60 protein-coding genes and 1 tRNA gene (2 of these 61 cut by a window edge) are annotated in these 57,671 nt (G+C 32.8%); 53 read left to right on the top strand and 8 right to left on the bottom strand.

Translation table 11 applies throughout. From position 1 onward, the window contains the following. The 19 genes from flhA to nrdG form a co-directional block, all read left to right on the top strand. A protein-coding gene (gene flhA, locus BBG48_RS03825) for a flagellar biosynthesis protein FlhA (protein ID WP_068911397.1) crosses the window boundary here: on the top strand, nt 1-633 show its 3' portion. It extends 1,398 nt beyond the left edge of the window; only the last 633 of its 2,031 coding nucleotides appear in the window; the start codon falls outside the window, past its left edge; the stop codon is at nt 631-633. Then, entirely contained in the window at nt 633-1,877 is a 1,245-nt protein-coding gene (flhF, locus tag BBG48_RS03820) for a flagellar biosynthesis protein FlhF (protein ID WP_068911395.1), read from the top strand. Before flhA ends, flhF begins: the two co-directional genes overlap by 1 nt. After that, nucleotides 1,874-2,758, top strand: coding sequence for a MinD/ParA family protein (locus tag BBG48_RS03815; protein WP_068911394.1), 885 nt, complete (start codon nt 1,874-1,876; stop codon nt 2,756-2,758). The genes flhF and BBG48_RS03815 overlap by 4 nt, the downstream gene beginning before the upstream one ends. Before the next feature lie 3 nt (nt 2,759-2,761). Beyond that, nucleotides 2,762-3,403 (top strand): flagellar brake protein, encoded by a 642-nt coding sequence (locus tag BBG48_RS03810; protein ID WP_068911392.1) that lies wholly within the window; start codon nt 2,762-2,764, stop codon nt 3,401-3,403. Then, nucleotides 3,400-4,491: a protein-glutamate methylesterase/protein-glutamine glutaminase gene (locus BBG48_RS03805; protein ID WP_068911391.1), complete on the top strand. Its 1,092-nt coding sequence runs from the start codon at nt 3,400-3,402 to the stop codon at nt 4,489-4,491. Before BBG48_RS03810 ends, BBG48_RS03805 begins: the two co-directional genes overlap by 4 nt. Before the next feature lie 2 nt (nt 4,492-4,493). Then, nucleotides 4,494-6,611, top strand: a complete 2,118-nt coding sequence (locus tag BBG48_RS03800) for a chemotaxis protein CheA (RefSeq protein WP_068911389.1) — start codon at nt 4,494-4,496, stop codon at nt 6,609-6,611. A gap of 11 nt (nt 6,612-6,622) precedes the next feature. Next, nucleotides 6,623-7,042: a chemotaxis protein CheW gene (locus BBG48_RS03795; protein WP_068911388.1), complete on the top strand. Its 420-nt coding sequence runs from the start codon at nt 6,623-6,625 to the stop codon at nt 7,040-7,042. Between the two features lie 21 nt (nt 7,043-7,063). Further along, nucleotides 7,064-7,687: a chemotaxis protein CheC gene (locus BBG48_RS03790; RefSeq protein WP_068911386.1), complete on the top strand. Its 624-nt coding sequence runs from the start codon at nt 7,064-7,066 to the stop codon at nt 7,685-7,687. Then, nucleotides 7,680-8,165 carry a chemotaxis protein CheD gene (locus tag BBG48_RS03785; protein WP_068911384.1) on the top strand — a complete coding sequence of 162 codons (486 nt, stop codon included), beginning with the start codon at nt 7,680-7,682 and terminating at the stop codon, nt 8,163-8,165. The genes BBG48_RS03790 and BBG48_RS03785 overlap by 8 nt, the downstream gene beginning before the upstream one ends. Nucleotides 8,166-8,180: 15 nt before the next feature. Continuing rightward, on the top strand, nt 8,181-8,528 hold the full coding sequence (locus tag BBG48_RS03780) for a hypothetical protein (RefSeq protein WP_068911382.1): 348 nt from the start codon (nt 8,181-8,183) through the stop codon (nt 8,526-8,528). Between the two features lie 125 nt (nt 8,529-8,653). After that, complete coding sequence (locus tag BBG48_RS03775) at nt 8,654-9,397, top strand: sigma-70 family RNA polymerase sigma factor (RefSeq protein ID WP_068911380.1); 744 nt, start codon at nt 8,654-8,656, stop codon at nt 9,395-9,397. A gap of 12 nt (nt 9,398-9,409) precedes the next feature. Then, on the top strand, nt 9,410-10,846 hold the full coding sequence (locus tag BBG48_RS03770; RefSeq protein WP_068911379.1) for a DUF342 domain-containing protein: 1,437 nt from the start codon (nt 9,410-9,412) through the stop codon (nt 10,844-10,846). A gap of 4 nt (nt 10,847-10,850) precedes the next feature. After that, entirely contained in the window at nt 10,851-11,198 is a 348-nt protein-coding gene (locus BBG48_RS03765) for a hypothetical protein (RefSeq protein WP_068911376.1), read from the top strand. Between the two features lie 3 nt (nt 11,199-11,201). Continuing rightward, nucleotides 11,202-11,819, top strand: coding sequence for a hypothetical protein (locus BBG48_RS03760; protein ID WP_068911375.1), 618 nt, complete (start codon nt 11,202-11,204; stop codon nt 11,817-11,819). A gap of 27 nt (nt 11,820-11,846) precedes the next feature. After that, a complete protein-coding gene (locus BBG48_RS03755; RefSeq protein ID WP_068911373.1) occupies nt 11,847-13,106 on the top strand; it encodes an EAL and HDOD domain-containing protein in 1,260 nt (419 codons plus the stop codon). A gap of 60 nt (nt 13,107-13,166) precedes the next feature. After that, nucleotides 13,167-13,934, top strand: coding sequence for a DUF4261 domain-containing protein (locus BBG48_RS03750; RefSeq protein WP_068911371.1), 768 nt, complete (start codon nt 13,167-13,169; stop codon nt 13,932-13,934). A gap of 457 nt (nt 13,935-14,391) precedes the next feature. Further along, a complete protein-coding gene (locus tag BBG48_RS03745) occupies nt 14,392-15,306 on the top strand; it encodes a sensor domain-containing diguanylate cyclase (protein ID WP_199560377.1) in 915 nt (304 codons plus the stop codon). Nucleotides 15,307-15,654: 348 nt separating this feature from the next. Then, the gene (nrdD, locus tag BBG48_RS03740; RefSeq protein ID WP_068911366.1) at nt 15,655-17,781 is read left to right on the top strand and encodes an anaerobic ribonucleoside-triphosphate reductase; all 2,127 of its coding nucleotides are present in this window, start codon (nt 15,655-15,657) and stop codon (nt 17,779-17,781) included. Between the two features lie 17 nt (nt 17,782-17,798). Further along, complete coding sequence (nrdG, locus tag BBG48_RS03735; protein WP_068911364.1) at nt 17,799-18,302, top strand: anaerobic ribonucleoside-triphosphate reductase activating protein; 504 nt, start codon at nt 17,799-17,801, stop codon at nt 18,300-18,302. A gap of 83 nt (nt 18,303-18,385) precedes the next feature. Here the strand turns inward: nrdG and BBG48_RS10885 are convergent, their stop codons facing one another. After that, nucleotides 18,386-18,568 (bottom strand): hypothetical protein, encoded by a 183-nt coding sequence (locus tag BBG48_RS10885; protein ID WP_147292825.1) that lies wholly within the window; start codon nt 18,566-18,568, stop codon nt 18,386-18,388. A gap of 575 nt (nt 18,569-19,143) precedes the next feature. On the opposite strand from BBG48_RS10885, the gene BBG48_RS03725 reads away from it, so the two are divergent. The 12 genes from BBG48_RS03725 (at nt 19,144) to BBG48_RS03670 (ending at nt 28,301) form a co-directional block, all read left to right on the top strand. Beyond that, entirely contained in the window at nt 19,144-19,707 is a 564-nt protein-coding gene (locus BBG48_RS03725; RefSeq protein WP_068911360.1) for a manganese efflux pump MntP, read from the top strand. Between the two features lie 127 nt (nt 19,708-19,834). After that, a complete protein-coding gene (locus BBG48_RS03720; RefSeq protein WP_068911358.1) occupies nt 19,835-21,097 on the top strand; it encodes a SpoIIE family protein phosphatase in 1,263 nt (420 codons plus the stop codon). 29 nt (nt 21,098-21,126) lie between these two features. Continuing rightward, nucleotides 21,127-21,780 carry a (d)CMP kinase gene (gene cmk / locus BBG48_RS03715; protein ID WP_068911357.1) on the top strand — a complete coding sequence of 218 codons (654 nt, stop codon included), beginning with the start codon at nt 21,127-21,129 and terminating at the stop codon, nt 21,778-21,780. Then, complete coding sequence (locus tag BBG48_RS03710) at nt 21,770-22,366, top strand: lysophospholipid acyltransferase family protein (protein ID WP_068911355.1); 597 nt, start codon at nt 21,770-21,772, stop codon at nt 22,364-22,366. The genes cmk and BBG48_RS03710 overlap by 11 nt, the downstream gene beginning before the upstream one ends. 14 nt (nt 22,367-22,380) lie before the next feature. Beyond that, nucleotides 22,381-23,223, top strand: a complete 843-nt coding sequence (locus tag BBG48_RS03705; protein WP_068911353.1) for a 4-hydroxy-3-methylbut-2-enyl diphosphate reductase — start codon at nt 22,381-22,383, stop codon at nt 23,221-23,223. 42 nt (nt 23,224-23,265) lie between these two features. Beyond that, entirely contained in the window at nt 23,266-24,696 is a 1,431-nt protein-coding gene (miaB, locus tag BBG48_RS03700) for a tRNA (N6-isopentenyl adenosine(37)-C2)-methylthiotransferase MiaB (protein ID WP_068911351.1), read from the top strand. Further along, the gene (locus BBG48_RS03695; protein WP_068911349.1) at nt 24,696-25,169 is read left to right on the top strand and encodes a 4'-phosphopantetheinyl transferase family protein; all 474 of its coding nucleotides are present in this window, start codon (nt 24,696-24,698) and stop codon (nt 25,167-25,169) included. Before miaB ends, BBG48_RS03695 begins: the two co-directional genes overlap by 1 nt. A gap of 41 nt (nt 25,170-25,210) precedes the next feature. Continuing rightward, entirely contained in the window at nt 25,211-25,438 is a 228-nt protein-coding gene (locus tag BBG48_RS03690) for a YdbC family protein (protein WP_068911348.1), read from the top strand. Between the two features lie 79 nt (nt 25,439-25,517). Then, nucleotides 25,518-27,092: a hypothetical protein gene (locus BBG48_RS03685; protein WP_068911345.1), complete on the top strand. Its 1,575-nt coding sequence runs from the start codon at nt 25,518-25,520 to the stop codon at nt 27,090-27,092. Nucleotides 27,093-27,102: 10 nt separating this feature from the next. Then, on the top strand, nt 27,103-27,372 hold the full coding sequence (locus BBG48_RS03680; protein ID WP_068911343.1) for an EscU/YscU/HrcU family type III secretion system export apparatus switch protein: 270 nt from the start codon (nt 27,103-27,105) through the stop codon (nt 27,370-27,372). After that, entirely contained in the window at nt 27,369-27,719 is a 351-nt protein-coding gene (locus tag BBG48_RS03675; protein WP_068911341.1) for a YraN family protein, read from the top strand. The genes BBG48_RS03680 and BBG48_RS03675 overlap by 4 nt, the downstream gene beginning before the upstream one ends. Nucleotides 27,720-27,836: 117 nt before the next feature. Continuing rightward, nucleotides 27,837-28,301 carry a Fur family transcriptional regulator gene (locus BBG48_RS03670; RefSeq protein ID WP_068911339.1) on the top strand — a complete coding sequence of 155 codons (465 nt, stop codon included), beginning with the start codon at nt 27,837-27,839 and terminating at the stop codon, nt 28,299-28,301. Nucleotides 28,302-28,393: 92 nt separating this feature from the next. On the opposite strand, the gene aroB is transcribed toward BBG48_RS03670, so the two are convergent. The 4 genes from aroB to BBG48_RS03650 form a co-directional block, all read right to left on the bottom strand. Beyond that, a complete protein-coding gene (aroB, locus tag BBG48_RS03665) occupies nt 28,394-29,416 on the bottom strand; it encodes a 3-dehydroquinate synthase (RefSeq protein WP_068911337.1) in 1,023 nt (340 codons plus the stop codon). A 37-nt stretch (nt 29,417-29,453) separates the two neighbouring features. Then, nucleotides 29,454-30,488, bottom strand: a complete 1,035-nt coding sequence (locus BBG48_RS03660) for a 3-deoxy-7-phosphoheptulonate synthase (protein WP_068911335.1) — start codon at nt 30,486-30,488, stop codon at nt 29,454-29,456. Between the two features lie 158 nt (nt 30,489-30,646). Continuing rightward, complete coding sequence (locus BBG48_RS03655; protein ID WP_116170937.1) at nt 30,647-30,796, bottom strand: HAD hydrolase-like protein; 150 nt, start codon at nt 30,794-30,796, stop codon at nt 30,647-30,649. A 161-nt stretch (nt 30,797-30,957) separates the two neighbouring features. Beyond that, on the bottom strand, nt 30,958-31,710 hold the full coding sequence (locus BBG48_RS03650) for a metal-dependent hydrolase (protein WP_068911333.1): 753 nt from the start codon (nt 31,708-31,710) through the stop codon (nt 30,958-30,960). 183 nt (nt 31,711-31,893) lie between these two features. Between BBG48_RS03650 and BBG48_RS03645 the strand changes: the two genes are divergently transcribed. The 7 genes from BBG48_RS03645 to BBG48_RS03615 all read left to right on the top strand — a co-directional run bounded on the left by BBG48_RS03645 (nt 31,894) and on the right by BBG48_RS03615 (nt 38,044). Then, entirely contained in the window at nt 31,894-33,555 is a 1,662-nt protein-coding gene (locus BBG48_RS03645; protein ID WP_068911331.1) for a ribonuclease J, read from the top strand. An 11-nt stretch (nt 33,556-33,566) separates the two neighbouring features. Continuing rightward, nucleotides 33,567-34,247 (top strand): segregation and condensation protein A, encoded by a 681-nt coding sequence (locus BBG48_RS03640; RefSeq protein ID WP_068911329.1) that lies wholly within the window; start codon nt 33,567-33,569, stop codon nt 34,245-34,247. 4 nt (nt 34,248-34,251) lie between these two features. Then, nucleotides 34,252-34,839: an SMC-Scp complex subunit ScpB gene (scpB, locus tag BBG48_RS03635; protein WP_068911327.1), complete on the top strand. Its 588-nt coding sequence runs from the start codon at nt 34,252-34,254 to the stop codon at nt 34,837-34,839. A gap of 27 nt (nt 34,840-34,866) precedes the next feature. After that, the gene (locus tag BBG48_RS03630) at nt 34,867-36,183 is read left to right on the top strand and encodes a D-alanyl-D-alanine carboxypeptidase family protein (RefSeq protein WP_068911325.1); all 1,317 of its coding nucleotides are present in this window, start codon (nt 34,867-34,869) and stop codon (nt 36,181-36,183) included. 99 nt (nt 36,184-36,282) lie between these two features. Further along, a complete protein-coding gene (locus BBG48_RS03625; RefSeq protein ID WP_068911323.1) occupies nt 36,283-36,708 on the top strand; it encodes a hypothetical protein in 426 nt (141 codons plus the stop codon). A 110-nt stretch (nt 36,709-36,818) separates the two neighbouring features. After that, nucleotides 36,819-37,772 carry a DNA-binding protein WhiA gene (gene whiA, locus BBG48_RS03620; RefSeq protein WP_068911322.1) on the top strand — a complete coding sequence of 318 codons (954 nt, stop codon included), beginning with the start codon at nt 36,819-36,821 and terminating at the stop codon, nt 37,770-37,772. A gap of 2 nt (nt 37,773-37,774) precedes the next feature. Then, nucleotides 37,775-38,044 carry an HPr family phosphocarrier protein gene (locus tag BBG48_RS03615; protein ID WP_068911320.1) on the top strand — a complete coding sequence of 90 codons (270 nt, stop codon included), beginning with the start codon at nt 37,775-37,777 and terminating at the stop codon, nt 38,042-38,044. Nucleotides 38,045-38,247: 203 nt separating this feature from the next. Here the strand turns inward: BBG48_RS03615 and BBG48_RS03610 are convergent. After that, a tRNA-Leu gene (locus BBG48_RS03610) sits at nt 38,248-38,334 on the bottom strand. A 124-nt stretch (nt 38,335-38,458) separates the two neighbouring features. Between BBG48_RS03610 and BBG48_RS03605 the strand changes: the two genes are divergently transcribed. Continuing rightward, complete coding sequence (locus tag BBG48_RS03605; protein ID WP_068911318.1) at nt 38,459-39,793, top strand: butyryl-CoA:acetate CoA-transferase; 1,335 nt, start codon at nt 38,459-38,461, stop codon at nt 39,791-39,793. Nucleotides 39,794-39,890: 97 nt separating this feature from the next. Here BBG48_RS03605 and BBG48_RS03600 read toward each other — a convergent pair whose 3' ends face one another. Beyond that, nucleotides 39,891-40,577: a hypothetical protein gene (locus BBG48_RS03600; RefSeq protein WP_068911316.1), complete on the bottom strand. Its 687-nt coding sequence runs from the start codon at nt 40,575-40,577 to the stop codon at nt 39,891-39,893. A gap of 272 nt (nt 40,578-40,849) precedes the next feature. Here BBG48_RS03600 and cbiD point away from each other — a divergent pair, with 272 nt between their 5' ends. Then, nucleotides 40,850-41,482, top strand: a complete 633-nt coding sequence (gene cbiD / locus BBG48_RS03595; RefSeq protein WP_068911314.1) for a cobalt-precorrin-5B (C(1))-methyltransferase CbiD — start codon at nt 40,850-40,852, stop codon at nt 41,480-41,482. Between the two features lie 65 nt (nt 41,483-41,547). Here cbiD and ileS read toward each other — a convergent pair whose 3' ends face one another. Continuing rightward, nucleotides 41,548-44,667, bottom strand: a complete 3,120-nt coding sequence (ileS, locus tag BBG48_RS03590) for an isoleucine--tRNA ligase (protein ID WP_116170936.1) — start codon at nt 44,665-44,667, stop codon at nt 41,548-41,550. A gap of 466 nt (nt 44,668-45,133) precedes the next feature. Here ileS and BBG48_RS03585 point away from each other — a divergent pair, with 466 nt between their 5' ends. From BBG48_RS03585 to BBG48_RS03525, 13 genes are all read left to right on the top strand, one after another. After that, the gene (locus tag BBG48_RS03585; RefSeq protein ID WP_068912006.1) at nt 45,134-45,610 is read left to right on the top strand and encodes a pyridoxamine 5'-phosphate oxidase family protein; all 477 of its coding nucleotides are present in this window, start codon (nt 45,134-45,136) and stop codon (nt 45,608-45,610) included. 267 nt (nt 45,611-45,877) lie between these two features. Then, complete coding sequence (locus BBG48_RS03580; protein ID WP_068912004.1) at nt 45,878-47,236, top strand: ABC transporter substrate-binding protein; 1,359 nt, start codon at nt 45,878-45,880, stop codon at nt 47,234-47,236. A 181-nt stretch (nt 47,237-47,417) separates the two neighbouring features. Beyond that, nucleotides 47,418-48,263 (top strand): carbohydrate ABC transporter permease, encoded by an 846-nt coding sequence (locus BBG48_RS03575; RefSeq protein ID WP_068912002.1) that lies wholly within the window; start codon nt 47,418-47,420, stop codon nt 48,261-48,263. Then, nucleotides 48,263-49,099 (top strand): carbohydrate ABC transporter permease, encoded by an 837-nt coding sequence (locus BBG48_RS03570; RefSeq protein ID WP_068912000.1) that lies wholly within the window; start codon nt 48,263-48,265, stop codon nt 49,097-49,099. The genes BBG48_RS03575 and BBG48_RS03570 overlap by 1 nt, the downstream gene beginning before the upstream one ends. A gap of 3 nt (nt 49,100-49,102) precedes the next feature. Further along, nucleotides 49,103-50,134, top strand: a complete 1,032-nt coding sequence (locus BBG48_RS03565) for a LacI family DNA-binding transcriptional regulator (RefSeq protein ID WP_068911999.1) — start codon at nt 49,103-49,105, stop codon at nt 50,132-50,134. Next, the gene (gene malQ / locus BBG48_RS03560) at nt 50,101-51,636 is read left to right on the top strand and encodes a 4-alpha-glucanotransferase (protein WP_094754356.1); all 1,536 of its coding nucleotides are present in this window, start codon (nt 50,101-50,103) and stop codon (nt 51,634-51,636) included. Before BBG48_RS03565 ends, malQ begins: the two co-directional genes overlap by 34 nt. A gap of 441 nt (nt 51,637-52,077) precedes the next feature. After that, nucleotides 52,078-52,449, top strand: a complete 372-nt coding sequence (gene crcB, locus BBG48_RS03555; protein WP_094754355.1) for a fluoride efflux transporter CrcB — start codon at nt 52,078-52,080, stop codon at nt 52,447-52,449. Nucleotides 52,450-52,662: 213 nt separating this feature from the next. Continuing rightward, nucleotides 52,663-52,995: a hypothetical protein gene (locus BBG48_RS03550; protein WP_068911995.1), complete on the top strand. Its 333-nt coding sequence runs from the start codon at nt 52,663-52,665 to the stop codon at nt 52,993-52,995. Nucleotides 52,996-53,043: 48 nt separating this feature from the next. Next, nucleotides 53,044-53,634, top strand: a complete 591-nt coding sequence (locus BBG48_RS03545) for a hydrolase (protein ID WP_068911993.1) — start codon at nt 53,044-53,046, stop codon at nt 53,632-53,634. Nucleotides 53,635-53,724: 90 nt separating this feature from the next. Then, a complete protein-coding gene (locus tag BBG48_RS03540) occupies nt 53,725-54,159 on the top strand; it encodes a 23S rRNA (pseudouridine(1915)-N(3))-methyltransferase RlmH (protein ID WP_068911992.1) in 435 nt (144 codons plus the stop codon). Between the two features lie 28 nt (nt 54,160-54,187). Continuing rightward, nucleotides 54,188-56,212 (top strand): NAD-dependent DNA ligase LigA, encoded by a 2,025-nt coding sequence (ligA, locus tag BBG48_RS03535; RefSeq protein WP_068911990.1) that lies wholly within the window; start codon nt 54,188-54,190, stop codon nt 56,210-56,212. Nucleotides 56,213-56,224: 12 nt separating this feature from the next. Continuing rightward, nucleotides 56,225-57,181 (top strand): AIR synthase family protein, encoded by a 957-nt coding sequence (locus BBG48_RS03530; RefSeq protein WP_068911988.1) that lies wholly within the window; start codon nt 56,225-56,227, stop codon nt 57,179-57,181. A 146-nt stretch (nt 57,182-57,327) separates the two neighbouring features. Beyond that, nucleotides 57,328-57,671 carry the 5' portion of an ACT domain-containing protein gene (locus tag BBG48_RS03525; RefSeq protein ID WP_068911986.1) on the top strand. The gene runs 91 nt beyond the window's last position, so 344 of the gene's 435 nt are visible here — the first part of the coding sequence; it begins with the start codon at nt 57,328-57,330; its stop codon lies beyond the right edge, outside the window.

Here is a 57,671-nt window from a genome sequence, read left to right as displayed (position 1 = left end):
TCAATTATATCTACACATTTGACGGAAATTATAAAACGTCATGCTCATGAATTGCTTGGAAGACAAGATGTAAAAATGCTTGTAGAAAATTTAAAGCAAACACAACCTGCTCTAGTAGACGAGGTGACACCTGCACTCCTATCTTTAGGAGAAATTCAAAAAGTATTGTCAGATTTATTAAGAGAATATGTATCTATAAGAAATCTTACAACAATAATGGAAGCTCTTGCAGATTATGCCTTGGTAACTAAAGATACAGATATGCTTACAGAATATGTAAGACAATCAATGTTTAGAAGTATAACAAACCAGTTCATACCAAATGGTACAGCAAAAGTTGTCACTGTTGACCCAGCATTAGAAAAGGTTATTATGGACAGTTTGCAAACTACAGAAACAGGAACATATATGGCACTTGACCCATCTTCATCCAAGAAATTAGCGAACAAAATCACTTCTGAAATAGAAAAATTAGTATCTACAGGTGAATCTCCAATAATAATTACTGCTCCTGTTGTGAGATTTTATCTCAAAAGATTTGTTGAACAAATTAATAATGAAATAGTTGTTCTGTCTTACAATGAAATAGATCCGACAGCTAAAATTCAGTCTATAGGGATGGTGAGTCTATAATGCAGGTAAAAAAATTTATCGGGGAATCAATACCTCAGGTAATGGCACAAATAAGAAAAGAATTTGGTAATGATGCAATTATATTGCAGACTAATAAAGTTAAAAAAGGTGGATTTTTTGGATTTTTTTCTAAGGAACAAGTAGAAATTTTAGCTGCATCTGATGCAGCAAACAGGACGACAAAAAAGACAGAAAAAGTATCTACTAGCCAAAATATTGCATCTAATGATTTTAAAGCTCATCTTGACAAGCTTAATGAAGTATCAAGAATTCAAAAAAAACAGCCAATTACTGATGAAGTAAATTTGGAAAACAAATATAAAAAAACACCTACCCAAAGTATAGAAAAACAAAATACAGAAAACATTCATAATCAGGCTAAAGTAGTCCAAGAGTTGGACGAAATGAAACACACATTAAATAAGTTAAGTAGCAAAATAAACGAAGCATTTAAGACTGAAGAAGAAGAAAAAACAGAAATAGAATTAAAGGAAAATATCAAAAAGCTAGTAGACTTAGGAGTGTCTGAAGTATTTTCAGCAAAAATTATAAATAGTATTACACAAAAAAACCAAAAGGTTAATTTTGAAACAGTAAAAAACGAAATTAAGTCACAGTTTTCTGCAATTGACTTCGATGAGCATACTGACTATTCTAAAAATGTAATCTTTGTAGGCTCTACAGGTGTTGGAAAGACTACTACATTGGCTAAGATTGCATCAAAAAATATGATTGAGAATAAAAATAAAATAGGTTTTTTGACCCTTGATACATACAGGATTTCTGCTGTAGAGCAATTAAAAACCTATGCAGATATACTTTCATCACCAATAGAAGTAGCCTATGAAATAAATGATATATCTACTGCAATGGACAGACTTTCAAACAGAGATAGAATATATATAGACACAGCAGGCAGGTCTCATCACAATAAAAAACAAATGGCTGAATTAAAGGAAATAATAGATATTATAGAGGATAAGACTGTTTACCTAGTCATTTCAGCAAACATAAACTTAAATGATATAATAGATATAATAAAAATGTATGAATTTTTAGAAGAATATGGTATAATAGTTACCAAACTGGATGAGACATTAAGTAGTGGTTCAGTGCTTGACATAATTAATCTTACACAAAAAAACATCTCCTACATTACATTTGGGCAAAACGTCCCGGATGATATGGAAAAATTTGATATTGATATGTATTTGACAGAGTTGCTAAAGGAGACGTTTAGATGATGCAAGACCAAGCTCAAAACCTGAGAGAAGTATTATCAGAGTCAAGTAAGGTTGCGGTAGCTGGGCATCAAAGGACAGCAAATTTTATTTGTATCTCAAGTGGTAAAGGTGGAGTTGGAAAGTCTAACTTCACTGCAAATCTTGCTAAAGAGCTATCAAACAGAGGTAAAAAAGTAGTAATAATAGATGCAGACTTAGGACTGGCGAACATAGAGATATTATTTGGAGTTGTAGTAAAGAACAACTTTTTTGATGTGATTAAGGGAGATTTAGGCATAAAAGACATTATGACAGTTGTAGCTCCAAATCTATCAATAATTTCAGGAGGCTCTGGCATACTTGAAATGGCAGATGTTGATGAGATTAAATTAAAAAAAGTTGTCACGTCATTATCATACCTAAATAATGTTTCGGATTATGTTCTGATTGATACAGGAGCAGGAATATCAAATGTGGTAACATCTTTTGCCCAAATAGCGTCTGAACTGATAGTTATAACTACAACTGAGCCAACATCTATAGCAGACTCTTACGCACTTATCAAAGTTGTATCAAACAAAGATAGAAATAAAAAAATTAGTCTTGTGATAAATAAAGCTGATAATCAAAAAGAGGCTAATGAGGTATTTACAAATATCAATGCTGTAGCTGAAAAATTTATAAATAAAAAATTGGAATATTTAGGATTCATTTACGAAGATCCAAATGTTGCAAGAGCAGTTAAGAAACAAAAGCCTATAATAGAAACTGCACCACAAAATAGAGTATCGAAATGTATAGTAGCTATTTGTGACAAGGTCACAAAGGAAGAAACGACAAATCAGAGTCAAAATTTTTCTAATTTTATTGATAAATTCAAAGGGTTGTTTAGGAAGGTGTAATCCGTGCTTTACTATATAAGTCAATTTCAAAATATTAATTTAATTTACAAAAAAAAGAATGGTGAAAACGAGGAATATGCCAGCAGAGTAATTAGTCTAGATTCAGAGATTGAACTTATGGTAGAAAATCCGAGTAAAGAAGGCAAAGAAGTGCGTTTTTTAAACGGAACAAGGTTAGATGTGGTCTTTCAAGTAGAAAATCACGGCTTGCATAGCTTTGAAACAGAAATTGTTGCAAAGGTTAGAGAGAAAATAAATTTATTGAAATTACGAAGACTAGGAGAAGTTAAAAAACTACAACGAAGAAATTTCTACAGAGTAAAATCTGACCTTGACGTTATAGTCAGAAGGTTGGGAGATGTAATTTTTGAAGAGACGATTATTTTGGACATTAGTGGTGGAGGATTAAAATTTCTTTCGAGACAAGATTTTAAATTAGGAGACCTTGTAGAATTAAACATCACATTATTAGGAGAAGATTTAGATTTAGAAGCGAAGGTTGTTAAAGTTGACAAAATAGGTTTTGGTAAATCTGAAGTAAGTGTTGAGTTTTATGACTTATATGAGGATGACCAGAATGTTATTGTAAAATATGTATTTGAAAAACAAAGAAGAGAAATTAAAAGAAGGAATAATTCAAAATGAATAGGAATTTAAAATTATTAATAGTAGATGATTCCGCCTTCATCAGGAAAATTCTAACTAATATATTCTCAGCAGATGAAGATTTTATTAAGATTGACACCGCACAAAATGGGAAGTCTGCGTTAGAATTAGTAGCAAAAAATGACTATGATGTTATTACACTTGATGTGGAGATGCCAATATTAAACGGTATTGAAACATTGAAAAAAATTATGGAAATGAAAAAGACTCCGGTAGTAATGTTAAGCTCACTTACTACTGAAGGAGCGGATATAACATTAGACGCATTGGAGTATGGTGCGGTCGACTTTATTGCAAAGCCGCAAAATATTTTTACAGTGCAGGGAGAGAGACTTGCAAATGAGATAAAAGATAAAGTAAAAGCAGTTGCAAGAGTAAATGTTATGTCTTATATGAGACATCAAAATGCTACGTTAGACAGAATTACAAGTAATGAAGTTGAAACTAAAAAGCAAACTCCTTTTCAAAAAACAGCAAGTGGGGATATCGTTAAAAAAATTATTGCTATAGGTACCTCCACAGGAGGACCGAGAGCTTTACATGAGGTTATTCCAAGTATAAAAGGTAATATAAATGCTCCGGTTTTAATAGTACAGCATATGCCAAAGGGATTCACAAAATCTCTAGCGGAAAGACTAGATTCGTTTTCTTCACTTTCAGTGAAGGAAGCTGAAGATGGGGAATTATTAAAAAATGGAGTTGCTTATGTAGCACCTGGTGGACTACAAATGAAGATAACATCTGTTGATAAAGATAAATTCAAAATTAATCTTGAAAATTCTGCTCCGGTAAATGGACACAAGCCGTCAGTAGATGCAATGATGGAGTCTGTTTCACAAAGCAAAGTAGATGAAGTTGTAGCAGTTATAATGACTGGTATGGGCGGTGATGGAGCAAATGGTCTAGCTAAGCTAAAAGATGTAAAAAGAGCAGTTACTATTGCTGAGGACGAATCTACTTGCGTAGTTTTTGGTATGCCTAAAGTAGCAATACAAACAGGCAAGGTTGATAAAGTTTTACCCTTGCGTGAAATATCACGCGAGATTAATAAAATTATGGGGGTATGAAAATGTTTAATTTTGACCAATACATTGATATTTTCTTAGACGAGTCTAGAGAACATCTGCAAAACCTAAACGAATGTCTGCTAAGAATAGAAGATAATCCAAATGATATGGAAACTGTTAATGAAATTTTTAGAATTGCCCATACACTAAAGGGAATGTCGGGTACAATGGGTTTCACAAATATGCAAAAATTGACCCATAAGATGGAAAATGTATTAGATGGTATCCGTTCTCAAAAAATAGTTGTAAACAGAGACATAATCGATACACTTTTCGAGGGCTTAGACGTGCTTGAAGGACAAGTAAAAAACATAGAAACAGAAGGTAAAGAACAAAATATTGATATTACGGATTTAGTTACTAGACTTGAAAGCATTGAATCCGGCGGAACAGTAACTCAAGAAACAAAAAGCAACGAGCAGACGGCTTCTGCATCACAGACAGATAGTACAAATGGACTATCTTTAAATTTGTCTGAAACAGATAAAGATGCACTCTATAGCTCATTATCTCAAGCAATAAGCTCAGGAATGAGTGTATATAAGGCGGATGTATATGTAGATGAAAAATGTATGCTTAAATCTGCTAGAGCATTTATAGTGTATAAAAATGTTGAAGATATTGGAGAAATAGTATACTCAAATCCATCTTCTGACGATTTGGAAAAAGAATCTTTTGAAGGACAATTTAGTCTTTTAGTTTTAACACAAGAATCAGTAGATGAGCTAAAAGGATTAATAGAAAATGTTTCAGAAATTACAAAAGTTGAAGTAAGTGCTTTTGACATCGAAAACTTAAAGCAAAAAGAACAACCACAAGAAGTAAAACAAGAACAACCAGCTACTCAAGCACCTCAGTCAGAATTAAAACCGGTAGAGCCTCAGCAAACAGCAGCACCTCAGATAGCAGCTCAATCTACAAAGGCAAGTGCTCCTGCTGACGCTAAAAAGACAGAATCCAGAGCAAATAAATCTTCTAAGACTATAAGGGTTGATACAGATAGATTAGATAATCTTATGAACCTAGTAAGTGAGCTTATAATCGTAAAAACTAGACTAGAAGATAGCGAGATATTTAGCAAACGCCAAAATATGACAGATGCTATAGAATATTTGGAAAGAGTTACAACTAGCCTACACGATGCAGTTACTAAGGTTAGAATGGTGCCTATAGAAAGAGTATTCAACAGATTCCCAAGAGTTGTAAGAGACTTATCAAAGGATTTAAATAAAGAAATAGAACTAATAATGGAAGGTGAAGAAACAGAAGTTGACAGAACTGTTATCGATGAGATAGGAGACCCACTAATTCACTTACTGAGAAATTCTGCTGACCATGGTATTGAATCACCTGAAGAAAGAATTGCAAAGGGCAAAAATGAAAAAGGAACAGTAAGATTAATAGCTTTCCAAGACGGGAATACTGTTGTTATAGAAGTAACCGATGATGGTGCTGGTATAAATGTTGAAAAAGTAAAAGAAAAAGCAATTGAAAGAGGAATACTTTCAAAAGAGCAAGCTGATGAAATGGATGCCAACAGGGCGGCTGAATTGATATTTGCAGCAGGTTTTTCAACAGCTGACCATATCAGTAATGTATCAGGTAGAGGGGTCGGACTGGATGTAGTTAAAAACAAGATAGAAACACTTAGCGGTACAGTTGAAGTAAAAACTGAAAAAGACAAGGGTTCAGCATTTATAATAAGACTTCCGCTTACATTAGCGATTATCCAAGCACTTCTTGTTATTATCGGAGATGAAAAATATGCAATACCACTAAATAACATCAAAGAGATAACAGATATAAACACTGAAAATATTAGAAACATTGAAGGTAAAGAAATTATACTTTACAGAGATACACCTCTTGAATTAAAGCGAATGTCCGAGGTAATGGAAGTTGAAAATAGCGAAAGAAAACAAGGTACAGTAACTGTAGTAATAGTTAGAAAAGGTGATAAGGACTTAGGACTTATTGTAGATTCCTTAATAGGTCAACAAGAAATAGTAATAAAATCACTAGGACCATATCTGCACTTTGTTAAATTAATTGCTGGAGCAACTATACTAGGTAATGGTGGAGTTGCATTAATCATAGATACCAATGAAATATTTAATTAGGAGGTCTATAGATGAATGATAATCAATATGTAATATTTACTCTTGAAGACGAATATTATGCTATAAAGATAGACACTGTTGAAACAATAGAAAGAGATAATGCCATAACAAGAGTACCAAGAACTCCGAATTATGTTGCAGGTGTTATTAACCTTAGAGGGGAAATTGTTCCTATTATAGACTTACGATTGAGGTTAAGTCTTCCTAAAAAACAAATGGATTCTGAAAGTAGAATAATTGTAAATAAGATGGATGATATGATGATAGGATATATAGTGGATTCCACTTATGAAGTAAAGGTCTTAGAACAATCTCAGATTGATTATTCAGCAAAAGAAGATTCTATAGATGAAACCTATGTTAGAGGAATTGCAAGGGATAATGATAGAATGATAATACTTCTAGATGTAGACAAGGTTTTAAGTAAATAGATTTTATAAGGAGTACGGGAAATGAATTTTACTATAGACAATATAAATAGTATGTGCTTAGATTTGCTTAAAGAGATAGGTAACATAGGCTCTGGGAATGCGGCTACTTCTTTGTCGCAGATGATTAACAAAAAAGTAGATATGCAGGTTCCAAATATTGAAGTCATTGATACTCAAAAAGTAGTAGAAATGTTTGAAGACCCTGAAGAAATTACTATAGGAGTATATATTAATTTCACTGGTGATATTCAAGGCACAATACTTACATTGTTGGATACTAAATCAGCTAACGTACTTATTAGAAGCCTACTTGGAACAGAAGTCCAAGGAAATGAATATGGAGAAATGGAAAGGTCTGTAATACAAGAGCTTGGAAATATAATGACAAGCGGATATGTAAATGCAATATCAATGTTTTCAAGCTTGTTTATGAATATTTCTATTCCATCGGTAAGTATAGATATGGTAAGCTCTATACTTAGTGTTCCTGCAGTTGAATATGGGATTGAGTCTGATAAACTGATTTTAATAGAGAATGTTTTAGATTTAGAAGGGGACGATGTTAACTGCTACTTCTTCTTTATGCCGGATTTAGACTCTTTTGAAAAATTATTTAGAATGTTGGGAGTTTTAAAGGATGAGTAATATACTTCGAGTAGGTATGGCAGATTATAAAATCGCAAAAGCTCCAGATGGTTTAATTACATTGGGATTAGGTTCTTGTGTTGGGGCTGTTATATTTGATGCAAGTAAAGGTATAGCAGGTATGGCGCACGTCATGCTACCATCAAGTTTAGAAATAAAAAACAATGCAAATAAATTAAAATTTGCTGATACTTGTATAGATTTAATGATGGAAGACCTTATTAAGGCAGGCGTTTCAAAGAGTTCTCTTAAAGCAAAGATAGCTGGAGGAGCTCAGATGTTTAGCGTTTCTTTAAAGACTGATAACCTTAACATCGGTACAAAGAATGTGGAGGCTGTTAAGGCTAAGCTAAAATCATTAAATATACCAATTGTTTCAGAAGATACGCTTGGAAATAGCGGTAGAACTATTACTTTTGATATTCCTTCATTGCAACTTCATATAAAAAGTATAGGAAAGGGAGAAAGTATAATATAAAAAAGAGTGGATTATATGAATCTTAAGATATTGAGACTTATCTATATAAATTATTTTGTACTTATGCTTTACACTATATATGGTGTAGTGACTAAAATTTCTTTATTAGAATATATTAAAACTCTTTTTATATGTATATTTTTTGTGAGTATTTTAGTTATATTGATAGGGTATATTTATGAGACAATATTTTTTGAAGAAAAAATAGTTGAAACTAAATCCACGTTTGAACAAAATGTTGGAGCAGATAATCAAGAGGACATTAAAAAGCTACTAGATGAGATGAGTCAACCAGAAGAACAAATACAAGAAAACAATGAGGCTAACTCAGATTTTGTGGTAAGTGAGGGAACTGAAAATTAAAATTCATTAACTAATAATTTGATTATTTATAAGCATCTATTTTAAGAAAATAGTTTATTAAATAGTGTCTATAATTAAATTTGCCTGCAAGAAATGACCATAAATGCCTAAAGGGAGTTAATGTCATGGATGGAAAAGAAGTAAATATTTGGGAAGTATATAATTTAGAAAAAGACCCTAATAAAAAACTGGAAGTTAGAAATTCAATTATTTCTAAGTATGTTAATCTAGTAAAAATAGTTTCCGGTAAACTATTTTCTTACTATGCTCAAAAGATAGAGTATGATGACCTTATGGGATATGGTGTAATAGGGCTTATAGATGCAATTGATAAATATGACTACAAAAAGCAAATTAAATTTGAAACCTATGCGTCTTTTAGAATTAGGGGTTCAATTATAGACCATGTAAGGAATCAAGATTGGATTCCAAGGTCTGTAAGACAAAAATCTAAAGCTGTAAATATGGCATTTCAAAAATTGGAAAATGAACTAGGAAGAGAAGCAACAGATGAAGAACTGGCAAACTATTTAGGTATAGAAGTTGAAGAAATTGATAAGTTGCTTGCTCAGACATCGTTTTATAATGTTGTTTCAATAGAAGAAGAATTCGCAGACAACTACAAGCTACAACTAATGGATGAGAAAAAAGAAAACTCACCTCAAGAAAGCTTGGAGTATAAAGATACGTTAAATGACCTTACAAAAGCTATTGATAAACTTAAACCAAAGGAAAAAACGATAATTAATCTTTACTATTATGAAAATCTTACTTATAAAGAGATATCAGAGATTGTCGGAGTCACAGAGTCTAGAATATCACAAATAGTCAGTTCGGCACTAGTCAAACTTAAGGATTATATGCAATAAAGGAGATAATTTATGAATTTTCAAATGGACAAAATTGAAAAGAAAGTCAATGGTTTCAATATGGCTCTTATAGTGGAAAAAGATTATCTTAAAGCATATATTTCTGTAAGTAAGCTTGACACTGAAGAGTCTGAACAAGTAGGAGAACCTGTTCAAGACTATGTTACCATGGATAACGTAATGATTTTTTTAAAGGAAAATGACATTAAGTATGGTCTTGATTTGCAGGTAATGGCATCAATGGTTGCTTCAAAAAAATTTGATGAACCGATACTTATAGCTCAGGCAACACTTCCTGTAGATGGAAAAGATGCGGTCATTAAATTTAATTTTGATTTGTCGAAAAATATAAACCTTGTGCAAGATGAAGATGGCAATATAGATTTTAAAGCATTAAACTGGTTTCAGCAGGCAAAGACTGGTGATGAAATTGCATATAAAATTCCGGCCGAAGAGGGAGTACCAGGTAAAAATGTTAAAGGTACAATGATTGTGCCTGCAGCAGGTAAGGATATCCAGTTTAAATATGGGAAAAATGTAGAAGTAAGTGAAGACGGTCTGAAATTAATAGCTAGCTCAGACGGTAGATTAGAATACATAGACGGAAAAATATCTGTAAACGAAATACTTGTTATTGATGGTGACGTTGATACAGGTGTAGGAAATATAGATTTTGTTGGAGGAGTAGTTGTCAAGGGCGATGTAAAATCCGGCTTTGGAATTAATGCTAAGGGGTCTCTTGAAGTAAATGGCGTAATTGAAGCGTGTAATATAAATGTTATGGGTGACTTGGTAGTAAAAGGCGGTATACAAGGCAGTGAGCTTGCTCAAATAGAAGTAAAGGGTTCTGTAATATGTAAATTCATTGAAAATGCAAATGTATTTTCCGGTCAAGATATAAAAACCGATTATATAATTCACTCAAGAGTTGTAGCTACAGGTAAGATAACATTAAACTCTAAAAAAAGTCTTATTGCTGGTGGAGAAATTATTGCAAAAGAAAGTATAATTGCATCAGTGGTTGGGTCAAGCATGGGTACTAAGACTAGCATTACACTTGGAATTGACGTTGAAAAAACAAGAGAATTGGAAAAACTGAAACAAGAATTGTCGGAAATCAATAAAGAAACAGCTATACTTACTCCAGCGATAAAATCAGGTAGTGAGATGCTACAAAAAGGTAGAATGGATTTAATCAAAAAAATTACTTTTACTAAATCTCTAAAAAAATATAACGAAAACATTAATAGAATTAAAGAGATACAAGATGAAATGCAACTAATACAAAGTAATATGAAACAGATTAAGTTTAGCTACTTGTCAGTTAGAAATAGCATATATCCAGGAGTGAAAATTACTATAGTTGATAACATAAGATATATTAAGGATATACATCATAGATGTAAAATATATCTTAAAGGCAATGAAATTGCAATAGAAGAAGGATAGTTAAATGAGTTCATATATTATTTTTGGAATTGCCATAGTTTCTTTGATTTCTTTATTTTTAGTGGTATTTATTTTTTATAAGATAAATTTTAAGAATAATAGCCAAGATATTACACAAGAAGTTAGGATAGATGCACAGTTGATGCTTTTTGAAAAAAAATTGCAGGAATTGGAAGAAAAAGTTGAGCTACTGACGCAAGTTGTTAATTCTATAGATGTTAGTAGCAATTGTGGACCTGTAGATGAAATATCACTATATACTAATAACGGCATGAGTGTTCAAGAAATGGCTAAAAAGATGAATAAGAGCGTCAAAGAAGTAGAACTTCTTTTGAAAATGCGAGGAAGATAGAAAATGGAAAATAAATCTAAAATTAATTTTATAATTGGAATTATTTTGGGTATAAATATATCAATTTTAGGATTATTATTTTATTTCTCAACCTCTAAGTCAATGGCTGTGTCAGAGGATGCTAGGGGACAAATTCAAGCACTTTCAGTAGAAAATACGGCTCTAAAGGCTCAATTGGAAAAACTTGCTAAACAAGAAGAAACTAAAGCTAAAGAAGATGAAACTATTAAAGCTAATCAGACTATTTCATTAGAAATTAGTAAGGACATGAGCTATAATGAAATTGCAGATTTATTGGTAGATAATAATGTATATCCTTATAAAAATGATTTGATAATGATTTTTGAGTTATTAAATTTTGACAGGTACAATGTTTCGATTGTTCTTCAAAAGTATGGTATAATTAATAATTCAAAAGAACTAAATGCGGCACTTAAAAGCATTGAGTCACGTTCTTCAGCCGTATCGGAAGCTCTTTATGCCAGTAAGCTAATCCAAGACAAAAAGTCATTTATGAAGTTAATCTATCTTGGAAACTTGAACACTAAGATTAAATTTGGACAAAAACAGTTTAAAACAGGCTCATCTTTAAGAGAAGTTTGTGACGTATTAATGCAGTAGGAAATGGAAAGATTGGAGATATACAAAATGGATATGTTGTTTGCTAGACAACCTATATTTAATACTCAAAACAAAGTGATTGCGTATGAGTTACTATATCGAAATGAGCAAGAAGGCGATAGTAGCAACATAGAAAAGACTATGGATGTTTTGACAAACTTTAATACTTTTTATAGCGACTCTAAAGAGACAGGTAGAAAAAAATTTTTTTTAAACTTTGACAAGGATTTGCTACTTGATAATATCGTAGATGTATTATCCCCTAAAGAGCACGTTATAGAAATATTAGAGAGTGTAAAAGAAGAAAAAATAGTCATTGATAGGATATTAAAGCTAAAACAATTAGGCTTTAAATTTGCAGTCGATGATTACACTATGGATTATAAATGTGAACAGTTTATAGACCTAGCTGATATAATAAAGGTGGATTTTATCCAAAATAGTGTTGATGAAATTATAAAATTGTCTACTAGAGAAAAATTTAAAGATAAGATTTTGCTTGCAGAAAAAGTAGAAAATGAAAATATGCATTATTTGGCGACAAAGTTAAACTATAAATTTTTCCAAGGATATTATTATGCAAGACCTATAGTGCATAAGGGGAATTATATATCAGTAAATATTAAGTCGTGTCTTAATATTTTAAAGGAGTTAAGTAGCTCTAAAATAAATTCGGACGATTCAATAGATATGGTAGATTTGCTCAAGGTTTCTAAATTGATTGAAAAAGACCCTGCACTCACATATAAAATTATCAGGATAGCAAATTCTCAAAGGGTAAATCTTTTTGTTAAAATAGATTCTATAAATACAGCAGTAACATTATTAGGCTATAAAAAGCTTAGCAAGTGGATAAAAATAATAATGTTTCAGGATGCTAAGGTTAGGGGTAATAAGAAAAAAGCTCTAAACGTTGAAGTCATGAAAACTATCGTGGTAAGGACTATTTTCATGGAAAATCTTTTAAAGGATAATCCTAGACTAAAAGATTTACTTGGTGAAACTATACTTGCATCTATGATAGATATGTTTGATATTTTGTTTGATATGACTATGAAAGAGGTAGTAGAGTCTCTTGAACTTTCAAATCAAATAGCTGGAGCTGTTTTAAACGGAGAAGGACCTATTCATAATTTATTAGAGATCGTTAAGAGTTATGAAAACGGTGATTGGGATAAATTTAAAAAGCTATGTGATTTAAATAATCTGAATTATGAAAGCATCGCAGCTATATATCTAAATGCTGTGCAAGCAAGTCAAGAAATAATGGATGAATTAGGAGACTAAAATAAAGTAAAATTATAGCTGATTTCATGAGAAATCAGCTTTTTTGTTAAGGAGGAATTTATGAGTTTTGCGTTTGCAGGAATGTGTTTACAAAATAGTAGAGAATTTGACTTAAACAGCATATTTTTTACACTAAAAAACGTATGGAATATAAAAGTCAATGCAGATAGTGATGGATATACTGAAGAACCTTATTTGGTAAAGTTTAAGATTAATGATACAACATTTATTGTAAAATACGTTGACTTTCAAGTACCTATTGAAGAGGTTAAAGTTAAATCTGTAATGTCTGAGATGGATGAGGAGTTTACCAATTTGGCGATAAATCATATTTCGCATGTGGCTGTTGGGGCAGTAACAGAAGCTAATCCGGTAGAGACTGCATCAGATTTTTGTAAAGTAGTGTCTAGTGTATTATCAGAGCCTTATTCAATAGGTGTTATGACCCCAAGTAAGATAATAGACTCAAACACATTTGTGCAAGAGACTATGTTTTTAAAACAGGATTATCTACCAATATATAATTTGATAAATGTGTCATATAAAGAAGATAAAAGCGGGATTAGTGCATTTACTACCGGACTGAAGGATTTTGGCAAGCCTGAAATGGAAATTTTGGATAGTGACAAGGATATTGATACAGTGCAGATGAGATTATATAATATAGCTTATTATATAATAGATAATGACAAGGAGCTAATAGATGGGGAGACGCTGACATTGCAGGAGCAAGATGAGGATGGAAATACATCTAACGTTAAATTTGATGTGGAATATAACGATGGCGTAAATATAAAGGGCAAAACCGTAAAAGTCTATGAGCTGTAGTAAAATAAATTCAAACATAGAAATTTATGTATTTAAAAAGGAAGAAGTATATTTTGATAGTTATATATCTAGGGTATTTCATATTTTCTAAATTTTAGAAATATACTTTAATTAGGTTGATTTTTATGGTTAATTTGAGTATAATGTATCAAAAGTATGTAAAAATTACAAATAAATAAAGTGAGGGATTTTATTTTTTAAATTTTTCCTTAATGCCTTTAAATTTTCAGTAAGGGGTTTTTGTACACTTCAATATAGGCTAGGAATGACAAAAGTATAAAAGACTATAATTTTTCACAAGTACATATGCACTTTTTTGTAACTGATTAAACACAAAAAAATTTGTGATTGTCTTTTATAACAGTTGGTATAGCTATAAAAAGAAAAGATATGAAATCCAAAGGCTAAAATTGTTATGCGTTTCGTACAAACAAAAATTTAAAAGGAGTGATAAATTTTGGCAGTAAATGATTTTTATAACTCAATTCTTGAAAATTTGTATGAGGGAATATATTTTGTAGATGTGGATAGGACAATCACTTTTTGGAATAAAGGTGCTGAATTAATAACGGGGTTTTATTCAGACGAAATAATTGGTAAGCATTGCAATGATAATATATTAAATCATGTAGATGAGAATGGAAATAAACTTTGTTTGTCAGGGTGTCCACTTCATAAGTCTTTGATGGATGGAGAAGAAAGAAACGCTGTGGTTTTTCTACATCATAAGGATGGGCATAGAGTTAAAATTCATACTAATATTACTCCTTTGGTAGAAAATGGTAAGATTATAGGCGGGATAGAAGTTTTTAGAGAAATTTCTGAAAATAAACCGTTGATGATGGAAGAAAAAGAAAGCTATAGTGAAGAAGAATTAAAGGTGATTGCTTTACACGACCAGCTTACCGGTATTCCTAACAGAAGGTATGCTGAAAGCTTTTTGAATGCAAAAATAAATGAATATAAGGACTTAGGGATTGCTTTAGGTGTAATTTTTGGTGACATAGATAACTTTGGAAACTTTAATAATACTTATGGGCATGAGCTGGGAGATAAAGTTTTAAAGACAGTTTCAAATACTATGTTAAACGCTATAAGAAAAAACGATTTAATAGGTAGATGGGGCGGAGAGGAATTTTTAGTAATTCTTCCTGCAATAGACTATGATGAATTAGAAAAAAATGCTGAAAAGATAAGGATGCTTGTAGAAAACTCCATTTTAAGAGAAAATGGAGCTGAACTTCACATTACTATATCTCTTGGTGCAACTATGATAAAAAAAGAGGATTATTTACAATCCTTAGTTAAAAGAGCTGATGACCTTATGTATGAGTCTAAAAAAAGTGGGAAAAATAGAGTTACTATGGGGTAAATTAAGCGTTTGTTTATAAATTATCCAATAATATATGAATTCATATATTATTGGATAATTTTTTTAATATAGTTTGAAGATAAAATAACGTTTTTTCTTTAAAAAAATTTTTTACATAAATTTGATGAGATTTAGCAAATAGTGCATGACTTTAGAAAAAAGTCAATATTGACTTTAAAAAAATAATTGTTAAAATATATTGTAGTTCACAAGATATAGTATATATTTTTGAACTAATCACAAAATATAGTTTTTATATTACATATTTGGGTAAAATGTGTATTGGTCTAATTTTATATCATATTATTTAATTTAACGTAAGGAATTGAATTTTGGGCGGGGGTAAGAATGAACATCAAAGTAATAAAAAGAAATGGCAATGAAGTTTTATTCGACAAAATGAGAATAGTAAGAGCCATTGAAAAAGCGATGAAGTACGGTAGCGGAATTTATTCTTATAGTACAGCAATGGATGTTGCCAATGAAATTTATGATGAGTGTGTTGATGATGCAGTCACTACAATATCTATTTTTACAATAGAAGATAAAGTATTTAACAAGCTTATTGCACACGGTCAAAATACTACAGCACAGGCTTATGAGGCATATAAGGCTGTAAGGAAATTCCAAAGGGAAAACAACACCACAGACGAAAACATAATGACCTTGGTAGACAGGACAAATGAGGCTGTAATTACAGAAAATTCAAATAAAGACGCTATACTTAATTCTACACAAAGAGACCTCTTAGCCGGTGAAATTAGCAAAGACATAGCTATGAGAAAAATTATACCGGCACATCTAGTGCAAGCACACAAAAATGGGTCAATTCATATTCATGATATGGACTATATATTGCAACCAATGACAAACTGTTGCCTAATTAACATAGGAGATATGTTTGAAAACGGTACAGTTATAAATAAAAAGCAAATCCAAAAGCCAAAATCCTTTCAAGTTGCCTGCACAGTATTGACACAAATTATTGCACAAATAGCCAGTAACCAATACGGTGGACAATCGGTTGACCTAAAGCATTTGGCACAATTTGTACCAATTTCTTATCAAAAATACTATAATCAAGTAATCGAAGAAGTGCAAGACGAAGAGGTTGCCAGCAGACTTGCAGAAAAATTGACTAAAAAAGAGCTGAAATCCGGTATACAAACCATACAATATCAGGTAAATACACTACTTACTACTAATGGACAAGCGCCGTTTGTAACAATGTTTATGAACCTAAAAGAAGGTATGCCATATGAAAAAGAAATGGCAATGATAGTAGAAGAAGTATTAAAGCAAAGAATTGAAGGGATAGAAAATGCCTCAGGAGTGAAAATAACTCCATCCTTCCCTAAGCTAGTATATGTGCTTAACGAAAGCACTACAAAGGGAGGCAAATATTATTACATTACAAAGCTTGCCGCTCAGTGCACAGCAAAAAGAATGTATCCTGATTATATCAGCGAAAAGAAAATGTCTGAAATTTATGAGGGAAACTGTTTCTCACCAATGGGATGCAGAAGCTTTTTACCAGCTTACAAGGATGAAAAAGGCGAATATAAATTTGAAGGTAGATTAAATATAGGAGTTCAGACAATAAACCTACCACAAGTAGCAATACTTGCTGAAAAAGATAAAGATAAATTCTACAGCATATTAGACGAAAGACTGAACCTAATAAAAGAAATGGGACTTTTAAGATATAATTTGCTTAAAAATCAGCCTTCAGATGTATCACCAATCCACTGGCAGTACGGCGGACTTGCTAGACTTGACCAAGGAGAAAAAATAGGTAAATTATTCTTAGACGGCTATGCGACCGTATCAGTAGGTTATATAGGACTGCATGAAACGGTATACTCTATGCTTGGTGAGTCTATAACTACAAAAGAGGGTCATCAGTTTGCAGTAGATATACTAAACTTTATGAGAGAAAGAGCAAACCAGTGGAAAAGAGAAACAAGACTTGCCTTTACCCTTTACGGCACACCGGGAGAGTCTACAGCGGGCAGACTATGTGAGATAGACCAAAAGAACTTTGGTATAATAGAAGGGGTTACAGACAGAGGATATTATACAAATTCTTATCATGTAACACCATCAGAAGAAATAGACGCCTTTAACAAGCTAAAATTAGAGGCAGAATTTCAGACAATATCCACAGGAGGAAGTATATCCTATATAGAAATACCAAATATGACAAATAACACGCAAGTAATTGAAACAGTAATAGATTTCATGTATAACAACATAACCTATGCAGAATTCAACACTAAATCAGACTATTGTCAAGTATGTGGCTATGATGGCGAAATAATTATAAATGACGACCTTGAATGGGAATGTCCACAGTGCCACAACAAGGATATGCAAAAAATGAATGTAGTCAGACGTACTTGCGGATATTTGGGAGAAAATTTTTGGTCGAAAGGAAGGACAAAGGATATTAAAGATAGAGTATTACATCTATAAAATATCCTTAGATAAAAATGAATTATGCACAAATAAGACACTATGACACAGCAAACGGTACAGGCATTAGGACTACGTTATTTGTAAGTGGTTGTACGCATAATTGTTATAATTGCTTTAATAAAGAATATCAAAATTTTGCCTACGGTAATGAGTTTACAGACAAGCAGATAGAGCAGATAATATCATACGTCAAAGAGGAAGTGGTAAGCGGACTTACAATCCTTGGAGGTGAGCCTTTACAGCAGGATATTGATACTATGATAGATTTTTTGAAAAAAGTAAGACAAGAGGTAGCCAAGCCTATATGGATTTATTCAGGTTACACCTACGAAGAGATAATAGCCGATGAAGATAAAAAAAGGATACTTCCTTATTTTGATATACTTGTAGATGGCAGGTTTGTGGAAAAGCTTAAAAATTTAAAATTAAAATTTAGAGGTTCATCAAATCAGAGAATAATAGATGTAAAAAAATCCATAGAGCAAAATGAAATAGTAGACATTTCTGATAAGCTATAGTCAAAATATTACAATAAAAAGCTTGATTTTAATAAGCACTTATTAAAATCAAGCTTTTTCATGTATAAGTTTATTGATTAAATTTACAAAATAGAGCTGACAGGGGAAAACATAACTTGTTTTTTGATAGGCAGTATATGAGCCATTTCAAACGTATCCGGAGGTACGGACTTACCGAAAATAAAACCTTGAATTTCATCGCAGCCAAGATTTTCTAAGTCTTGGTTCATTTTTTGTTCTCTTTTTAGCATCATTGCCTGTAGCATATTTGACCTAATGTTGTTAGTTAAACCCCAGTTGAACAAAATCAGCAATAAAGAAAAAGCAAAGGCATCAAATAAAAATAATATTGTGATATAAAATTTGTATTCTTTGCGATTTTTGTATACGCTAATTATAAAAAATGAAGCAAAAAGACCAGCTAAAAAAGATAATATGTTACTGTATAAATCATTTTTTTGGGTAACAGAAATAAAATAGCTAAAAATAGAGCCCACAAGATTAATATTTTAATTAATCTTTTATAAGATTTTATCAACGTACGTTCTTCCTCTCATGAAGTGCACTTATTAATTTAAAAATTAAGATTTATTTATAAGTAATTATGTATTATAGTACAAAAGTATGGATTTATAGCTAAATTATATCACATAAATTTAAAATTTAAATACAAAGTTTTAAATAATGTATTAATTAATTTAGCATATTTTTATAACATTGACATTTTGGTTTAATAATGATAAAATTTTACGCTCTAGTAAGTAATAGTGCATATTTGGGTATTAATAAAAATTATAAAAACAATCTCTAGTAGTTTATAAAGGTTATATGGGGGATTTTTATGGGGTTTGCTGAATTAATATTGTTAGGCGTGGGCGTGAGTATGGATGCGTTCGCTGTATCGGTATGTAAGGGATTGAGTATGCCAAGGGCTAGTAAAAAGGCAATGGCAACGTGTGGAGCGTGGTTTGGAGGGTTTCAGGCACTTATGCCACTTATTGGTTTTTTACTTGGAAATTTATTTTATTCAGCAATATCGCCATTCGACCACTGGATTGCTTTTATACTATTAGCTGCAATTGGATATAATATGATAAAGGAGTCAAGGGAGCTTGTATGCAAGGACTCTTCATCGGATTTATCCTTTAAAGTTATGTTTCCTATGGCTATAGCAACATCTATAGATGCACTGGCTATAGGTATATCACTGGCAATGGTTGGAAATATAAATATTTGGCTTGCAATAACAATTATAGGTACAACGACCTTTATTTTTTCTGCGATAGGGGTAAACATTGGGAGTGTTTTTGGAGATAAATTTGAAAAGAAAGCGGAGTTTGTTGGCGGAGTAATTTTGATACTTTTGGGTTTAAAAATTCTTTTGGAGCACCTAGGAGTTATATAAAACAAACTGATTATTAGTAAGTTACAAAAATGTAAAAATTTTTGCATTTTCCAAATAAAAATTGATAAAAAGTAGATTTATTTTTATTATAATGATATAATATTTTATACTTAAAGGGGGTGATATTTTGAACGATTGCATTGAAAGAGCCTCGACAGTATTTTATAAGATTAGAGATGCAGCAGATAACATAGAAAAAACTAATAAGGTTTTGTATGAGCAAAGGAATTTAGATAAGTATTTCAAGCTGATTGCTGAGGATTTGGCAAAGTCCACCGACTCTGAGTCAGTGCTGGTATATTTGCATGGAAATGATGACTACAATGAAATGCTTTATTCTATAGGCAACTCAGGTATGTTAGCAGAAAGTCTTGCTTTTGTAAAATTGATGAAAAGTGATGAAAAAAGAATTTTTTCTAAAGCTGAGCTGCCTGAAAAATTAGTAGAGCTAGGGGTATTCTCACTTGCCTTTGTAAGATTGTATAAGGGGGATGAAGTGCTTGGTGATGTTATATTGATTAATGCACCAAGATATTTGCCTGAGGATATAAGTGTTCTTAGGGTGTACGCCGCCCAAGTTGCCTTGTCGACAATTACTTTTATACAGACTAACAAAGCCTTTGACAGCTCATTTATTAAGAGGGATTTAAAGCTTATAAGTGAGCAGCAGCAGCTAATAATGGAGGACGAAATCGCCAATGATGACAGCAATATCAATGTTGATTATCTAAATGTTCCATTCAAATATGTAGGTGGAGATTTTTGCAAATTTAAAAAATTGGCTGAAAAAAAATACATTCTCTTCATAGCAGACGTTATGGGGCATGGTATAGTGAGCAACTATTTCGTAGCAATGATGAAGGGTGCAATAGAGCTGTTACTTATGGAAACCCATTCCCCGTCTGAAATATTAGTCAGATTAAATACTATTCTTTTCAATGAGCTGGATAAGCTAGACGTATTTGTTACAGCAAAAATGATATACTTAGATTTTGAAAGTAAGGTTGCATACATATCAAATGCCGGACATACAGTGCCTATTTTAGTTTATAAGGACAAGGACAGCAAAAGACATTGCAGCTTGGCACAAGAGACGGCTGTACTACCGCTTGGAGTTTTAAAAGATGCTAAATACATTGAGGATGAAATTGACATAACAGATATGGAGCTAATAGCCCTTTATACAGATGGTATTATAGAAGTAAAAAATAAAGAGGGGCAAGAGTTTGGAGTGGATAATCTAGGCAAATACCTGATTTCTCAGCTAGAGCAAAATAAAGATGATATATGCAAGTCTATATTTAGCACCTTGCAGGAATACTCAGATAATGATGAGATAAAAGACGATTTAACCATGGTTACACTTAGAGTAAACGATTTAAATGAATAAATTTGTAATATCTTTTATGAAAGGATATCATGATAATAACAATAGATGGACCGGCAGGTACAGGCAAGAGCACTGTAGCAAAACTGCTTGCGGAAAAATTAGGCTTTGTATATTTGGACACCGGTGCTATGTATAGGGCAGTGACTTTGTATTTTTTAGATAATAATATTAATTTTGATGACGAAGAGCTTATAAAGTCTAAAATGGACGAAATCAACATCACTTTTAATAAAACCGGCACTTTATTAAATAACGTAGACGTGTCAAAAGAAATCAGGTCGGACAGAGTTAATAAAAATGTTTCCCAAGTATCCGCTCTAAAAGCTGTCAGAGACAAGCTCACCTCTCTACAAAGAAAATGTGCTGTAAACACTTCTTTAGTATGCGAGGGAAGGGATATGGGCAGTGTAGTTTTTCCAAATGCTGAACATAAATTTTTCCTAAGTGCAAGCGTAGATGTAAGAGCTAAAAGACGCTATGATGAGGAGCTACAAAAGGGAATGCAGCCTGATTTTGATGAGATAAAAAAATCCATTCAAAATCGTGACAATATAGACTCTAATAGAGATATCGCTCCGCTAAAAAAAGCAGAGGATACTATAGAAATTGATACCAGCTTTCTTGGTATACAAGATGTATTAGAGCTTTTAGCAGACTATGTTGAGGGAAAAGATGTTATATAGTATTGCAAGATTTGTATTAATGGTGTTTGTAAAAATATTTTTTAGAGTGGACGTCCAAGGAAACAACTACATACCTAGTGACAAGGCTTATATATTAGCTTGCAATCATACCAGCAATTTTGATGTAGTAGTGGTAATGGCAAAAACTAAAAATAGAAAAATACATTTTTTGGCTAAAAAAGAATTATTTAAAAATAAAATTATTGCCTATTTACTGGAAAAAGCTTACACCATCCCTATAGATAGACAAAAAAATGACATGAAGGCTCTGAAAAGATGCCTAAAGGTTTTGAAAAATAACGAGGTTTTGGGCATTTTTCCTCAAGGCACTAGAGTAAAACAAGGACAAGACGAGGACGCCAAGCTAGGCATTGGTATGTTTGCAGTCACTACAAACACACCTGTAATACCTGTAAGCATAATTACAGAGGGTTACAAGCCATTTTCTAAAATAAAAATAATCTATCATGAGCCATATAATGTGCCGCTACAAATTGTAGAAGATAGAGATAAGACAAGAAAATTAGACAATTATAAAAAAGTGGCTGATGAAGTAATGAACATAATAAACTTGAAACAAAATTAATATAGAGAAAAATAATGGAAATAATTGTAAGTGAACATTCCGGATATTGCTATGGTGTAAAAAAAGCCATAGATACCGCTATGGAAAAAATGGACGAAAAGGGCATACTCTACAGCTTTGGCGATATCATTCACAACAAAAGAGCCATACAAAGGTTGAGCGACAACGGACTGATAGTAGTAAATGATATAAAAAGTGAATACGAAAGTATTTTATTTCGCTCCCATGGAGTAGAAAAAAATATTTACACTTTAGCCAAACAAAAAGGAGTTGAGGTCATAGATGCGACCTGCGTTTTTGTAAAAAAGATACAAGATACAGTAGAGCAAAATTATCAATCAGGAAAAAATATAATTATAGCCGGTGACAAAAATCATCCTGAGGTCATCGGTATAAACTCAAGAGCTGATTATACTGCTATATTTATCACGTCCGCTGAGGACGTGGATAAGCTTGACATTGATTTGGATAAGGAGTATATACTGGTTTTTCAAACCACTTTTAACACTCAAAAGTATGAGACAATAGTAGATAAAATTAAAGCAAAGTACAAAAATATAACTATATTTAATACAATCTGCTCTGCCACGAAAAAAAGACAAGATAGTGCAGTAGAGCTGGCAAAAAAAGTGGATTTAATGATAGTTATTGGAGATAAAAAAAGCTCCAACTCAAAAAAACTGTTTGAGCTGACAGCCAAATATGTAAAAAGTGTTTTTATAGAGGATAAAAAAGAGCTGGAAAGCTACGATTTTGACGGTATAAATAAAGCAGGAATAACTGCCGGAGCATCAACTCCGGATTTTGTAATTGAAGAAGTAATTGATTATATAAAATCAATTTCTAAAAATCAGTAACCCTTTTAGAAATTGATTTTACATTTTTAAAGGAGAATTTTTTTGAACAGAATAAATATACTAGATAGTCAAAATTTCACCAACCAAGAATACTATGTAGACCTGATAAAGGCTGAAAATGACAGATTTGAAACCTTAACAGGCAAAAAAAAATCCTATCTTATCACAACCTTCGGCTGTCAAATGAATGAGCATGATAGCGAAAACCTGAGCGGAATTATGCAGGACATGGGCTATATTGAGGCTGACAGCCAAGAAGAGGCTGATATAATAGTATACAACACTTGTGCAGTAAGAGAAAATGCAGAGGATAGATTTTTTGGCAATATTGGAGCATTAAAAAACTTAAAAAAACAGAATCCGGATAAAATATTAGCTACTTGTGGCTGTATGATGCAGCAAGACGAAGTAGTAGACGAAATCTTGGCAAAATACAGACACGTTGATTTGATATTTGGCACACACAACATTTACAAATTTCCTGAGCTTTTATACACCTACATTTCCCAAGAAGATAAAAAAACAGTATCAGACGTTTGGAAAATAGATGGAGACGTAATAGAGGGTTTGCCATCAATTAGAAGATATGACTTCAAATCCTTTGTAAATATTATGTATGGCTGCAACAATTTTTGCACCTATTGCATAGTGCCATACACAAGAGGCAGAGAAAGAAGTAGACTACCTAAGGACATCATTAAAGAAATTGAGCTGTTGGCTAAAAGTGGAGTAAAAGAAATAACTTTACTTGGGCAAAATGTAAATTCCTACGGCAATAATTTTGAAGAAAAATATACATTTCCAATGCTCCTAAAAGATATAGACAAGATAGACGGCATACAAAGAGTTAGGTTCATGACATCTCACCCAAAAGACATATCTATAGAGCTGATAGATTCATTTGTAGAACTGAATAAATTATGCGAAAGCTTGCATTTGCCGGTACAATCGGGCAGCAACAGCATACTTCAAAAAATGAACAGAAATTATACAAGACAAGATTACCTAAAAAAAATCGAGGCAATCAAATCAAAAGTGCCTGATATTGCCTTAACCACAGACATTATTGTTGGATTTCCGGGAGAAACTGACCAAGATTTTAAAGATACTTTGGACTTGGTAAAACAAGTTGAATACGACCTAGCCTTCACCTTTTTATATTCACCTAGACCCGGTACAAAGGCGGCGGTCATGACAGACCAAGTGCCAGAAGAAGTGAAAAAAGAGAGGTTTAATCAGCTCCTTGAGACAGTAAACGAGATAGCAGCTAGAAAAAATAAAGCTTATCTAGGCAAAATAGAAGAGGTTTTAGTAGAGGGGCTTAGCAAAAATAACGACCAAATTTTAAGTGGCAGAAATAGAAAAAATAAGCTGATTAATTTTGCCGGAGATAAGAGCAAGATTGGTCAAATAGTAAATGTAAAGATAACAGCCACAAAATCCTTTAGCTTGGACGGGGTAGAGGTAGACTAGTGTATGACATTTATTTTGAAAAAATAAATAAGACTGTCACGTCAATAGATTTTATATTTGAAATTTTAAAAAACTATTATGATTTCAAAGGAAAAAAACACGACATCATAAAAACAAAAAATGGCAAGCCATATATAAAGGGTTATGGCTTGCATTTTAGCATATCAAATAAAAATGACTTTATTGCTGTAATAGTGGCTGATAATCCGGTTGGGATTGACATAGAGGTGCTAAAGGGAAAGGATAGGGATAATATAGCAAAAAAAGTGCTGGTTCAAGAAGAATTTTTGAAATATGAAAATTTAGAAAGCAAATTAGAAAAAGAAAAAAAATTTTTAGAATTTTGGACAAAAAAAGAGGCAATCATTAAGAAAAATGGCTGGAAATTATCAGATATTTTTAGCCTTTATACAAAAAACTACAATTGTTTCACACTTTTTTTAAAAAATTATGTATTATCAGTTTGTTTATGATATAATTCAGACAGATTAATTTTTATATAATAGGAGTTAATATGGCAGAGCTAAAATTTAAAATAGTGGATAATTTTGGAGAGCTGTCTACAGCAGCCAATGGTTGGTCTAAGGAGCTTAATCTAGTTTCGTGGAATGACAAACAGCCAAAATATGACATCAGAGCATGGGATGAGTCACATGAAAAAATGGGCAAGGGCATTACGCTCAGCAAAGAAGAAATGCTAATATTAAAAGGTATATTAAACAATATGGACTTTGAAGATTAAAAAATTAGGGCAAAAAGTCCGATATATATAAAAATATTTGCTTTAATTACATAATTTGAGTTATTATTTGGGGACTTATATGAGAATAGATGTAGATAGCTCAGTTTTTCGTCCGGGATATGTGCCACAAAAGACAAGCGGTAATGCGGAAGAGCTTAACGCAAAAGGCGAGTTTGTCAGAGGAAAAATAGTAGATGTAAACCAAAATATGGTGCTGATACAAACCTCTACAGGCAAGCAGTTTTCTGCTACTACCACTATACCTGTTGAAAACTACATTGACCAAGAAATGGCATTTACTATTTTAATGGGTGAAGATGGGCAGATATTACTAAAGCCTGAAATAGACGAAACCGGACTTAACAAACAGCTCAATTTAAAAGTAGAGGACATACTCTTAAAAATGGGCAAACAGATAACACCTGAAAATAAAGAGCTGGTCAAGCAAATGATGAGTAGCTCAATACCAATTACATTAGAAAATTTTGACGAATTAAGAGAAACCATGTTTTCTGCAAATATATTGCAGAGCAAGGAGTTTTCTTATGATTTAAAACAGGGAGACTCTGAGCTTAATCTAAACCAACTGGTAAAACAGCTACAAATGAGGAAGGATTTTAATGTAGCCGGAGAAAATACTACATCTCAGCTCCCTGAAGGACTAAATGTCAAAGACTTTTTGTTATTAAAAAATCTTGGCATAGAGGCAAATATAAATAATATAAAAGCACTTTACGACATATTTCAAAAAATAGACTTGGGAAAGACAGACCTGACAGGCATCAAGTCAATGCTGGCAAGTGCAGGATTTTTTGAAAACGTAAAAAATGACATAGATTTGGCAACCAATCAAAATTTAAATATATTAACCAATGAGCAAAAAAGTCAAATAGAAACATTAAAATCAAATCTACCTAACACAAGCAAAATGGAATTTGTGAGTGACAAAGAACTTACACAGTTTAAATTTCCTGATTTAGCCAGCCTAATCGGCAGGGACTCAAAATTAATAAAAGGTTCATTTGAAAGAAATTTAGCACTATCAGAGGTTATAGACACACTAAAAGAAGTAGACACAAAGCTCACAAAAAATATAAACTCAGACTGGCAAAACTCAAAAGAACAACTGAGCATCGACTATAAGTCAGTGAAAAACGAACTTAAAACAGTATCAGAAATGCTTGGAAGAAACAGCGACATCTCACAGTTTATAGACAAACAGATAATGCCAAAATTAGATGTGCTTGCAAATATGCAGGACAGATACAATTACAACATAATTCCATTACAAATACAAAATCAGGACAACGTACTCCAATTTTACAGCAAGAAAAAACCGGCGACTAGAAAAAACGAAGATGCCCCGCTGAATATTGGGCTTTGCCTGAACACCAAAAACTACGGCATAATAAAATCAATGCTTAGCTACAAAAAAGGGCAAATGCTTAACATTGACTTTTACACACAGGATATAAAAACAAAAAATTATTTCCAAAACAACATAAAACAGCTCAACGATACATTAAAACAAATGGGATTTTACAATCTAAATATTACAGTGCAACAGTCATTACCTATGTCTAAATCAAAGGAAATGATAGACGATGTGCTATATGACAACAAAGAAATGAAATCTTTTGAATTGTGGATATGAGGTCACACAAATGGATGATAAGAACAATGTCGAGTCTGCGGTAGCATTAAAATACAAGCCTGAAGAGGATATAGCTCCAAGAGTAATAGCCAAGGGAGAACGCAAAGTAGCAGAAAATATTGTCAAAAAAGCAAAAGAAAACGACATACCGGTTTATAAAGACGAAAAACTGGTAAAGCAACTCAAAAATATAGAACTTGATGAAAATATCCCAAGTGAGCTTTACGAGGCAGTCGCACAGGTGCTACTATTTATAACTAAAATAGATAATCAAAAATGAAAAATTTAAATACACAAAAGGGAAAACAAGGCGAAGAACTAGCCTGTAATTACTTATTAAAAAATGGGTATAAAATAATCACAAGAAATTACAAGACAAAATTTGCAGAAATAGATATAATAGCCTACAAAGCTAAAATAATAAGCTTTGTAGAGGTGAAGTCACGCAGCAGCGTAGATTACGGCAGGGGTTACGAGGCAGTAGATAATAGAAAAATGAATAAAATTAGGACAAATGCCAATTACTATCTTTGCACAAGTGATGTTGATTATGAAGGGCTATCATTTGATATAATTGAGGTTGACTTAAAAAGTGGAGCAGTAAACCACATAGTCTCAGCTTTTTAAATTTCACTTGATTTATATTGTAATATCATAGTATAATGAAAAAAATGCGTAAGTTTTATGTAATAAAAATTTTTAACAAATTATTTTACATAATTTTGCAAGAAGGCGGGAATTAAGGTGAATACATTTTTAGATAAAAAAACTATCCTAGAGGAGATAAAAGAAAAGCTAAAGGAAGAAGGATTTAAACTAACCCATCAAAGAAGAAGCATAGTGGAAATACTACTAAACTCTGACGGAAAACATATGAGCAGCGAGGAAATATATGACCTTGTCAAAATAAACTGCCCTGAAATCGGACTTGCGACAGTATATAGGACTTTGCAGGTATTAGACAAGCTGGGTTATACCAACAAATTAAATTTAGACGATGGTTGCGTAAGGTACGAATTAAATTTAGATAAAGATGCACACAACCATCATCACTTGATATGCAAGTCATGCGGTAAGATAATAGAGGTTCAAGAAGATTTGTTGGAAAATTTGGAGCAGGTAATAAATGAAAAATATGGCTTTGTAGTACAAAACCATGACGTTAAATTTAACGGCTACTGCAAAGATTGTAAAAAAAATATGAAATAACATTAATACACTAAATATTTAGAGTATTCAGTACACAAAAAACCAAGGCTTTAGACCTGTAATCTACAGCCTTGGTTTTTATAGTATAAATATTATTCTAAATTCAATCTTTCTTTAATCATAGCTTTATATTCGTCAAATGTATACCTTTTTATTTCGCAGCTACCTATTTTACCTACAAATACGGTATCTATAAAGTCGCCTTGTCTTTTTTTGTCGTGCATTACAAAATCTAGCACTTTATTCAAGTCATAGGGGTAATTTGTTGGCAAGTGGAATTTTTTTAAAAGGTTTATTAGTCTTTCTCTTACATCATCACTGCACATAGGGAGCATACCCAATGCAACGCATTCTCCATGAGTGAGTGCATTTAGACCTACATCTGACTCGATGCCATGACCAAGGGTGTGACCGAAGTTGAGTGTTTTTCTTAAATTTGTTTCCTTTTCATCCTGCTCTACGATATTTTTTTTAATCAAAAGTGAGGAGTAAATTATTTCTTCGATGTTGTCGATGGTTATAGCTTCGGTTTCAAATTTATTAAATAAGTTTTCGTCAGCTATCATAGACATTTTTATGGACTCAGCTAAACCGGACGATATGTGACGGCTATCCAAAGTTTTTAGAGTATTAATATCTATTAGCACGCCCTTTGGCTGGTAAAATGAGCCTACAATATTTTTAGTGTTTTCAAAATTAATCGCACATTTGCCGCCTATAGATGAGTCTATCTGAGATAGCATGGTGGTAGGAATTTGATAATAGTCTATGCCTCTCATATATGATGAGGCTACAAAGCCTCCTAAATCGCCTGCAACTCCGCCTCCTACAGCGACTAATACGTCTGCTCTTGTCATGCCAAAGGCCAGCATTTGTTTTAGAACCTTTGTAAAAGTGAAGATGCTTTTTGAGCGTTCTCCTTGTTTTGCTATAAATATGATTGCGTCCTTTGAATTTTGAGAGATTGTTTTTGAATATTCAATTGGTACTCCGGCATCAGTCAAGATAAAGACTTTTCGGTCAAGCTTTAAATATTGCTTGGCATCTTTTAAGATATCCTTTCCTATATTTATATCATAACTATTTTGAGCAAGATTTATTGTTATTTTTTTCATAAGAGACTTCCTATTTACAAATTAATATACAAAGTTATCATTTGTTTAATGTATCGGCAATTTCGTAAATAAGTTTCTCTGTTTTTTCCCAGCCTAGGCAAGGGTCTGTAATTGACTGCCCGTAAGTATTGCCGTCAGGCTTTTGGCATCCGTCAATTAGATAGCTTTCAATCATAAGTCCTTTTACGATAGTTTTTATTTTTTTGCTTTGATTGCGGCTGTAAAGCACATCTCTTGCTATTCTAATTTGTTCCAAATATCTTTTGCCTGAATTTGAGTGGTTTACGTCTACGATTATAGCCGGATTTTCCAAATTGGATTTTTGGTAAAGCTCGTTAAGCGTCAGTATGTCCTCGTAGTGATAGTTAGGTATGGCTCTGCCGGTAGGGTCTTGGTATCCTCTTAGGATTGCGTGGGCATAAGGATTGCCTGAGCTATCCACTTCCCAGCCACGATAGATAAAGGTGTGACCGATTTGTGCGGCTTTAATGGAATTCATCAAAACTGATAGTTCTCCGCTGGTGGGATTTTTCATGCCGACCGGTACATCTAAACCTGAGGCGGTGAGCCTGTGCTGCTGATTTTCTACTGACCTTGCTCCGACTGCCACATAGGACAACACATCGGAAAAATATCTTAAATTATCGGGATAGAGCATTTCGTCTGCACAACTAAAGCCATATTCGTTTAGTATGGACATATGCAGGTCACGACTGGCGATTATGCCCTCTAGCATATCGGGTTTTTGGGTGGGTACTGGCTGATGCAACATTCCCTTGTAGCCCTCTCCTGTAGTCCTTGGTTTATTTGTGTATACTCTAGGGATTATGAATATATTGTCTTTTACTTTTTCTTGGAGATTACGCAGCCGTTCAACATAATCCATGACGGATTTTTTATTGTCTGCTGAGCAAGGTCCAACTATCAAAAGAAATTTATTAGATTTTCCTTCAAATATGTTTTTCAGTTCTATATCTCTTTGTTTTTTTACATTTGCCATTTGCTCAGTTACCGGATACTGCTGTTTTATATCCTTTGGTATGGGCAACTTTTGGTGGAAATTCATCCTCATTTATGTGTCCTCTTGTGAAATTAATAAGGTAAAAAAATATTTTTTATTTTATACCCAAAAATATATCGGTAATAAATTTTAGAAAAAAACCAAAAAGTGACAGAGATTAAATTTTCTCAGCCTTTGGGTGTTTTTTGTAGTATATATTTTGATTTTGACTATAAATTCAGTATGTCATCGTTTCGTAGTGCACTTATTTCTATGTTCATACCATATTCATGAAGTAATTTTTCCCATAAAAGCATGGTAGTGTGTTCAGAGTCAGCCAAAGTACCGTCAAAGTCAAATATATAATGATTAAATTTCATCGCTCCTCCTAAATTAGTTTTAACTTTAGTTTGTGTAGATATACCCAAGATAGGATATCAAATTACAAAATATTGATTACTTGTAAACTGTTTTTGTATTTGAATATATGAAAAGATTATGGTATAATTTTTTTTGATTAAAAATAAACTGGGTATATAGATTAATTATAACTTGAATTAAAATAGATTGCGTAAATGATAAACAGCGTGATTGAAAGATAAATTAAAAGATAGATGTAATCTATCTTTTTATATAGAGCTTTACTTTTTATTACATTAAAGGATATTTTAGACTTAGAAATTGGGTAAAAAAGCATTACGCCCTCTTTAGTAAATATATCTCCTAAAAATATATGTGAAAAAAAAGAAATTACAGCTACATAATAATATTTGATGAGATTTGTATCATTTTTTAGAGGAGATAAGCATAAAGCGACTAGCACCAAGGCAAGTATGCTATGAGAAAAACCTCTATGGGAAAAAAACGGCAAAATCGCAAGCAGTAAAAATATATTTTTAGCTGTTTTTACATGGGTATATTTTGAAAAAATATAATAGATAAATAAAAATGCCAAGGTCAATGATACTTTTTTTAGGGTTTTATTTTTAGAAGAAAATCTTAACAAAAGTACCATTACGGGAACAATTATTAAAGCTTGCTCAGGGAGCAGTCTTTTTATAAATACTGCATATAAAAGAGCTAGGGTAACTAGTGAGAATAAAGCAATTTGAATAAATTTTAGCGGAGCTTTTCTTATAATTTGTGATATTTTGGAGCTATGCACATCTATGTCTGGTAAGACGCTGAAGGCTAGACATATGGGTATATCTACGATATCAAAGCTTTGCTTGGTTAAAATAATATAATTTACATATGTTGTCATACCGATTGTGGCGTGTGTTACGGATTTCATGTATCTCTCCTAAAGGATATGGATATTTGTATTTAAAATTATATCATATTTGAATTTTATATTACAGGTTAATTGTTGTTCCGTTTGGGGCTTAGAGACAAGATTAATAAAAACTAAAGAAAATTATTTTATACTATTAAAAGCGAAAGGAGATTTTAATAATCAATTTATTAAAATAAAATTATGGCAAAAAGAAATCAAAAAATTAAAATTAGCTTACTCGGAGGATTAAATGAGATAGGTAAAAACATGACAATGATTGAATACAAGGGTGACATTGTCATAATAGACTGCGGACTAATTTTTCCTGAGGACGAAATGCTAGGTATAGATATAGTAATACCTGATGTGAGCTACCTTGTAAAAAATAAGGACAAAATAAAAGCCTTGTTGGTAACTCATGGACACGAAGACCACATAGGTGCTATACCTTATCTGTTAAAGAAAATAAACGTTCCAATCTATACGATGAAATTTACTCTTGGACTAATCAAGCTAAAAATAAAAGAGCACAACCTATCAGGAGTGGATTTACATGAAATACAGCCAAGACAAAAAATTTCTCTTGGAGCATTTGATGCCGAATTCATAAGAGTAAACCACTCCATACCTGACTCTTGCTCAATTGCACTGCATACAGACCAAGGCATAATTTTCCATACAGGTGACTTCAAGATAGATTTTACACCAATAGATAAAAACAGAGTTGACCTTACATCTATTGCACAAATCGGTAGCAAAGGTGTAATATGTATGCTTGGAGAAAGCACAAACGTGGAATTGCCTGGCTATACAGAAAGTGAGTCAGCAGTAGGTACAACACTAAGCAACATATTCCAAGCAGAAACAGAAAATAGAATATTTGTAGCCACATTTGCATCAAACGTACACAGACTTCAGCAAATAATTGATGCAGCATACAAAAATGGCAGAAAAGTAGCAGTTAGCGGCAGGTCGCTTGCAAATATCCTAGCAGTGGCATCAGAATTTAAATATATAAACATCCCTGAGGGCACATATATTGACCTTAGAGATATAAATAAATATCAAGATAATGAGCTTGTGATAATCACAACAGGCTCACAAGGAGAGCCATTAGCCGCACTTACAAGAATGTCAAAGATGGAGCATAGGCAAGTAGAAATTAAAGACGGAGATGTAGTAATATTTTCCGCCCATCCAATCCCGGGGAATGAGAAACTGGTATCAAGAGTTATAAATGCTCTGTTTGAAAGAGGAGCAAAGGTAATATACGACTCCATATCTGAAATCCACGTTTCAGGTCACGCTAGACAAGAAGAGTTAAAGCTGATGCTGTCACTGGTTAAACCAAAATATTTTGTACCAATCCACGGTGAAAGAAGACATCTTATACAGCACAAAAAAATGGCTGAAAAGCTTGGCATACCATCAGAAAATATATTCCTTATGTATAACGGAGACACACTAGAAATAGATAGAGATATTGCACAGCTAGGCAATAGAATTCAAGCCGGCAGCATCATGGTTGACGGTCTTGGAGTAGGTGACGTAGGGAATATAGTGCTAAGAGATAGAAAACACCTGTCAGAAGACGGCTTAATAGTAATCGTAATACCAATTGATGAAACAGAAAATATTCAAGATAAGATAGAAATAATATCAAGAGGGTTTGTCTATGTAAGAGAGTCAGAAAAACTAATGGACGAAATCAAAGCACTCACAGTAGAAACAGTGAAACAATGTATAAGCAAAAATAACATAGATAGAGTGCAAATAAAAAATGCAGTAAAAGAAAATCTTAAATATTATTTGTTTGAAAAGACAAAAAGAGACCCAATGATTTTACCAATAATCATCGACTAATTGGAGAAAAAATGTTTCAACTTGTAACAGACAGCTACAAAGGACCACTTGACGTCCTCTTGGAGCTAATACAAAAAAACAAGCTTGATATATCGCAAATATCACTTACTAAAATTACACAGGAGTTCATAGCATATGTGAACTCCCTAAAAGAAAGCGACAACGATTTAGTGAGTGATTTTGTATACATAGCGGGAAGACTAATTAGGATAAAATCAAATTATATGCTGAATTTACCCTATGAAGAGGACGAAGTAGACCTAGAGCAAATGCTCAAGGAGTATGCAAAATACAAAGAGATTACGGCAAATTTATTTGAGCTTTATGACAGCGATTATCCATATTATGAGAGACTTCCTCAGGAAATTTATTACAGAGAAGAGATTGATTTTTCTAAGGTCACGCTGGAAAATTTGATGACTTGTGCTCAAATAATGAGACCGGTAAAAGCACTTGGAAAGCCAAGATTTATAAGAGTTCAAAAGTCGTTGCCTGACAAGATAAAGTATATATCAAAATACGTACAAAAAAAGCTCAAGTGCCATTTTGATGATATTGTAGTAGAAAAAACCTGCGATGAAAAAGTTGTATCAATGCTTGGAGTGCTTGCCCTTGTCAAACAGGACGAATTAAAAATTGAGCAACAAAGCAATTTTGAAACAATCACCTTAGAAAAAAGAAAGACATGGTGACAATATGGAGCAAAGTGTAATTCCAAACGGATTTTTGTATGACGAAGATATTTTACTATCACTACTTGAGTCCTTTCTTTTTACATTTTCTGATTTAATTGATATACTGGAAATAAAAAGATTTTTTAACGAAAACAAAATCCAAATTGACTATCAAGATGTAGAAGATTTATTAGCACTGTTAAAGTCTAAGTATGAAAGTAAAAGTAGCGGACTACAGCTATCTTGTGTAGACGGGAAATATCAGATAGTCACAAAGTCGGAAAATTATGAGTATTTGAGCAAAATACTTGAGCCGGTAAAGAAAAAAAGCCTTACTCAATCCGTAATGGAAACCTTGGCAATAATAGCTTATAATCAGCCGACTACAAAAGCCTATGTAGAAAAAATAAAGGGTGTAAAAAGTGATTATGCGGTATCAAAATTGCTGGAAACAGGTCTTATAAAAGAAGTCGGAAAGCTTGATAAGATAGGCAGACCTACATTATATAGCACTACCGATGTTTTTTTAAAATATATGGGGATTAACTCACTTGATGAATTGCCTAAGCTGCAAATTCAGCAGCAGGACAATTCAGATAATGTTGGTTAGTTTAAGCATAATTTAGGAGCTTGCAAAATGAGATATGTTAATAAAATATACTTGAGTGTAATAATTTTTTTGCTAATGGTTTTGCCCATATCAGCACAAACTGAGCCACCAAATCCTGACAGCCTGTCATGTTACTCAGCTGTATTGATAGAGCCGGAATCAGGAGAAATACTTTATGAAAAAAATGGTGACAAAAAAATTTACCCTGCGTCAACAACGAAGGTTGTGACAGCATTACTTGCACTGGAAAATTTGGACTTAGACAAGTCCATCACTGTACCGCAGGATTTTCCATATGTAGATGGCAGCTCAATGTATTTATTGCCGGGAGAAACATTTACAGTAAGAGAGTATTTAGAGGCACTACTTGTCCATTCAGCCAATGATGCAGCCTATCTATTAGGCTTGGAAATGAGCGGAGGCGATATAAACAAGTATATAGATATGATGAATGAAACAGTGGCAAAGCTTGGTTGCACAAACACTCACTTTGTAAATCCCCATGGCCTACACGATGACAACCACTACAGCACTGCAAGAGATATGGCGAGAATAGCTTGTGATGCCATGAAAATAGAAGAGTTCAGAAGAATAGTAAAGATGCCGGGTATTAGCTTACATGAAACTGCTCAGACACCGGAAAAAAGGTCGTATTATTCTACAAACAGGTTCTTGTGGAGCAATTCCAAAATTATATACAAAGACCAGTACATACCTATAAAGTACGATATAATTGAGGGAGTAAAAACTGGATACACCTTAGAGGCCGGCAACTGTCTAATAAGCTCAGCATATAAAGATGGAGTTAGATTTATTTGTGCTGTATATAAAGCCTCAGGCTTTGAAATGTATAAGGACAGCAGGATAATTTTAGATTATGGGTTTGACAATTACGAAACAAAAAAAATATTAGCAAAAGGAGAGTCCATTGGAAAAAAGGATATATCCTTTAGCATACAAAAAAGCTTAGACTATGCAATAGATACAGATGTTTACCAAGTGATAAAAAAGGGTAGTAAATTATCCTATGAAAAAAATACTACTATAGACAAAATCAAGCTCCCTATAAAAAAAGGTCAAAAGATTGGCACTATAATAATAAAAATAGGAGACAAACAGACAAGCTACGATGTAGTTGCTTTAAATGATGTAGAATCAATTTTCACCTTAACTTTTGTAAAACAAGTTTTGAGGCATTTGCCCGATTATCTAACTCTAAAAAATATAGTTATAGCGGTGGTTACTCTTATCATTCTCTTAGCAATAATCGCTAAAATTAGGCGTGACAGGAGAAGGAGGAGAAGAAGACGTTATAGAAAAAGTAGTAGCAGCAGATTAAGTTAGAACTAAAATCGTGGGAAAACGAAAATTTTACATTGTTTTTAGATATAAATATGTTATAATAATCATATAAGTTATATTTGATAACCCAAGGAGGACAATATGGTAAAACTAATATTAGGCGGTGCAGGTAGCGGTAAGACAAAATTAATGATAGAAGATGCCAATAAGCGTTCCAATGAAATTAAAGGCACATTAATTTATATCGAAGATACTGATAAGCACATGCATAGTCTAGAGGTTGGAGTAAGATTTATCTCTATGGAAAATATGCGTATAAAAAATTATGATGCACTGTATACTTTTGTCTGCGGTTTATTATCAGCAAATTACGACATTCAATATATATATATTGATGGTCTATTCAAGATAGTTCAAAACAATACAGAAAATCTTCATGTATTTCTAAATGAATTGGATAAGCTCACAAAAGACTCAAATGTCGATATAATTATTTCAGCTACATTAGTTGAAAGTGAGATTGACCCGGAAATACAAAAATTTGTAGTAAGTGCAGAAGCATTATAGGATTAACCATAATTCACCACCTAAGGAATATCTTTGGGTGGTGAATTAAAAATTATTAATATAGACAGCTTATATTAATAAATTTCTAATAAATATGAAGTGAGAAAAATATGGCATTTTCAAACGATGTCAGAGATGAACTTTTAAATCTAAAATTGCAGAGCAAGGAAGAGTCTATATCTTTTTTAAGTGCATCACTTATTTTTTGTGGCAAAATAGTATTTATAGGGAATAATAAGGTAACCTTTTATTATGTAACTGAAAATGCTGGTGTCGCAAGAGCAATTGTGCATGAATTTAAAGAAGTTTTTTCTGAGTCTTTGGAGTTATATCAAAAGAAAAACTATAATTTTTCTAGAAAAAAAATATACCTCTTGAGGTATAATTCAAACAAAAGTGCAAATGATATTCTAAAAAAATTATATATAATTTCTAGTGAAAAACAGACGGCATCAATAAATGAATATATCGAAAAATCGCTTATAGCCGGTGAAAACAGGTGTAAGGCATTTTTAAGAGGAGCGTATCTAGCCTCAGGCTCGCTTTCAAATCCGGAAAAGTTTTATCACCTTGAATTTGTTACAGGCTATTTAGGCTATGCAAATAGCTTTAGCAGGTTGCTCAATAAATTAGGCATACGTTCAAATGTATTAGAGCGTAATGACTCATATATAATTTATGTCAAGGAAAGTGAGAGCATATCTGATTTTTTAAATTATGTCGGTGCACATTCAAATATGTTTAAATTTGAGGACATAAGGATAAAAAAGCAGGTTAGAAACAACGTAAATAGAGTTGTAAACTGCGAAACTGCCAACATAGAAAAAATTGCAAAGACATTTTTTAGACAAAAACAGTCTATTGAATATATACTAGAAAAAAAATCCATTGATTATTTGCCGGAGGATTTAAGAGAAGTAGCGATGCTTAGGATAGAAAATGAAGAAGATAGCTTGCAAGAGCTTGCGTCTAAGTTGTCAACGCCTATTAGTAAGTCCGGCATTAATTATAGACTAAAAAAAATAGAAAAAATTGCAGAAACTTTGCGTAAGGAGGGAAAATAGAGATGATAAAAAAAGAGTTAAAAATCACAAATGATATGGGATTACACGCTAGACCGGCTGCTATTTTTATTCAGCATGCTAATAAGTATAAGTCGAATATTTTGATATCAAAAGAAAATTCTACTGTAAATGCAAAATCCATTATGGGTGTAATGGCTCTATCTGTAGGTAATGGAGATGAAATTGTCTTAAAAGCAGATGGAGAAGATGAAAAAGAAGCTATGGATGATTTAATGAACCTTTTAGAAGAAGGGCTTGCTAAATTATCATAATTTTTTATTTTTTCAAAAAAACGTTTTTAAAACTAAAATAGGGTATATATAATTTGCCAAGAAAATAAAAAAGTAAGTTTAACAAACTTACTTTTTATATTATAAGGGATAATTAAATTTTGTATTTATTTACGACTATGATTAGCAGTAAATAAAAAAATGACTAATATCCAAAGTATGGTCATTAGTCAAAAAATATGTTGTGGTGCCGAAAGTGGGACTTGAACCCACATGATGTTGCCATCGCTGGATTTTGAGTCCAGTGCGTCTGCCAATTTCGCCATTTCGGCATATTTTCTTAAAATTTACTTGTCTATTATATTATTTTATATGTGTTTTGTCAATAAAAATCTCTTGGTATAGATAGATTTAATTAATAAATAAATTTAAATTTAGATGAATTTTGGGGGATTTATGGATTTTACAAAAGAATATCAAGAAAAATTAATAACTGCTGAAAATGCTGCGAAACTTGTTAATTCAGGAGATTGGGTCGACTATGGCTGGTCAAATGCAATGGCAAGAGACTTTGACGCTGCACTTGCTAAAAGAGTTAACGAACTAAAAGACGTAAATATTAGAGGCGGAATATTTTTATGGCAACCGGAATTTTTTAAAGCAGACCCAAATGGCGAACACTTTACATGGAATTCTTGGCACGCATCCGGTATAGAAAGAAAAATGATAGCCACGGGAAATGCTTTTTATAATCCACTAAGATATTCAGAATTACCAAGATGGTACAGAGAAAATGTAGATGTGGATATTGCGGTGTTCCAAGTTGCTCCTATGGATAAGTTCGGATATTTCAATTTTGGACCTAACGCATCTCATATGATGGCAGTAGTTGAAAAGAGTAAGAAAGTAATAGTTGAAGTAAATACGACTATGCCGGTTTGTCTTGGAGGCACAGAGGCTTATGTTCATATTTCTGATGTAGACCATATAATTGAAGGCTCAAATACACCGGTACCTGCAATAGAGTCAGGTGGATTTAGTGATATAGATATAAAAGTAGCGAACTTGATAGTTGAAGAAATACCAAACGGAGCTTGCTTACAATTAGGTATAGGTGGTATGCCAAATGCAGTAGGCTCAGTAATAGCTGACTCTGACTTAAAAGACCTTGGTGTTCATACAGAGATGTATGTTGACGCCTTTGTAGATATGACTGAAAAAGGTAAGATTACCGGAGCTAAGAAAAGTAGAGACAGATTTAGACAAACATATGCGTTTGGATTTGGTAGCCAAAAAATGTATGATTTTATGAATAACAATCCACAGCTTATGTCTGCACCTGTTGATTACACAAATGACGTAAGAGTAATATCTTCTATAGATAATTTTATGTCCATAAATAATGCGGTAGACATAGATTTATTTGGTCAAGTAAGCTCAGAAACATCAGGCTTAAAACACATAAGCGGAGCAGGCGGACAGCTTGACTTTGTACTTGGTGCATATCTATCTAAAGGCGGCAAAAGCTTTATATGCTTATCCTCCACGATGAAAAATAAAGATGGTAGCCTAGTATCAAGAATAATTCCTACACTTAAAGAGGGTTCAATTGCGACAGCTACAAGGGCTAATACACATTTTGTAGTAACAGAATACGGTAAAGTAAATCTAAAGGGCTTGTCAGCTTGGCAAAGAGCTGAAAAATTAATAGGCATAGCTCACCCTGATTTTAGAGAAGAACTTATTAAACAAGCAGAAAAGAATAAAATTTGGAGAAGAAGTAATAAATAGTGAATAAAAAAACTGCCGGAGATTAATTTCCGGCAGTTTTTATGTAAAAAATGACCTGTTTTGCTTTTTAGCAAACAGGTCTATTATTTTATAAATATTATCCCATATAAGTATTCATATTGTTTTTGTATCTTTGAATTGCTTTTGCTCTCACCTTGTCTATTGTAAAAGTTTTAAATTCGTCTAACATAGTGTCGTCCTTTAATTTAGGATTTTCTTTTCTAAAATCCTTTTCAACCTTATTTATTCCTTCCATCATTAGCTCGCCAAGCGTCATATCTTTTTCTAATACAGATAGTGCCAATGTCTTTGCAGTAGATATTATACTTTGTGCCTCTTGCTTAGTCCTAGCCTTTTTAAGAGCGTTTTTGACCTCTTGAGTATTTTTCTTGGCTATAGTTGCTTTTTGATGAAGCTCAGGATTTTTTTCTGCCAAATATGCCTCTTCCTCAGGAGTAGCCTCTCCACGAGCGATTTTTTTAGAAATTTTTTCTTGTTTTTCATGCTCGTCTTGAGCCTCCTGAGATTTTTTCATTTGCTCTAGAGCTTGTTGTAGAGGTGTATTTGGTTGATTTTGTTCGTCTTTATTTTTAACAAAACTATTTTCATAATAGTTTTTAGTGACTTCGTTTTTTATTTGTAGCTCAGAAAGACCTCTTAGAGTCTCAGCAGAAAGAGTTTTTCTTTTATCCTCTTGGTCGTTTTGTTTTATACCTATTAAATTGCCGTTTAACTTTGACCTAGAGTAATTCATATATGTATTGTTAATAAATGAAACGTTCACTTTTGCCACTCCCTTGTAAATAAAAATGAAAGATTTCTAATTTAAAAAATTTTATTCGGATAATCCTATATTTATTTTATCGTCCGAAAAATATTATTTTTTACATTAATTTGGTAAATTGTAATATTATTTTCCATCGAAAAATAATATACAGGTTAGTCATGCAAAGTTATTCTATTAACTTTGCTTTCAAGCCTACATTTTTTGTATAGAAAATGCAGGCTTTTTTCGTTGATAAAAAAATTTTTATAATTAAGTTATAGTGAGTTGATATGGACGAATTTATCATAAAAGACGGAAAAAAATTGAGGCTTGGATTTACAACCGGCACTTGTGCAACTGCTGCGTCAAAGGCTGCTACTATTATGCTGTTAACCGATGAAAAGCTAGATAGTGTCTCAGTCGATTTACCAAAGGGCAAAAAGCTGGAAATAGCTTTGCAAAGCTGTGAGCTAAAAGCTGGCATTGCGACTTGCTGTGTAAAAAAGTTTAGCGGAGACGACCCGTACGTGACCAATGGAATATTGGTTTATTCCAGTGTAAAGTTTAACAACGATGGCAACATCAATATAGACGGCGGTAAAGGAGTGGGAACAGTTACCAAAAAGGGCTTGGATTGTCCGGTAGGTGGAGCTGCTATAAACTCAATGCCAAGAAAAATGATTACAAATAATGTAAATCAGCTCTTAGAAGATTTTTCTTGCGAAAAAGGTGCAGACGTGTTAATTGAAGTGCCTGAGGGAGAAGAAATAGCAAAGAGAACTTTTAATTCACATTTGGGCATTATAGGTGGCATATCTATAATAGGCACAAGTGGAATAGTTGAGCCTATGAGCAAAAAAGCATTGGTAGACAGCTTAAAAATAGAAATGAATGTCATAAAAGAAAAGTCAATATTAAAATAAATTATACGTCAAAAAAGCTTGATTAGTTTATTCTAATCAAGCTTTTAAACTTATATCTGTAAATATTATTTATTGTTTTTTTCTACAAATATATCTGCCTCATATCCATTTAGGTTTTCTTTTTTAGAGTTCTTGTGGTCATGTGAGCCGTAGTTTATTGTAGTGGCAAGTGTTTCGTCTTTTATGAATGAGTCATATTTTTGCAAAGCATCTAAAACTGTAGGGTCGCAGGCTACGCATATGTTGATGTTGTCCATCATTTCGTAGTCATTATTTTTTCTCATTTGTTGTATTTTTGAGATAAATTCTCTTGCATAGCCTTCTGCTATAAGTTCATTGGTTAGTTTGTCGTCTATGATGATAAATAGCCCGTTTTCAGAGCCTACGTCATAGCCTTCTTTTGCTTTGACAGTGATTAAGAAATCGTCTTTTTCTAAAGTGGTATTTTCTCCGTTAAGCTCTATATATATTTTGCCGTCACTTTCTAATTTTGTAACCAATTTCTTTGTATCAGAAGCTTTTAGATATGCACCAAGTGGTTTTAGTTTAGCTCCAAGTTTTTTGCCTAGGGTAGTGAAGTTTGGTCTTATTTCATAATCCATAAAGCTTGTGACATCTGATACAAATTCAAGATTTTTAACGTTTAGTTCTTCTGTGATAAGTGGAGCAAGGTCTGATATTACATCTTTTAGCTTGCTGTCTATCATTACCTTGTTGAGTGCCTGTCTAACTTTTATTTTTGCTTCTTCTCTAGCGGCACGTCCTAGTTTTACTAGGTTTTTAACTGTATCCATCTTGTTTTCAAGTGCCATGTCTACCAGTTTTTCGTTAAATTCCGGATAGGTAGCTAGATGGACAGAGTCTTCTCCGGTTAATTTTGTATACATTTCGTCAGATATAAATGGTACATATGGAGCTATAAGTCTAGTTATACCGACAAGGACTTCGTAGGTTGTAAGATAAACTGATTTTTTATCATCTGTAATTTCTCCTGTCCAAAATCTTCTCCTGCTACGTCTGATATACCAGTTGGAGAATATGTCGTTTAAGAAGTCTTGGATAGCTTTGACTGTCTTGTTCATGTCGTAGACTTCCATTTGCTGTGTGCAGTATTTAACTAGGTTGTTGTATTTGGATAATAGCCATTTATCAAGCTCAGGTCTTGTTTCATATGGTGAGGTAATGTTTTTGATATCTACATCGTCTGTGTTGGCATAAAGTATAAAGAAGTTGTAGATGTTTTTGAGTGTGCCAAAGAATTTGCTGTTTACTTCTTTTAGTCCGTCTATGTCAAATCTTGTAGGATTCCAAGCCGGTGATACATATAATAAGTACCATCTCAATGCGTCTGCACCATAATCATCAAATAATTCAAATGGGTCAACTGTATTTCCTTTTGACTTGCTCATTTTTTTGCCGTCTTTGTCAAGGATAAGGTCATTTACAAGTACGTTTTTATAAGGTGACTTGCCCATGATATATGCTGATATTGAAAGCAGTGAATAGAACCAGCCTCTAGTTTGGTCTATGCCTTCGCAGATAAAGTCAGCCGGAAATCTTTCGGGGAATTTGTCTGCATTTTCAAACGGATAGTGTAGCTGTGCGTAAGGCATAGAGCCTGAGTCAAACCAGCAGTCTATTACGTCTTTTACTCTGTGCATTGTCTTGGCGCATTCAGGGCAGGTAAGGGTAACATTGTCAACGTAAGGTCTGTGCAGCTCAATATTTTCATCTATTTTTTCATTTGCTTTTTCTACTAATTCTTTTCTTGAGCCGATGGATTCTTTGTGACCGCATTCATCGCATACCCATATGTTAAGCGGAGTACCCCAGTATCTTGACCTTGATATTGCCCAGTCTTTAAGATTTTCTAGCCAGTTTCCAAATCTTTTTTCGCCGACATATGCCGGAAACCAGTTTACGGTATTATTTGCATTTATCAAAGTGTCTTGATATTTTGTGGTTTCTATATAGTAGCTTGGTCTTGCATAATAGATAAGCGGTGTGCCACATCTCCAGCAGTGTGGGTAGTTATGTTCTAATTTCTCTTTGGAGTAGATTTTATTTTCGCTTGCAAGGTATTTTATGATATCTACTTGCAAATCATCGTCCATTACAAATCTGCCTTCCCAAGGTGTAGCAGTGTACTTTCCTTCATCGTCTACCGGTTTTATTACCGGCATATTGTATTTTCTTGACACATTGTAGTCGTCTTCACCAAAGGCTGGTGCAGTGTGTACTATACCTGTACCGTCTTGTGTAGTGACGAAGTCTCCTAGCATGATGAAAAATGCTTTTTCTTTTACGTTTACAAATGGCATTAGCTGTTCGTACTCTTGATATTCTAGTGCAGTACCGGGCATCTCTTCAAGTATGGTGTAGTTTTCCTTTAATACTGAAGGTGCTAGGGTTTTGCTTAAGTAATATATTTCTCCGTTTTGCTCAGCTTTTACATAAGTTTCTGTTGGAGATACTGTCAGACCTACGTTAGACGCAAGTGTCCAAGGTGTGGTTGTCCATGCCAAGAAATATTCGTTTTGAGTGCCTTTTTTCTTGAATTTTGCTACCAATGTATTTGTCTTAACTATTTTGTAGCCTTGTGCTACTTCGTGAGATGCTAGACCTGTTCCGCATCTTGGGCAATATGGAAGTACCTTGTGTCCTTCGTATATCATATTGTCCTTGAACATTTTGTCTAATATCCACCACTCTGTTTCTATATAGTCGTTGTCCAGTGTTATATATGGGTCATCAAGGTCTATAAGGTATCCCATACGAGTGGTCATACGTCTCCACATACCTTCGTATTCAAATACAGATTCTCTGCATTTTTTGTTGAAAGGCTCTATACCGTATTTTTCTATGTCGTGCTTTGAATGTAAGTCTAATTTTTTTTCTACTTCTATTTCTACCGGTAATCCATGTGTATCCCAGCCGGCTTTTCTAAGGACTCTATAGCCTTTCATGGTTTTGTATTTACATACTGAGTCTTTTAGAGTACGTGCTATAACGTGGTGTATGCCGGGTTTGCCGTTTGCAGTAGGTGGTCCTTCATAGAATATAAATGGATTATTTTCAGGTCTACTTTCTATGCTTTTTTTGAGCAAATCCATTTCTTGATGACGTTTTATTACTTTTTCTTCGTTTTCACTTACTTTACCGTCATAAAGACTTTCAAACTTCAACTTTTTTCCTCCTAAATTATATATTTTTAAAAATATCACAATGTATTTATTTGTGATACCAAATAAAAATCGAACTGATTTGCCGGCATATAATAAAAAAGCCCTGCTATTGCAGGACGAAAATTCGCTATACCACCGACAAGTGTGTGCTAAATAAAGCACCTCTTGGTAACGTCAAGACAAACGGAGAAATCTAGACAACGTAAGTTGTTTCAAAATCTCAGCAAAAGGGTGATTTTCAAAAAAATCTTCAGCCATTACCTCTCACCAATCAGTAATTTCTCTGTGAACCTATATTTTTTTTACTCTTCCTTTTATAGCTTTAATAAATTTTACTTTAAATATTTCAAAATGTCAAGTCATGGTTGATTGATAAAAATTGGCTTATAAATTTACAGTAAATATATTTAAAAAATCAGGGTAAATTAAAAAATATTCATATTAAAGAAATTAAAGGAGCAAACTGATGTTTAGAGAAATGAGAAGAATAAATCAGCAAATTTCCAATGAGGACTGTATAAGTTTATTAAAATTGCAAAAACGCGGGGTTTTATCTGTAATAGGTGATGATGGATATCCTTATGGCATACCTATAGACCATTACTATGACGAAGAAAAAAATAAATTATACTTTCACTGTGCAAAAGAAGGACATAAAATAGATGCAATAAAAAAATGCAACAAGGTTTGTTATTGCACATATGATGAAGGCTATCTAATAGAAGGTGAATGGCCACTTCATATAAAAAGTGTAATAATATTTGGGAAAGCAAAAGAAATTGTAGATATAGATATCATTATTGACGTATTGAAAAAACTAAGTGATAAATTTACTGATGATGAAGAATTTGTAAAAGGAGCTTTAGAAAGGTCTTTAAAAAGAGTAGCTTGTTTTGAAGTGGAAATTGAGCATATGAGTGGAAAATTAGTAAAGGAGTCATAAATTCTAAAATAACTTTTGATATAGTATTTATTACAGATATGTAATTTAAAATAGAGTTGGGTTTATATATATTGGACAGTTACATTAGTTTATAAAATGAGTGACATTAGCGTGAAAATTTGAAAAATGAAAATGTTTTCAAATAACTATTGACCATTTTGTAAAAATATATTAATATATATTTATTATATCGGTAACGTTACCGAAAATTAATATAGCGTTTATGTTAACGTTAACATAATGCGGTTAAATATTAGGAGGATGTTTATGAGGTTCAAAAAAACAGTTTTGGCATTTTTAAGTGCGGCTACTATGCTAGCACTAACGGCTTGTGGAGGAGGAAATACTACTGCTCCTGAAAAAAAGGACGCCGCTGCTGATGCGGGCAAGGGAAGTGTATATTATCTTAACTTTAAACCGGAGGTTGAAACTATATGGAACGATGTTGCAAAAACATATACTGAAGAAACAGGCGTACCTGTAAAGGTTGTAACTGCGGCAAGCGGTACTTATGAGACTACACTTAAATCAGAAATGACAAAATCAGATGCACCTACACTTTTCCAAATTAATGGACCTGTTGGGTATCAAAGCTGGAAGGATTACACACTTGATTTAAAAGACTCAGAAATTTATTCGCATTTATTAGATAAAGAATTAGCGGTTAAAGACGGCGAAGGAGTATTTGGTATCCCTTATGTAGTTGAAGGCTACGGAATAATTTACAACGATGCTTTAATGCAAAAATACATTGGATTAGATGGGGCAAAGGTAAAATCTGTTGACGAAATAAATAATTTTGCAAAATTGAAAGAAGTAACAGAAGATATGCAGGCTAAAAAAGCTGATTTAGGAATAGAAGGTGTATTTGCAAGCACATCTTTAAAACCGGGCGAAGACTGGAGATGGCAAACTCACTTAGCAAACTTACCTATATTCTATGAATACAGAGATGACAAGGTAAGTGACAAAGCAGAGGTTACATTTAAATATGCTGAAAACTACAAAAACATTTTTGATTTATACATCAATAACTCTACTGTAGACCCATCTGTTTTAACTGGAAAATCAGTTACAGACTCTATGGCTGAATTTGCTCTTGAACAATGCGTGATGGTACAAAACGGTAACTGGGCATGGAGTCAAATCTCAGGAGTTAGCGGGAATAAAGTAAAACCTGAAAATATCAAATTCTTACCTATATATACAGGTGTAGAGGGCGAAGAAAAACAAAGTATTTGCGTTGGTACAGAAAACTTCTTTTCTGTAAACTCTCAGACAACACCTGAAAATCAAAAAGCATCTATTGATTTCTTAAATTGGTTATTTACAAGTGAAAAAGGTAAGGCTTATGTAACTAAGGATTTAGGATTTATAGCTCCGTTTGATACATTTAATGACACTGAACGTCCTGAAGACCCTCTAGCAAAAGAAGTAGTAAAATATATGGCTAACAAAGATTTATACAATGTAAACTGGAACTTTACTTCATTCCCTAGCCAAGCATTCAAAGACACTTTCGGTCAAGCACTTGGTCAGTACGCATCAAAGAATATGACTTTTGATGAAGTAAAAGAATTATTTATAAATGAATGGAAAACTGAAAAAGAAATGACTCAGCAGTAATAAAAAAACTAAAAATTTAAGGAAATGGGATTCCCATTTCCTTAAATTGTAATTTGATGAGCGTGTGAAGGTAGGAAAATCTCTACAGAGTGCTTGAGCGTAATTTAGTATTAAATTGTGTAAGGGCATACCTTTTAATATTTTTATAAGACAATACAAAATATTCGATTGGGAGTAAATTATGGAAAAGATTTTAAAAAAACACTTTCTGATATTTGTATTACCAACTCTTCTAGTTTTTCTAGTAGTGTTTATTGTTCCGTTTATACTTGGGATAATTTTATCATTTTCAAAATTTACAACAATTTTTAATGCAAAATTTGTTGGATTATCTAATTATGTGATTGCCTTTTCAAAAGGGCAGGGTTTTTCTAAAGCTTTTGCATTCACATCAGTGTTTACTATTGTAAGCATTATTACTGTAAATGTATTTGCATTTACAATAGCACTTATCCTCACAAGGAAAATAAGGGCGACTAATTTGTTTAGAAGTGTATTTTTTATGCCTAACTTGATTGGGGGAATAGTTTTAGGTTATACATGGCAGGTAATGCTGGATGCAATACTGTTGCAATTTGGGCAGACCTTGCTGGCAAATGCAAAATATGGATTTATCGGGTTGGTTTTACTGATGAACTGGCAGATGATAGGATATATGATGGTAATATATATAGCCGGTTTGCAAAATGTTCCTCAGGAGTTGATTGAGGCGGCAAAGATAGATGGTGCGGACAGTAAGGATACTCTATTTAATGTTACAATACCTATGGTAATGCCATCGATTACGATTTGTCTATTTTTGACACTTGCTAATAGTTTTAAATTATATGACCAAAACTTAGCCTTGACTGCGGGTGCTCCGCTTAAAAAGACTCAGATGCTGGCTATGAACATTGTAGACACTATGTTTTCAAGAAATGGCTTTGAGGGTGTCGGACAGGCAAAGGCTGTGGTATTTTTTATCATAGTTGCAGTCATTGCATACCTACAGCTTAGATTTACTAGGGATAAGGAGGTAGAAAATTAATGAAAGAAAAGGCTATAGATAAAGTTTTATTTTTTGTAATGCTTGTGTTAATGATTTTATTTCTGTATCCAATATTTTTCATAGTGATGAATTCTTTTAAGGGTAAATTTTTCATCAGCGACTCCCCTTTTTCAATTCCTGTCGGCGATAGCTTTGTAGGTCTTGAAAATTATGTGGAGGGTCTTATTAGAACCGGATTTTTCCAAGCTATCGGCTGGTCTTTTTTCATAACAATAATATCTGTATTGGTTATAGTGCTGTTTTCTTCTATGACAGCCTATTACTTAACTAGAGTTAAAAATAAATGGACAAAGGCTATATATTATATGTTTGCATTTTCTATGATTGTTCCATTTCAGATGGTAATGTTCCCTACAATAAAGATTGCAGATGTTTTGCATCTGAACAATCCGCTTGGAATGATTGTATTATACTTAGGCTTTGGTAGTGGACTTTCTGTGTTTATGTTTAGCGGATTTATTAAGTCAATACCAGTAGAAATAGAAGAGGCGGCGGTGATAGACGGCTGCACTCCGTTAAAACAGTTTTTCTATGTGGTATTTCCAATATTAAAACCTACAGCTATAACTGTAGCTATTTTAAATGCTATGTGGATATGGAACGATTATCTACTGCCATATCTAGTAATAGGGGTAAGTACGAAATATAAGACAGTGCCTGTAGTAATACAGATGTTAGTTGGCTCAAATGGTAACAAGGACTTAGGTGCTATGATGGCTATGCTGGTGTTAGATATAATACCTATTATAGTGTTTTATTTGTCTGCACAAAAATACATCATAAAAGGTGTTTCTGCAGGGGCAGTAAAAGGTTAGCTTATGTCAAAAATAACTATCAGAGATGTAGCAAAAAAATGTAATGTCAGCGTCAGTACAGTATCAAGGGCAATCAATAATCAAGACGATATAAATCCTGAGACTAAGAATAAAATTTTATCAGCAATTGATGAGCTGGGATATATCCCAAACTCCAACGCTAGAAGTCTTAAAATTACAGAGTCTAATGTGATAGCTGTGCTTATAAAGGGACTTTCAAATCCGTTTTATCTTCCGATGTTTAGTATCATAGAAAGTAAAATAAACTCTAATGGGTACACTTTTTCATTTTATAAAATAGAAGAAAATGAGGACGAAATTTCAGTTGCTTTAAAACTGATAAACGAAGAAAAATTAAAGGGAATTATTTTTTTAGGGGGGTTCTTTGTGCAAAATGAGGAAAAACTCAAAAAAATAAAAGTACCCTTTGTAATAAGTACGATTTTAAACAAAGATATCATAATGCCAAACTGTGCATTTATCGGAGTGGACGATTTTGAAGAGAGCAAAAAGATAGTGAATTATTTAATATCTTTAGGACATAAAAAAATCGCATTCGTTGGAGCAAGAAAAGACGACAAAAGTATCGGTATGCTTAGAAAAAATGGCTACATCGCAGCTTTAAAAGATAATAAATTGCCTGTAGTGGACAATTTGATTTTTTTTGCAGATAAAAATGTCAATCCATATAATTTTGAGCATGGATACGACATTATAGAAAATATTTTAAAGATAAATAAAGATTTTACTGCAATCTATGCTATTTCGGACTCAATTGCTATAGGAATTACGAAAAAATTATTGGAAATTGGATACAAAATCCCTGATAATTTTTCAATAGTAGGCTTTGACGGACTAAGGATAAATAGGTTTATCACTCCGTCAATCACTACAATCAAGCAGCCTATAGAAGAAATAGCAAGTAGTGCCTGTGATGTCTTATTTGATATGATACAAAATGGCAATAATAAACAGAAAATAATTAAATTTGATGGTGAGTTATGGGTAGGTCAAACAACAAGAAAAATAGATTAGGACAAAAATTTATAAGGGAAGTAGAATTAAAAAGTGACAGAAAGGCTGGAGTGTTGCTCCCTGTATCTGCACTAAACGGAGATGAAGGTATAGGAGACTTTGGTGATGCAGCCTTTGAATTTGTAGATATTTTGTCTGAAATTGGCTTTGAAATATGGCAGATACTGCCTCTTAATCCTCTTGGCTATGGTAATTCACCATATCAGCCTTATTCCTCCTTTGCAGGCGATGAGATTTACATCAGCTTAGAAAAATTAAAGAGGATAAATTTAATCAAAAGTGATATACCTAAAATTCCCCAAGACAAAAAAGTTGATTTTATAAAAGTAAGAGCCTTTAAAGAAAAATATCTAAGAGAGGCTTTTAAAAATTTTGAGCCTGATGATGACTACAAGCAATTTATAAAAAATGAATTTATATATAATTATGCAGTGTTTATGACATTTAGAAAGCATAATAACTTTGCAGTTTGGAACAAGTGGTCTGACTCTATGAAAAATTGGGTTGATGATAAGAGCTTGGATTTAACAGAATTTAAAGACGAAATCAATTTTAAATTGTTTGAGCAATATATCTTTTACAAACAATTGGGAGAATTGAGGAGCTATGCCAATGCAAAAAAAATAGAAATAATGGGAGACATACCCATCTATGTTGGACTAGACAGCCAAGATGTATGGCAAAATAAAAAATGCTTTTTGCTCAACAAAAATGGCAACCCCAAATTTATAGCAGGAGTACCACCGGATAATTTCAGTAAGACCGGACAAAGATGGGGCAATCCTGTATACGATTGGGAGTATATCCAAGAAAATGACTTCCAATTTTGGATAGACAGAATAGGATATAGCTCAGAGCTTTATGATATATTAAGACTAGACCACTTCAGAGGCTTTGAGACATATTGGAAGATAAATAGCCGCAATAAAACAGCATTAAAAGGTGTTTGGGTTGAAGCACCAGCGTATGACCTGTTTGAAAAAATAATCAAATTTTTCCCAAGTCTAGAATTTGTAGCAGAGGATTTGGGAGATTTAAGGCAAGAAGTCTTTGATTTTAGAGATTACTTCGACCTAAAGGGTATGACAATCATACAATATTCATTTGATGGAAGAAAAATGACTAAATCCAAAAAATCAAAGGAAAACTTTGACAAAAAAAATATGATAGTCTATACCGGTACTCACGACAACATGACCATGAAATCATGGTATGAGGCTCTTTGCCCTGAAAGACAAAAATATGTCATGAGAGTGTTAAAATCAGAAGGTTGTTTAGAGGAAAAATTTGAAGACAAATTGACACATTACACACTCAAACACAATGCAGATTATGCCATCTTACCACTTCAAGACATAGTAGGCTATGGAGATGAGGCAAGAATAAACACCCCGGGCACTTGCAATAACATAAACTGGACTTATAAATTCACATCAATGGATGAGCTGAAAGCTAAAAAAGAATTTATAAGGAATTTATTGAAGGAAACAAACAGAATATAGCTTATAAATGGGATTATATTTTGGTGGGTGGTTAGTTGTCAAACTAAATATAACAATGCCAAAGTAAATGCAACACATCTTATTTAAACATTTCTACGAATAATTATGGGTGAGATTTTCCGGCATATTTTTTTCTTTAATAAAAATTGCTATGAGACATCATCAAACCAATATAATCTTGAATGATGGGGAGTTAGCGTAACAATAAAATATATAAAGCTAAGTGTAAGGCTATTGGAAAAAAAGAAAAGACTTTCATACTTGATGCGATTAAGAAATATCAAGCTGAAGATAAATGTATATAAAAGGCAGATATTAATAATTTCTATATTAAAATTAGGCTACGAAACAATAGTAAGTAATTATATATTTGCTTGATGTATCTATAAAATAGTATTATTTTCTTTAAATTTTTTCATAAAAACAATGAAAGGGTATTTAATGTCTAGCTATTTTTATGTATTTTTAGGTGGTGGGTTAGGGGCATTTGCAAGATACTTGCTTAGCCTTGTAAATCTTAGTAAATTAAGTCTTGGGACTTTTCCTATAAATACTTTTATAACAAATATTGTCGGTTCATTTGTAATTGGTCTAATTTCAGCGATTAATCTAAAAAACTCCAGCCTTAGTCCGCAAATGGTATTATTTTTAAAAACTGGTATTTGCGGAGGGTTTACAACATTTTCAACATTTTCATTGGAAACCTTTAGTTTATTAGAAAAAGGCAACTATTCAACAGCTTTAATTTATATGCTATTAAGTAGTATTTTTGGGATTTTGTCTGTGGCATTGGGATATTATTTAGTGAGATAAATTTTTGACCTTAATAATTAAGGGAGAAAATCGATTAAGTAAACTTTAATGTTTAAATTAAACTTAATTTTTTTAATTTTTAATTTTAAAGGTATTGAATTTTTTTGAAAATATGAGATAATATTATTTACTCAATTAAATTATTTTAATTGATACTAAACTAAATCGATTTTATCACATTTAAATTAATTGTCGTACTAAGGGGGTCTGCAATTGGTAGCATTTAGTAATTGGTTGTTGGTAGTAGCGATAACTGCCGGATTTGGAGCATTTGGATATAAAGTTTATAATGGATTTTTTAGCTATGACCATGTTTACGAAAATTCAGACTTTGATGTAGATTACACAATAAAAAGGCAGACTTCAAAATCTAATCGAAAAAAACAAGCTTTAGTTAGCAAAAATGATTTGGCTAAGCAGACATCGAAGTCACAAAGAGCAACAAAAAACCAAGACAGGGTTCATTCGTACTCTAATAGAGTAGTTACATACAATCGTGCGTCCAGCTATAGTGAGTATAAAAAACATAACACTATATCAAGATAATCTTTTACCCGAGGATTTCCTCGGGTATTTCTAAAACAAGGAGAAAATATGAGAGTTTCAGCGATTGATAAGGCAAAAGCGATAGAAATTTTAAAAAAATACAACAAGGAAGAATTCCACTTACGCCATGGGTTGACTGTAGGAGCAGTAATGGGCTATTTAGCAGAAAAACTTGGATATAAAGACGAAAAAGATTACTGGGAGTTAGTTGGTTTGATGCACGATGTTGACTGGGAAATGTATCCGGAGCAGCATTGCTCTAAAGCACCTAGTTTGCTTGCACCTGAGGGCGTTTCAGAAGATATGATTAATGCAATTTGCTCTCACGCCTATGGTATGCACGGGGTAGAAATTAAGCCTGAACACGATATGGAAAAAACTTTATTTGCTGTTGATGAGCTTACAGGACTTGTTGGTGCAGCAGCACTTATGCGTCCGTCAAAATCTACTAGCGATATGCAGTTAAAGAGCCTTAAAAAGAAATTTAAGGATAAAAAATTTGCTGCCGGTTGTGACAGAGATGTCATCATAAAAGGGGCACAAATGATGGGAAAGGATTTGGACGAAGTTTTAGCCATTACCTTAGAGGCAATGCAGCACACTGAAAATGATGTTGAGGAGCAATTAAAAAATATTTAGCTTATAAAAATGCCGCCTTATATTTAATTTAAAAATATGAGGCGGTTTTTTAGTGAAAAAATTTGTATATTATGGTAAAATTTAAAAGTTATGAATAAAAAAAATATTTATCTGATTTGTGTGGGAAAATTAAAATCAACACCGTTTAAAAATACCGAAAAACGGATACTCTATAAAACAAATAATAATTACAATGTAAACATTATAGAAATTGAGTCAGAAAAAAATGACAAGCTGCAAAGAGCGTCTGAGATAGAAAAAATCAAGGAGAAAGAGGCTTTAAGGATACTTTCAAGTATTCCAAAAAATACTTATATAGTAACATTGGAAATAAAAGGTAAAAAAATTAAAAGCATTAAAGGTATAATTGATGAAATAGACAGGGATATTTGTTTTATAATCGGAGGTTCGGTTGGTCTATCACAAAAGGTGAGCAATCTTTCCAATAAGAAAATATCTTTTTCAGATATGACATTTCCACACGCACTTATAAGGTTAATTATGTTAGAGCAAATAAACAGCTAGTCTGATAAAAAATAATTCAGGAGATTGTATGCAGGAATTGGAAAAAGCTAGACAAAGAGTAGAAGAATTAAAAAAAATTATAAATAAAAACAATGAGCTTTATTATGTAAATGACTCACCGGAGATATCTGACTATGATTATGATATGCTGCTAAAAGAGCTTATGGATATTGAAGAAAAATATCCTCAGCTAAAGACTCCAAACTCCCCTACTAATAGAGTAGGAGGCAAAGCACTCAGCAAATTTGAGCAAGTGGTACACTCAAGACAGATGATGTCACTTGCAAATACTTATTCTTATGATGAATTAAGAGATTTTGACAAAAAAATAAAACAAGAATATCCAAATGCAAAATATGTTTTGGAGTTCAAAATAGATGGCTTGTCAGTAATGCTTACCTATAAAAACGGGATTTTAGTCCAAGCAGCTACAAGAGGAGACGGCAGCATAGGCGAAGATGTGACACAAAATGTAAAAACAATTAAATCCATTCCGCTAGTTTTGACAGAAAATGTTGACATAGAAGTAAGAGGTGAGGTATTTATACCAAGGCAGGTATTTTATGACATAAATGAGTACAACGAAGAAAATGACTTAAAAGTTTTTGCAAACCCAAGAAATATGGCGGCAGGCTCACTTAGACAGCTCAATCCAAAAATAACCGCAAAAAGAAAGCTTGATATTTTCGTATTCAACCTTGAACATGACGTGGAAGGGATAAGCTCCCACAAAGCCTCCATAGATTATATAGAAAAATTAGGCTTTCATGTAATAAAAGAATTAATTTTAACAGAGGATATAGAAAAAATTATCGAAGTGATTGACCAGTGGAAGGATAAAAGATACGAACTTCCATTTGACATAGATGGTATGGTTATAAAAGTCGATGATTTTAGATTAAGAGCGGAGCTTGGCTCTACATCAAAAACACCTAGATGGGCAACCAGCTATAAATTCCCGCCTGAAAGAGTACGTACAAAAGTTTTAGATATAATAACCCAAGTAGGCAGAACAGGAGCTATAACACCCGCTGCCGTACTGGATAAAGTTGCAATATCAGGTAGCTTTGTATCAAGAGCCACACTTCATAATGAGGACTATATCAAAGAAAAAGATATCAGGATTGGAGATTATGTATATCTACAAAAAGCCGGTGAAGTAATACCTGAAGTATACGAAGTAGATAAGGGAGCAAGAACCGGCGAAGAAAAAATATTTGTAATGCCACACAAATGTCCATCTTGTGGTGAACAAACAGTAAGACTGCCGGGAGAGGCTGCATGGAAATGCACGAATATAGCCTGTCCTGCCCAGCAAAAGCGAAGAATAATACATTTTGTATCAAAAGCGGGAATGGACATAGACGGCTTTGGAGAAAAGATAGCAGAGCAGCTTTATGATGAAGGCTTGATACATGACATTACAGACATATATAGATTGACAGTAGAAGATTTAGTGAAATTACCTAGATTTGCTGAAAAATCTGCACAAAATTTAATTGATGCCATAAATAATTCTAAGACAGCACCTTTCGACAGCTTTGTATCTGCACTTGGCATTAGACTTATTGGTAAAAATGCGGCAAAAATTCTTGCTACGAATTATCAAGATATAAAAGCATTATCAGTAGCTACACATCAGGAGCTTAGTCAGATACCCGAAATAGGCAGTCTAATGGCACAAAGCATAGTCGATTTTTTTGCATCAGAAAAAAATGAAATAATTTTAAACGAATTAAAAGAGCTTGGACTAAATCCTACTCCACTAGAAAATAAAAACGTATCCAATATATTAGATGGCTTATCAATTGTTGCTACAGGAACGCTTTTAAAATATACAAGAGATGGTATAAAAGAAGAAGTTGAAAAAAGAGGTGGAAAACTGTCTTCATCAGTCAGCAAGAAAACAGCTTTTGTCATAGCTGGAGAAAATGCAGGCTCAAAGCTTGAAAAAGCAAATGAGCTTGGAGTGAAGGTCATAGACGAAAATGAATTTGATGAGATAACTAAATTAAATAGTGTAGACGAAGTATTAAATAAAATCAACAGTTAGAGGGATAAAAAGTTGGAACAGAAAAATAATGGTAAACTAAGCTCAGACTTGTTAAAAAAAATCATATTTAATAACATTGAAAGAAAAAGAAAAGAAGTTTTGACAACACCTGCGATTGGTCAAGATTGTGGAATTATACGTTCTGATGACTTAATTTGCGTATCTACAGACCCGATAACAGCTACTACAGAAAATATAGGCAAGCTTGCGGTAATAATCAATTTAAATGATATTGCGGCAGCAATGGCAGAGCCCTTTGGAGTGACAGTAACAATACTTATGCCAAGTCATAGCAGTGTAGAAGAACTGGAAAAAATATCGGCACAAGTGCTTGACGAATGTCTAAATAATAACGTGCAGGTTATAGGAGGACATACAGAATTTACGGACTCTGTAAATAAGCCGATTGTTTCAATTACAGCCTTTGGAAAAATAAATATGCACAAATATCTAAATAGAAGTAATCCAAAGTTAAGCTCATACATTTATGTTACTAAAAATTTAGGACTTGAAGGTTCATATATAATAGCAAAAGAAAAACAAGAAGAGCTAAAAGAAATTTTGACAGACAGTGAAATACAAGAGGCACATTCATATATAAAGCTACTTTCAGTCACTAAAGATGCAAATTTGGTTAAAGAAAAAGACATATGCTTAATGCACGACATAACAGAGGGCGGATTAATAGGGGCATTAAGTGAGTTATCGGAAAATTTAAAATTATCCTATGAGCTTTATGACAAGCAAATGCCTTTGACGCAAGTCACAAAAAAGATATGCGAACATTTTAAAATCAACCCGTTAAAATTAATCTCCAGTGGCAGTATGCTTATAATTTCAAATGAAAAATTACCATGCGAAATAGATGGTATAAAGTACACTCTAATTGGACAACTTACTCAAAGAAAATCTGAAAAAATACTTCAAAATCAAAACATTGTAACTGATGAAATATATAGGGTTTTGTAGAAAATATTTAATGTAAAAATAATCAAAATTTTTATAATTGAACACATCAGGATTTTACAAATTGCTCTAGGAGTATTTAACTATGAACACAAATGTGATATAATTAAAGACAATTTAAGTTTATTTTGATGAAATAAGGTGATGTTATGAAAAAATTGTTGCTCGTAGATAGCAAAGTCTTACCGGATGTATATGAAAAAGTAGTAATGGCAAAGCAGCTATTAGTCTCCGGCAAAGCCAAGGGAGTTAGTGACGCTGTAAAAAAATCCGGTATTAGCCGCAGCTCTTACTATAAGTACAAGGATTTCGTCTTTGATACTTCCGATACAATTAGTTCAAACATAGCTACGATGGAATTTTCCCTAAAAAATGTGACTGGAATTTTATCAGAGATACTGGAAGTTTTTGCCAAACAAAAGGCAAGCATACTTACTATAAATCAGACAATACCAATTAACGGAGTTGCTACTCTTACAATTACAGCTGACAT

The sequence above is a fragment of the Criibacterium bergeronii genome (assembly GCF_001693775.2).
Classification (GTDB): Bacteria; Bacillota; Clostridia; order Peptostreptococcales; family Filifactoraceae; genus Peptoanaerobacter; species Peptoanaerobacter bergeronii.
Note: the sequence above shows the minus strand (reverse complement) of the source record. Positions and strands in the feature narration are given on the sequence as shown.

Coding starts and splice junctions, on each gene's coding strand:
- aroB (WP_068911337.1), bottom strand. CDS start 29,416: ATGAAAAAAATAACAATAAATCTTGCTCAAAATAGTTATGATATAAAT.
- flhF (WP_068911395.1), top strand. CDS start 633: ATGCAGGTAAAAAAATTTATCGGGGAATCAATACCTCAGGTAATGGCA.
- nrdG (WP_068911364.1), top strand. CDS start 17,799: ATGAATTATGCACAAATAAGACACTATGACACAGCAAACGGTACAGGC.
- BBG48_RS03805 (WP_068911391.1), top strand. CDS start 3,400: ATGAATAGGAATTTAAAATTATTAATAGTAGATGATTCCGCCTTCATC.
- BBG48_RS10885 (WP_147292825.1), bottom strand. CDS start 18,568: ATGCTACAGGCAATGATGCTAAAAAGAGAACAAAAAATGAACCAAGAC.
- BBG48_RS03540 (WP_068911992.1), top strand. CDS start 53,725: ATGAATAAAAAAAATATTTATCTGATTTGTGTGGGAAAATTAAAATCA.
- BBG48_RS03615 (WP_068911320.1), top strand. CDS start 37,775: ATGATAAAAAAAGAGTTAAAAATCACAAATGATATGGGATTACACGCT.
- BBG48_RS03750 (WP_068911371.1), top strand. CDS start 13,167: ATGAGTTTTGCGTTTGCAGGAATGTGTTTACAAAATAGTAGAGAATTT.
- BBG48_RS03570 (WP_068912000.1), top strand. CDS start 48,263: ATGAAAGAAAAGGCTATAGATAAAGTTTTATTTTTTGTAATGCTTGTG.
- BBG48_RS03785 (WP_068911384.1), top strand. CDS start 7,680: ATGAGTAATATACTTCGAGTAGGTATGGCAGATTATAAAATCGCAAAA.
- malQ (WP_094754356.1), top strand. CDS start 50,101: ATGGGTAGGTCAAACAACAAGAAAAATAGATTAGGACAAAAATTTATA.
- BBG48_RS03780 (WP_068911382.1), top strand. CDS start 8,181: ATGAATCTTAAGATATTGAGACTTATCTATATAAATTATTTTGTACTT.
- ligA (WP_068911990.1), top strand. CDS start 54,188: ATGCAGGAATTGGAAAAAGCTAGACAAAGAGTAGAAGAATTAAAAAAA.
- BBG48_RS03575 (WP_068912002.1), top strand. CDS start 47,418: ATGGAAAAGATTTTAAAAAAACACTTTCTGATATTTGTATTACCAACT.
- crcB (WP_094754355.1), top strand. CDS start 52,078: ATGTCTAGCTATTTTTATGTATTTTTAGGTGGTGGGTTAGGGGCATTT.
- BBG48_RS03545 (WP_068911993.1), top strand. CDS start 53,044: ATGAGAGTTTCAGCGATTGATAAGGCAAAAGCGATAGAAATTTTAAAA.
- BBG48_RS03580 (WP_068912004.1), top strand. CDS start 45,878: ATGAGGTTCAAAAAAACAGTTTTGGCATTTTTAAGTGCGGCTACTATG.
- BBG48_RS03625 (WP_068911323.1), top strand. CDS start 36,283: ATGGTAAAACTAATATTAGGCGGTGCAGGTAGCGGTAAGACAAAATTA.
- nrdD (WP_068911366.1), top strand. CDS start 15,655: ATGAACATCAAAGTAATAAAAAGAAATGGCAATGAAGTTTTATTCGAC.
- BBG48_RS03690 (WP_068911348.1), top strand. CDS start 25,211: ATGGCAGAGCTAAAATTTAAAATAGTGGATAATTTTGGAGAGCTGTCT.
- BBG48_RS03650 (WP_068911333.1), bottom strand. CDS start 31,710: ATGAAATCCGTAACACACGCCACAATCGGTATGACAACATATGTAAAT.
- BBG48_RS03795 (WP_068911388.1), top strand. CDS start 6,623: ATGAATGATAATCAATATGTAATATTTACTCTTGAAGACGAATATTAT.
- BBG48_RS03765 (WP_068911376.1), top strand. CDS start 10,851: ATGAGTTCATATATTATTTTTGGAATTGCCATAGTTTCTTTGATTTCT.
- BBG48_RS03710 (WP_068911355.1), top strand. CDS start 21,770: ATGTTATATAGTATTGCAAGATTTGTATTAATGGTGTTTGTAAAAATA.
- BBG48_RS03685 (WP_068911345.1), top strand. CDS start 25,518: ATGAGAATAGATGTAGATAGCTCAGTTTTTCGTCCGGGATATGTGCCA.
- cbiD (WP_068911314.1), top strand. CDS start 40,850: ATGGACGAATTTATCATAAAAGACGGAAAAAAATTGAGGCTTGGATTT.
- BBG48_RS03725 (WP_068911360.1), top strand. CDS start 19,144: ATGGGGTTTGCTGAATTAATATTGTTAGGCGTGGGCGTGAGTATGGAT.
- BBG48_RS03815 (WP_068911394.1), top strand. CDS start 1,874: ATGATGCAAGACCAAGCTCAAAACCTGAGAGAAGTATTATCAGAGTCA.
- BBG48_RS03565 (WP_068911999.1), top strand. CDS start 49,103: ATGTCAAAAATAACTATCAGAGATGTAGCAAAAAAATGTAATGTCAGC.
- whiA (WP_068911322.1), top strand. CDS start 36,819: ATGGCATTTTCAAACGATGTCAGAGATGAACTTTTAAATCTAAAATTG.
- cmk (WP_068911357.1), top strand. CDS start 21,127: ATGATAATAACAATAGATGGACCGGCAGGTACAGGCAAGAGCACTGTA.
- BBG48_RS03790 (WP_068911386.1), top strand. CDS start 7,064: ATGAATTTTACTATAGACAATATAAATAGTATGTGCTTAGATTTGCTT.
- BBG48_RS03655 (WP_116170937.1), bottom strand. CDS start 30,796: ATGAAATTTAATCATTATATATTTGACTTTGACGGTACTTTGGCTGAC.
- BBG48_RS03640 (WP_068911329.1), top strand. CDS start 33,567: ATGTTTCAACTTGTAACAGACAGCTACAAAGGACCACTTGACGTCCTC.
- BBG48_RS03800 (WP_068911389.1), top strand. CDS start 4,494: ATGTTTAATTTTGACCAATACATTGATATTTTCTTAGACGAGTCTAGA.
- BBG48_RS03630 (WP_068911325.1), top strand. CDS start 34,867: ATGAGATATGTTAATAAAATATACTTGAGTGTAATAATTTTTTTGCTA.
- BBG48_RS03605 (WP_068911318.1), top strand. CDS start 38,459: ATGGATTTTACAAAAGAATATCAAGAAAAATTAATAACTGCTGAAAAT.
- BBG48_RS03755 (WP_068911373.1), top strand. CDS start 11,847: ATGGATATGTTGTTTGCTAGACAACCTATATTTAATACTCAAAACAAA.
- BBG48_RS03645 (WP_068911331.1), top strand. CDS start 31,894: ATGGCAAAAAGAAATCAAAAAATTAAAATTAGCTTACTCGGAGGATTA.
- BBG48_RS03760 (WP_068911375.1), top strand. CDS start 11,202: ATGGAAAATAAATCTAAAATTAATTTTATAATTGGAATTATTTTGGGT.
- BBG48_RS03775 (WP_068911380.1), top strand. CDS start 8,654: ATGGATGGAAAAGAAGTAAATATTTGGGAAGTATATAATTTAGAAAAA.
- BBG48_RS03585 (WP_068912006.1), top strand. CDS start 45,134: ATGTTTAGAGAAATGAGAAGAATAAATCAGCAAATTTCCAATGAGGAC.
- BBG48_RS03680 (WP_068911343.1), top strand. CDS start 27,103: ATGGATGATAAGAACAATGTCGAGTCTGCGGTAGCATTAAAATACAAG.
- BBG48_RS03660 (WP_068911335.1), bottom strand. CDS start 30,488: ATGAGGATGAATTTCCACCAAAAGTTGCCCATACCAAAGGATATAAAA.
- BBG48_RS03770 (WP_068911379.1), top strand. CDS start 9,410: ATGAATTTTCAAATGGACAAAATTGAAAAGAAAGTCAATGGTTTCAAT.
- BBG48_RS03675 (WP_068911341.1), top strand. CDS start 27,369: ATGAAAAATTTAAATACACAAAAGGGAAAACAAGGCGAAGAACTAGCC.
- scpB (WP_068911327.1), top strand. CDS start 34,252: ATGGAGCAAAGTGTAATTCCAAACGGATTTTTGTATGACGAAGATATT.
- BBG48_RS03705 (WP_068911353.1), top strand. CDS start 22,381: ATGGAAATAATTGTAAGTGAACATTCCGGATATTGCTATGGTGTAAAA.